General features: G+C 60.4%; 44 protein-coding genes (2 of these 44 only partly in view). 20 read left to right on the top strand and 24 right to left on the bottom strand.

All coding sequences use genetic code 11. From position 1 onward, the window contains the following. A protein-coding gene (gene carB, locus NG895_RS15135; protein ID WP_252853355.1) for a carbamoyl-phosphate synthase large subunit crosses the window boundary here: on the bottom strand, positions 1 to 3,183 show its 5' portion. Its footprint begins 108 nt before the window's first position; 3,183 of the gene's 3,291 nt are visible here — the first part of the coding sequence; the start codon lies at positions 3,181 to 3,183; its stop codon lies off the left edge, out of view. Between the two features lie 171 nt (positions 3,184 to 3,354). Further along, entirely contained in the window at positions 3,355 to 3,891 is a 537-nt protein-coding gene (locus tag NG895_RS15130) for a pyridoxamine 5'-phosphate oxidase family protein (RefSeq protein ID WP_252853354.1), read from the bottom strand. Between the two features lie 306 nt (positions 3,892 to 4,197). On the opposite strand from NG895_RS15130, the gene NG895_RS15125 reads away from it, so the two are divergent. Beyond that, on the top strand, positions 4,198 to 6,360 hold the full coding sequence (locus tag NG895_RS15125) for a serine/threonine protein kinase (protein WP_252853353.1): 2,163 nt from the start codon (positions 4,198 to 4,200) through the stop codon (positions 6,358 to 6,360). A 1-nt stretch (position 6,361) separates the two neighbouring features. On the opposite strand, the gene NG895_RS15120 is transcribed toward NG895_RS15125, so the two are convergent. Further along, a complete protein-coding gene (locus NG895_RS15120; RefSeq protein ID WP_252853352.1) occupies positions 6,362 to 9,541 on the bottom strand; it encodes a sigma-70 family RNA polymerase sigma factor in 3,180 nt (1,059 codons plus the stop codon). 202 nt (positions 9,542 to 9,743) lie between these two features. After that, complete coding sequence (locus NG895_RS15115; RefSeq protein WP_252853351.1) at positions 9,744 to 10,262, bottom strand: hypothetical protein; 519 nt, start codon at positions 10,260 to 10,262, stop codon at positions 9,744 to 9,746. Between the two features lie 136 nt (positions 10,263 to 10,398). Here NG895_RS15115 and NG895_RS15110 point away from each other — a divergent pair, with 136 nt between their 5' ends. Beyond that, positions 10,399 to 11,505, top strand: coding sequence for a CobW-like GTP-binding protein (locus tag NG895_RS15110; protein WP_252853350.1), 1,107 nt, complete (start codon positions 10,399 to 10,401; stop codon positions 11,503 to 11,505). 14 nt (positions 11,506 to 11,519) lie between these two features. On the opposite strand, the gene NG895_RS15105 is transcribed toward NG895_RS15110, so the two are convergent. Further along, on the bottom strand, positions 11,520 to 12,929 hold the full coding sequence (locus NG895_RS15105) for a bifunctional enoyl-CoA hydratase/phosphate acetyltransferase (protein ID WP_252853348.1): 1,410 nt from the start codon (positions 12,927 to 12,929) through the stop codon (positions 11,520 to 11,522). 495 nt (positions 12,930 to 13,424) lie between these two features. Here NG895_RS15105 and NG895_RS15100 point away from each other — a divergent pair, with 495 nt between their 5' ends. Both NG895_RS15100 and NG895_RS15095 read left to right on the top strand, forming a co-directional pair. Next, entirely contained in the window at positions 13,425 to 17,615 is a 4,191-nt protein-coding gene (locus NG895_RS15100) for a lamin tail domain-containing protein (protein WP_252853346.1), read from the top strand. Between the two features lie 367 nt (positions 17,616 to 17,982). After that, the gene (locus NG895_RS15095) at positions 17,983 to 19,281 is read left to right on the top strand and encodes a hypothetical protein (RefSeq protein WP_252853345.1); all 1,299 of its coding nucleotides are present in this window, start codon (positions 17,983 to 17,985) and stop codon (positions 19,279 to 19,281) included. Positions 19,282 to 19,308: 27 nt separating this feature from the next. Here NG895_RS15095 and NG895_RS15090 read toward each other — a convergent pair whose 3' ends face one another. The 6 genes from NG895_RS15090 to NG895_RS15065 all read right to left on the bottom strand — a co-directional run bounded on the left by NG895_RS15090 (position 19,309) and on the right by NG895_RS15065 (position 22,734). Beyond that, complete coding sequence (locus NG895_RS15090) at positions 19,309 to 20,265, bottom strand: hypothetical protein (RefSeq protein ID WP_252853344.1); 957 nt, start codon at positions 20,263 to 20,265, stop codon at positions 19,309 to 19,311. A gap of 158 nt (positions 20,266 to 20,423) precedes the next feature. Further along, positions 20,424 to 20,630: a hypothetical protein gene (locus NG895_RS15085; protein WP_252853343.1), complete on the bottom strand. Its 207-nt coding sequence runs from the start codon at positions 20,628 to 20,630 to the stop codon at positions 20,424 to 20,426. Then, complete coding sequence (locus tag NG895_RS15080) at positions 20,630 to 21,289, bottom strand: class I SAM-dependent methyltransferase (RefSeq protein WP_252853342.1); 660 nt, start codon at positions 21,287 to 21,289, stop codon at positions 20,630 to 20,632. The genes NG895_RS15085 and NG895_RS15080 overlap by 1 nt, the downstream gene beginning before the upstream one ends. A 279-nt stretch (positions 21,290 to 21,568) precedes the next feature. Continuing rightward, positions 21,569 to 21,937 carry a DoxX family protein gene (locus NG895_RS15075; protein WP_252853341.1) on the bottom strand — a complete coding sequence of 123 codons (369 nt, stop codon included), beginning with the start codon at positions 21,935 to 21,937 and terminating at the stop codon, positions 21,569 to 21,571. A 24-nt stretch (positions 21,938 to 21,961) separates the two neighbouring features. Further along, complete coding sequence (locus NG895_RS15070; RefSeq protein WP_252853339.1) at positions 21,962 to 22,402, bottom strand: SRPBCC family protein; 441 nt, start codon at positions 22,400 to 22,402, stop codon at positions 21,962 to 21,964. Further along, positions 22,402 to 22,734, bottom strand: a complete 333-nt coding sequence (locus NG895_RS15065) for an ArsR/SmtB family transcription factor (protein WP_261361100.1) — start codon at positions 22,732 to 22,734, stop codon at positions 22,402 to 22,404. The genes NG895_RS15070 and NG895_RS15065 overlap by 1 nt, the downstream gene beginning before the upstream one ends. Positions 22,735 to 22,980: 246 nt before the next feature. Here NG895_RS15065 and NG895_RS15060 point away from each other — a divergent pair, with 246 nt between their 5' ends. From NG895_RS15060 to NG895_RS15045, 4 genes are all read left to right on the top strand, one after another. Next, on the top strand, positions 22,981 to 23,958 hold the full coding sequence (locus NG895_RS15060) for a linear amide C-N hydrolase (RefSeq protein ID WP_252853338.1): 978 nt from the start codon (positions 22,981 to 22,983) through the stop codon (positions 23,956 to 23,958). A gap of 127 nt (positions 23,959 to 24,085) precedes the next feature. Beyond that, the gene (locus NG895_RS15055; RefSeq protein WP_252853337.1) at positions 24,086 to 24,727 is read left to right on the top strand and encodes a TetR/AcrR family transcriptional regulator; all 642 of its coding nucleotides are present in this window, start codon (positions 24,086 to 24,088) and stop codon (positions 24,725 to 24,727) included. Positions 24,728 to 24,751: 24 nt separating this feature from the next. Next, complete coding sequence (locus tag NG895_RS15050) at positions 24,752 to 26,116, top strand: efflux RND transporter periplasmic adaptor subunit (RefSeq protein ID WP_252853336.1); 1,365 nt, start codon at positions 24,752 to 24,754, stop codon at positions 26,114 to 26,116. A gap of 99 nt (positions 26,117 to 26,215) precedes the next feature. Continuing rightward, positions 26,216 to 29,431 carry an efflux RND transporter permease subunit gene (locus tag NG895_RS15045; RefSeq protein ID WP_252853335.1) on the top strand — a complete coding sequence of 1,072 codons (3,216 nt, stop codon included), beginning with the start codon at positions 26,216 to 26,218 and terminating at the stop codon, positions 29,429 to 29,431. Between the two features lie 83 nt (positions 29,432 to 29,514). On the opposite strand, the gene NG895_RS15040 is transcribed toward NG895_RS15045, so the two are convergent. Genes NG895_RS15040 through NG895_RS30630 form a run of 3 tightly spaced genes read right to left on the bottom strand, consistent with a single transcriptional unit; the run spans position 29,515 to position 31,427 of the window. After that, a complete protein-coding gene (locus tag NG895_RS15040; RefSeq protein WP_252853334.1) occupies positions 29,515 to 30,522 on the bottom strand; it encodes an aldo/keto reductase in 1,008 nt (335 codons plus the stop codon). Positions 30,523 to 30,549: 27 nt separating this feature from the next. Beyond that, positions 30,550 to 30,954, bottom strand: coding sequence for a (R)-mandelonitrile lyase (locus NG895_RS15035; protein ID WP_252853333.1), 405 nt, complete (start codon positions 30,952 to 30,954; stop codon positions 30,550 to 30,552). 29 nt (positions 30,955 to 30,983) lie between these two features. Continuing rightward, positions 30,984 to 31,427 carry a zinc-binding dehydrogenase gene (locus NG895_RS30630; protein ID WP_341871459.1) on the bottom strand — a complete coding sequence of 148 codons (444 nt, stop codon included), beginning with the start codon at positions 31,425 to 31,427 and terminating at the stop codon, positions 30,984 to 30,986. A gap of 418 nt (positions 31,428 to 31,845) precedes the next feature. Here NG895_RS30630 and NG895_RS15025 point away from each other — a divergent pair, with 418 nt between their 5' ends. Beyond that, entirely contained in the window at positions 31,846 to 32,781 is a 936-nt protein-coding gene (locus tag NG895_RS15025; protein WP_252853332.1) for an AraC family transcriptional regulator, read from the top strand. A gap of 24 nt (positions 32,782 to 32,805) precedes the next feature. On the opposite strand, the gene NG895_RS15020 is transcribed toward NG895_RS15025, so the two are convergent. The 4 genes from NG895_RS15020 to NG895_RS15005 form a co-directional block, all read right to left on the bottom strand. Further along, positions 32,806 to 33,885, bottom strand: coding sequence for a TadG family pilus assembly protein (locus NG895_RS15020; protein ID WP_252853331.1), 1,080 nt, complete (start codon positions 33,883 to 33,885; stop codon positions 32,806 to 32,808). A gap of 63 nt (positions 33,886 to 33,948) precedes the next feature. Continuing rightward, positions 33,949 to 34,359: a TadE/TadG family type IV pilus assembly protein gene (locus NG895_RS15015; protein WP_252853330.1), complete on the bottom strand. Its 411-nt coding sequence runs from the start codon at positions 34,357 to 34,359 to the stop codon at positions 33,949 to 33,951. A gap of 75 nt (positions 34,360 to 34,434) precedes the next feature. Then, entirely contained in the window at positions 34,435 to 34,857 is a 423-nt protein-coding gene (locus NG895_RS15010) for a TadE/TadG family type IV pilus assembly protein (RefSeq protein WP_252853329.1), read from the bottom strand. A 395-nt stretch (positions 34,858 to 35,252) separates the two neighbouring features. Further along, entirely contained in the window at positions 35,253 to 35,783 is a 531-nt protein-coding gene (locus tag NG895_RS15005; RefSeq protein ID WP_252853328.1) for a hypothetical protein, read from the bottom strand. A gap of 385 nt (positions 35,784 to 36,168) precedes the next feature. Here NG895_RS15005 and argH point away from each other — a divergent pair, with 385 nt between their 5' ends. The 9 genes from argH (at position 36,169) to NG895_RS14960 (ending at position 48,603) form a co-directional block, all read left to right on the top strand. Continuing rightward, positions 36,169 to 37,545 carry an argininosuccinate lyase gene (gene argH, locus NG895_RS15000; RefSeq protein ID WP_252853327.1) on the top strand — a complete coding sequence of 459 codons (1,377 nt, stop codon included), beginning with the start codon at positions 36,169 to 36,171 and terminating at the stop codon, positions 37,543 to 37,545. A gap of 69 nt (positions 37,546 to 37,614) precedes the next feature. Next, positions 37,615 to 39,897, top strand: a complete 2,283-nt coding sequence (locus NG895_RS14995; RefSeq protein WP_252853326.1) for a HEAT repeat domain-containing protein — start codon at positions 37,615 to 37,617, stop codon at positions 39,895 to 39,897. 122 nt (positions 39,898 to 40,019) lie between these two features. Then, the gene (locus NG895_RS14990; RefSeq protein ID WP_252853379.1) at positions 40,020 to 41,009 is read left to right on the top strand and encodes a sigma-54 interaction domain-containing protein; all 990 of its coding nucleotides are present in this window, start codon (positions 40,020 to 40,022) and stop codon (positions 41,007 to 41,009) included. A gap of 34 nt (positions 41,010 to 41,043) precedes the next feature. Then, on the top strand, positions 41,044 to 41,424 hold the full coding sequence (locus NG895_RS14985) for a four helix bundle protein (protein ID WP_252853325.1): 381 nt from the start codon (positions 41,044 to 41,046) through the stop codon (positions 41,422 to 41,424). Between the two features lie 57 nt (positions 41,425 to 41,481). After that, positions 41,482 to 42,429: a cytochrome c biogenesis protein CcsA gene (gene ccsA, locus NG895_RS14980; RefSeq protein WP_252853324.1), complete on the top strand. Its 948-nt coding sequence runs from the start codon at positions 41,482 to 41,484 to the stop codon at positions 42,427 to 42,429. Beyond that, positions 42,426 to 43,703, top strand: a complete 1,278-nt coding sequence (gene hemA, locus NG895_RS14975) for a glutamyl-tRNA reductase (protein ID WP_252853323.1) — start codon at positions 42,426 to 42,428, stop codon at positions 43,701 to 43,703. Before ccsA ends, hemA begins: the two co-directional genes overlap by 4 nt. Before the next feature lie 227 nt (positions 43,704 to 43,930). Then, positions 43,931 to 44,332, top strand: coding sequence for a hypothetical protein (locus NG895_RS14970; RefSeq protein WP_252853322.1), 402 nt, complete (start codon positions 43,931 to 43,933; stop codon positions 44,330 to 44,332). A 5-nt stretch (positions 44,333 to 44,337) separates the two neighbouring features. Beyond that, positions 44,338 to 47,730, top strand: a complete 3,393-nt coding sequence (locus NG895_RS30625; protein ID WP_252853321.1) for a DUF4132 domain-containing protein — start codon at positions 44,338 to 44,340, stop codon at positions 47,728 to 47,730. Between the two features lie 516 nt (positions 47,731 to 48,246). Continuing rightward, on the top strand, positions 48,247 to 48,603 hold the full coding sequence (locus tag NG895_RS14960; protein WP_252853320.1) for a SpoIIAA family protein: 357 nt from the start codon (positions 48,247 to 48,249) through the stop codon (positions 48,601 to 48,603). A gap of 229 nt (positions 48,604 to 48,832) precedes the next feature. On the opposite strand, the gene NG895_RS14955 is transcribed toward NG895_RS14960, so the two are convergent. After that, entirely contained in the window at positions 48,833 to 50,242 is a 1,410-nt protein-coding gene (locus NG895_RS14955; RefSeq protein ID WP_252853319.1) for a hypothetical protein, read from the bottom strand. Between the two features lie 90 nt (positions 50,243 to 50,332). Then, the gene (locus NG895_RS14950) at positions 50,333 to 51,445 is read right to left on the bottom strand and encodes an aminopeptidase (RefSeq protein WP_252853318.1); all 1,113 of its coding nucleotides are present in this window, start codon (positions 51,443 to 51,445) and stop codon (positions 50,333 to 50,335) included. Positions 51,446 to 51,740: 295 nt separating this feature from the next. Here NG895_RS14950 and NG895_RS14945 point away from each other — a divergent pair, with 295 nt between their 5' ends. After that, entirely contained in the window at positions 51,741 to 53,741 is a 2,001-nt protein-coding gene (locus NG895_RS14945) for an acyl-CoA dehydrogenase family protein (RefSeq protein WP_252853317.1), read from the top strand. Between the two features lie 1,181 nt (positions 53,742 to 54,922). After that, a complete protein-coding gene (locus NG895_RS14940; RefSeq protein WP_252853316.1) occupies positions 54,923 to 55,150 on the top strand; it encodes a hypothetical protein in 228 nt (75 codons plus the stop codon). A 42-nt stretch (positions 55,151 to 55,192) separates the two neighbouring features. Here the strand turns inward: NG895_RS14940 and NG895_RS14935 are convergent, their stop codons facing one another. The 4 genes from NG895_RS14935 to NG895_RS14925 form a co-directional block, all read right to left on the bottom strand. Beyond that, positions 55,193 to 55,612 carry a hypothetical protein gene (locus NG895_RS14935; RefSeq protein ID WP_252853315.1) on the bottom strand — a complete coding sequence of 140 codons (420 nt, stop codon included), beginning with the start codon at positions 55,610 to 55,612 and terminating at the stop codon, positions 55,193 to 55,195. Between the two features lie 817 nt (positions 55,613 to 56,429). After that, on the bottom strand, positions 56,430 to 56,564 hold the full coding sequence (locus tag NG895_RS30295; protein ID WP_261361096.1) for a hypothetical protein: 135 nt from the start codon (positions 56,562 to 56,564) through the stop codon (positions 56,430 to 56,432). A gap of 446 nt (positions 56,565 to 57,010) precedes the next feature. After that, positions 57,011 to 57,484: a hypothetical protein gene (locus tag NG895_RS14930; protein ID WP_252853314.1), complete on the bottom strand. Its 474-nt coding sequence runs from the start codon at positions 57,482 to 57,484 to the stop codon at positions 57,011 to 57,013. Positions 57,485 to 57,500: 16 nt separating this feature from the next. Beyond that, positions 57,501 to 57,671, bottom strand: partial view of a hypothetical protein gene (locus NG895_RS14925; RefSeq protein WP_252853313.1) — the 3' portion only. The gene runs 135 nt beyond the window's last position; only the last 171 of its 306 coding nucleotides appear in the window; its start codon lies beyond the right edge, outside the window; its stop codon occupies positions 57,501 to 57,503.

Below are 57,671 nucleotides of genomic sequence, written 5' to 3'. Positions count from 1 at the left end.
AACGCCGGCGGCCACCGCGGCAGCGCGGATCTTGCCTTCGTCGGTTCGAGCGCCTTTGCCCACGGGGCTGTTCATCACCAGGGCGACGTCTTCGTCGGCCAGGAAGTCGAGCAGGTTGGGGTGGCCTTCCTTCAGTTTCTTCACCCGTTCGCACTTGATGCCGGCTGCCTCCAGGGCGTCGGCCGTGCCGCGGGTGGCCAAGAGGCCATAGCCCATCGCGGACAGCCGCTGGGCCAGGTCCACTGCTTGGGCCTTATGCTTGGGGGCGACGCTCACGAACACCTTGCCTTCGCTCGGCAGCACAGTGCCGGCCGCCAGTTGGCTTTTGGCGAACGCCATGCTGAACCGCGGGCTGATGCCCATCACTTCGCCGGTCGAACGCATCTCGGGGCCGAGCACCACGTCGACGCCGCGGAACTTGATGAACGGGAAGACCGCTTCCTTGACGCTCACATGCTGCGGAATAGGGTCCTTGGTTACGTCTTGCTCGGCCAGCGACACGCCGGCCATCACCTTGGCCGCCACCTTAGCCACTGGCAGGCCGGTGGCCTTGGCCACGAACGGCACCGTGCGGCTGGCGCGGGGGTTCACTTCGATGACGTACACCTGCGGCCGGCCATCGCTGTCGTCCTGCACGGCAAACTGCACGTTCATCAGGCCACGTACGTTCAGCTCTTTGGCGATGGCCACGGCAGCCGCGCGAATTTCCGCCACCACGGGACCGGGCAGGCTGTACGGCGGGATGGCACAGGCCGAGTCGCCCGAGTGCACGCCGGCTTCTTCGATGTGTTCCATGATGCCCGGCACGATCACCGTTTCGCCATCCGACACAGCGTCGACGTCCACCTCGATGGCGCCTTCCAGGAAGCTATCGATCAGCACCGGTTGGCCTTCGGCGGCGATGAACGCCTGGACGACGAACTGGTCGAGTTGGGCGTTGTCGTAGCAAATCTCCATCGCTCGGCCACCCAGCACAAAGCTCGGCCGCACCAACACCGGGAAGCCAATTTGCTCGGCCAGGTGACGGGCTTCGTCCATCGTCTGGGCGATGCCACCGGGCGGCTGCTTCAGGTTGAGCCGCTTGATGAGCTGGTGGAACTTGTCGCGATCTTCGGCGTCTTCGATGGCGTCGACGCTGGTGCCAATAATCGGCACGCCAGCGTTCGTCAGCTCGCGTGCCAGATTGAGCGGCGTCTGCCCACCGAACTGCACGATCACCCCATCGGGCTGCACCCGATCGCAGATGTTCAGCACGTCTTCGACGGTAAGCGGCTCGAAGAACAACAGGTCGCTGGTGTCGTAGTCGGTACTGACGGTCTCGGGGTTCGAGTTGACCATGATCGACTCGATGCCCAGCTCCCGCAGCGCGAAACTGGCATGGCAGCAGCAGTAATCGAACTCGATGCCCTGGCCAATGCGGTTTGGTCCGCCTCCGAGAATGATGATTCGCTTGGTATCCGACTTGGCCGGCGTTTCGTCTTCGTCCTCGTAGGTCGAATAGAAATAGGGCGTGTAGGCTTCAAACTCGGCGGCGCAGGTATCCACCGACTTGAACGCCGCGCGGATGCCCCGCTTCAACCGTTCTTCCCGCACCTGCATGTCCGTGGAGTCGAGGATCGTCGCTAGCTGGCGGTCGGAGAAACCCTGCCGCTTGGCGGTGCGGAGCGTGTTGTCGGTGAGCGACGACAGGTCGAATGGCTCGGGCCCGGCCTGCCGAGCCATGGCCCGCAGTTCGTTTTCGGTTTCGACAATCTCCATCAAGTTGTCGAGGAACCATGGGTCGATGCCCGTGAGCTCGAACACTTCGTCGACCCCCATCCCCAGCTTGAAGGCATAGCGGATGTACCACACGCGATCGGGGCCGGCCGATTGCAGCTTGGCCCGGATTTCCTCCTCGTCGGGCCGCGTGTCGCCTTTGGAGCCATCGGCGTTGTACCACAAGTCTTTCGAGTCGCAGCCAAAGCCATGCGCGCCGACCTCCAGGCCCCGTAGCGCTTTTTGGAAACTCTCCTTGAACGTCGAGCCAATGGCCATGGTCTCGCCCACGCTCTTCATCTGCGTAGTGAGCTTGTCGTCGGCGTCGGGGAATTTTTCGAACGCGAACCGCGGAATCTTCGTGACCACGTAATCGATCGACGGCTCGAAGCAGGCCGTGGTTTCGCGGGTGATGTCGTTGGGCAGTTCGTGCAGCCGGTACCCAACGGCCAGCTTGGCGGCGATCTTGGCGATCGGGAAGCCCGTGGCCTTACTCGCCAGTGCGCTACTGCGGCTGACGCGGGGGTTCATTTCGATGACGATCATCCGGCCATCGACGGGATTGATTGCAAACTGGATGTTCGAACCGCCCGTCTCGACACCGATTTCGCGAATCACCGCCAGGCTCGCGTCGCGCATTCGCTGGTATTCTTTGTCGGTCAGCGTTTGGGCGGGGGCCACCGTGATCGAGTCGCCGGTGTGGATGCCCATGGCGTCGAAGTTTTCGATCGAGCAGATGATCACGACGTTGTCGTCCACGTCGCGCATCACCTCCATCTCGTACTCTTTCCAGCCGAGGATCGACTCTTCGATCAGCACCTCGGTGGTAGGCGACAGGTCCAGGCCGTGCCGGACCATGTGATCGAATTCTTGACGATTGTAGGCGATGCCGCCGCCCGAACCGCCCATCGTAAAGCTGGGACGGATAATCGCCGGCAGGCCAATTTCGTCGAGCCACTCGCGGGCGGCGTCCAGCGTCTTGACCGTCTTCCCCTTACATACGCCGAGACCGACCTTCTCCATGGCGGCCTTGAATCGTTCGCGGTTCTCCGCCTTGTCGATCACGTCGGCCCGCGCGCCCACCATCTCGACGCCGTACTTTTCCAAGATGCCATGGGCCTCGAGATCCATGGCCAGGTTCAAGCCGGTCTGGCCACCGAGCGTCGGTAGCAGGGCATCGGGTTTTTCGCGGGCGATGATCTTTTCGACCACCTGCCAGGTGAGCGGCTCGATGTAGGTGCGGTCGGCCGTGGCCGGGTCGGTCATGATGGTGGCCGGGTTCGAGTTCACCAGCACCACTTCGTAGCCCTCCTCGCGCAGGGCTTTGCACGCCTGGGTGCCGGAATAGTCGAACTCGCACGCCTGCCCGATGACAATCGGGCCGGAGCCGATGATAAGGATCTTGTGGATGTCGTCGCGACGTGGCATCAGTTGATGGGGGCTGGGGGCCGGGGAACAAGCTGCTTATCCCAAGCCGCGTGGCATTCTGGAGCGGGTAAAATCGCTCCAAGGTACCACGGCCCGCCAGCGGTGTTCAACCGCCCGACGGGTGCCGCTTTGCGACGCTGCCGCGGGGGGGGTGAGCCCGCGGCAGTCTTTTTAACGTCCGAGTTCGCTGGCGGTCAGATGTTCCTGCCGTCCCAAGTCGGGTTGTTTTCCCGTTGCGCGGCCACGCGTCAACTCGAACAGCACTCGCGGCTGCGAGTGGGGGTTCTTGAAGTAGGTGGCTGTCACGGCGTCCACGACGATCAGCGCCAGCCGCGGATCGTCCGGCCCACCGTTACGCTCGCCACCCTCGTCCTCGAACCACATCTTCCAGTCGGGTTGGTACAGCGCTTTAATCCGTTCGCGGTCCTGGCTAACCCTGACGGTACCGCTCACCGAAACCCATTCGAACGTCTTGGGATTCAGGTATCCAACGCTGACATGTGGATCGGCTTCCAGCTCGTCGACCTTGTGCGTTTCGACGTTGGTCACAAACCACAAGTCTCCCTGCGGGCCCTGATCCTGGGTGGCCATCGGCCGGGTCACCAGGAGCCCGTCTTCCCGCCGAGTGGTTAGCAGGGCGATTTCGATTTCCCCGATCAGTTCGTACAGTTCGTCGAGTTTCTTCTTCGTGCTTGTTGTGGCAGTCATAGGTATGAGGCCTTTCGGTCGGATGCAATGGTGCAGGAGTCTTCCCTCCCCCGTCTCACCAAGCCGCACGTGCCGTGCCAAGCCCGAATTTGGCGACAGATGAGCCGTTTGCCGCGAGGATCACGACCTGGATTGAACAGCAGGCGTTCAGGTTGGGCGCGTGCCGTTCGGCGCCAGCCGGGCAGGCGGAAATAGGAGTCGTTTACCAGGCTGGTGGCAAAACTTTCGCCGCAAACAAGCATCCGCCAGCGGGGCAACTATAATGCTAGGCTCAGCAACTGCCTCGTTCTGACCGTTCCTTGCCCCATGTCCAAAAGCAATTCCCAATCCGTGCGACTGCCTGCCGCCCATATGACCTGGGCGTCGCGGACCGTGGCGGGCACCGTGGCGCGGACGCGACGGTTTCTTTCGCGGCAGTTGTGGGCGTGGCCCATCATCGCTGTGGTACTGCTGACGACCCTGGGATGGGTGGTGGATGGTCGCATCGAAGCGACCATGGAGGAAAGCCTGACCAGCGAGCTCAAGACCCTGCGCGATGTGGAAGTCGCCATGCTGCAGACCTGGATGACCGCGCAGGAGCACAACGCCGAGAGCCTGGCCGCGGACATCGATGTTCGTCACACGGCAATCAGTTTGCTCCAACAGGGCGAAGGCGAGTCGACAACACCCACCAACGACGAGCAGACCAAGAAGCTGCGGGAGCTGTTGGGCCCGGCCATCGACTCGCACGACTACGAAGGGTTCGTGGTGGTCGACCGCAACAAGGTGCTGGCCTCCAGCCGCCAGGAAGCGGTCGGTCTGGCGCTGCCAGCGAATATGAGTGACGTGGTCCAGCGCGTGTTCGACGGCAGTGCCACCGTGACCCGTCCTTACAAGAGTTTGCTCAGCCACCAGGACGATGACGGGCAGATTCGCGCGGGCGTGCCGATGATGTTTGTCTTCGCGCCGATCGTCGACGACCAGACCCTCCAGGTAGTTGCCGCGCTGGGACTGCAGATCCGTCCCGAAGCGGAGTTCACCAGCATTCTACAACTGGGCCAAATGGGCGAGTCGGGTGAGACCTACGCGTTCGATAAGAACGGCTTGATACTCTCCAACAGCCGGTTCGATCGCGACCTGAAGCTCGACGGGCTGATTCCGGAGAACGAGCCATCGATCTTGAATCTGTTGGTTCGCGATCCCGGCGGCAACATCACCACCGGTTTCCGGCCCCAGGTGCTGCGAAGCCAGCTGCCGCCGACCGAGATGGTTAAGCAGGCCGCCGAAGGAAACGCCGGCGTCGACGTGATGGGCTATCGCGACTATCGCGGGGTTCCGGTGGTGGGCGCCTGGACCTGGCTGGACAAGTACGGCTTTGGTGTCGGCACCGAGTTGGACTATAGCGAAGCCTACAAGCCGCTCACCATCCTGAAGTGGACGTTTTGGGGATTGCTGTCGCTGCTGGCGATCAGTTCGATTGCGATCTTCGTCTTCACGGTGCTGATGTCCCGCTTGCAGCGGCAGGCCCGCGAGGCGGCCATCGAAGCCAAGCAGTTGGGGCAGTACAAGCTGGAGGAAAAACTGGGCGAGGGCGCCATGGGCGTGGTGTACCGCGGCCGCCACGCGATGCTTCGCCGCCCTACGGCTATCAAGCTGCTGGACGCCGACAAAGTGACCGAAGCGTCCATCGGCCGCTTCGAGCGCGAGGTGCAGATCACCAGCAACCTGAACCATCCCAATACCGTGGCCATTTACGACTTCGGCCACACTCCAGAAGGGGTGTTCTACTACGCGATGGAGTTTCTCGACGGCATCAACCTGCAAACGCTGGTCGATACTTATGGCCCGCAGCCGGCCGGTCGGGCGATCTTCATTCTCCGGCAGATCTGCGGCTCGCTGTACGAAGCGCATTGCTCCGGTCTGGTGCATCGCGACATCAAACCGGCCAACATCATGCTCAACCAGCGGGGCGGCGAAAGCGACGTGGTGAAGGTGCTCGACTTCGGTCTGGTGAAGGCCAAGGAGGAAGCCTCGCATGGCAACGAGTCGATGGCCGGCACACCGCTGTACATGTCGCCCGAGGCGATTCAGCTGCCCGGCTCGGTCGACGCCTGCAGCGATCTGTACGCCGTGGGGGCGGTGGGGTACTTCCTGGTGACGGGACATCCTGTGTTCGAGGCCAGCAGTCTGGTCGACCTGTGCCAGATGCACACCAGCGAGCCGCCGGTGCCGCCGAGCGAGCGGCTAGGCCAACAGGTGCCAGCCGAGCTGGAGCACGCGATCCTCTCCTGCCTGGAGAAGGCCAGGGCCAAGCGGCCGCAAACGGCCCGCGACCTGGTGCGGATGCTGGACGCTTGCGCCGAGGCCAGCGAGTGGTCGCTCGACAAGGCCGACGCCTGGTGGAGTAGCCACCAGCGCGGCACCGCGCCCAAGTCGACCGGCCAGAGCACTCACACCGACGACAACGACGCGACGATGCTGTTCGAGTGAGCTACTCGGCTGGGGACGGCGGGCCGGGATCGAGCGTCGGCAAGTCCCGCGTTTGTTTCTTGAGCGTTTCGTTCTCCTTGCGGAGTGCTTCGAGTTCAGCTGCGAGCTTCTCGACATTTACTCCTATCGGGTGAGAGAGCCTCGGCATCGTTTGATCGCTTTCGAGCGAACTTGACACCAATTTTTTTCCCGTTGGCTGTACAGCTACGTCGATGCCCATATCGTCGAAGAAATGGTCGCCGTTGAACGACCGAATTTCGGCTTTGATCTTCTCCGGCGCTTCACTCAGTGGGCCTAGAATGTTGACGGAGCCATTTGAGTGTGGGACATCAATGATCCCCGAAGCATCGAGCAAGAGTGAATAAGTCTGCTGACCTGGAGGTTTCTGTGACGAGACCGTGATGTTCACCTGGTCGCCAGGTGAGAGCACCTCGGGCTTTCTACCTTTTTTGCTTCCATCCTCTTCCCAGGGCATTAGCTCGAATCCACCGTCGATTGGCGGGGCGTCGGCTGGTAGAGGAGGCAACTCTTGGGCAGCGGTAGCGGGCGGCGCCGGTGGCGAAGTGCTGCTCGACTCTTCCCCACTGGAGGCGTCTTTCGCTTCACCCATATCCCGATTCCGCTCTACCTTCACGTCGAAGCCCATCGACTTGAAAAATTCGCCATAGTAATCGGCCAGCACACTCAGCACCACTTTGGCCGCCCCGTCGGGGCCCATGCCACCGATAGGCACCTGGCCTAGATTCTCCTTGCCGAAGCCAACATTGCTGATCGCAATGAACCCTTGGTGGTTGACCGTGGTGATTACAACCCACTTCCCCTCACGAGGCCGCTGCTGAGTGATTGTCACACGGACGTTCTCGTGCGGCAGCAGCATGTCTTCGGGATCGACCGGAGCCGCTGGTTCGGCCCGTTGATATCGAGGCTTTTTCGCCGTTCGATTCGGGATAGCCTGGCCGCTCGAATCGCCTTCGGCCACCGAGCGAAGTTCTAGCAAAAGCTCCGTTGGTTGTTGGGGTAAGGTTAACTCCTTTAGCAGCCTTCCGTCGGCGGCGAACACGCCCATCGGGGGAACGCGGTCCACACGAAGTTGTTCCAAGGTCTTGATTTTCGTGTAGGGGTTGATTCTCAACGGCACATAGTGCTGATGCACATACAACTGAATGTTAGGCGAGCCGTCAATCACCTCCCGAAACCGAGCGTTCTCCTGACTGTAGGGCATGGCATTATGCACGAGAATTCTGCGCCCCATCTGCTCCGACACCTTCCTTGCTTCATCGAAATCGGACAACCACTGCAAGTGCGGCGTCGGCACGGCCGGGGTAATATGGACGCCGTACCGCGGGGTTAGCTGCGCAGGAGTTGGAGCGTTGGGATCGCGATAAACCGGGTCCGGCTGCGGCGCGTATCTCGGTTGCGAGTAGTCCGCTGCGTATCTCGGCTGCGTGTTGTTGGTTTGAGGGGGTGGAACGGCATAACTTGGTGTCGATATTCTTGTCGGCACGTTCGGCTCTTTCTTCCGCTGCTCAATCTTCCGCTTCATCTCCAGCACTTTGGCCTCGGCCAAGTAGGCGTCGGCACGCATCAGCGACGACTCACTCAACTGCTCGACGGCGGCTTCAAGCTCTTCGTCCGACACGACATCGGGGTTGCTTTTCTTCAGCGCTGTGATTCGCTCCCATCGCTTTTCGAAGACTTTGGATTTCATTTCCAGCCCTTCCATGCGTGTTTCCCAATACCGCCGCTCGAGCTCCAGCTCTTGAACGCTAGGCTGGTCGTCGCCCGACTGGTTCCAGGCGAAATTCGGTTGAACGGGCGCCGTGACGTTGATGTCTGGGACGCGAATGTCATGGTCAACATCCGGCGGATCTACTTGACGGGGGCGGGACTCAGCAGCCAACAGTGGTGGGGCGGTGGGCGTCGGAGGTTTGTCGAACATCTTAATCATCCGCCCTTGGATGCGTTTCACGGCGTCCTGGTCCCCTCGAAAGACCATGATGTCTTCGTCGGAGCCGTCGATCGTCGCAATCTCCACCTGCACGGACGGCTGCTTCGAGCCCGCGGCGGGAGCCGCAGGTTTTGGGGGGAACGTCGTGGGAGGTTCTGGCGACTCCGGTACCGAAGGCGGCTGCACATCGACATTCGTCGGCGGCTGTGGCGGACCGGTGATCTGGTCATCGGGGTCCAATCCGGCCGGCTCTAATCCGACATCATCCGATGGATTCTTCGTGACCTCGATTTCGACCTCGGTCGCCACGAGGGGATCGGTTGCCTGGCCGGCGTCGGCCGATGCGACTAGCGACACTCCGGAGGAGGGCACGCGGGACTGCTGGGGGCGATCGTCCTTCGCCGCCGCGGCGACTAATCCCATGGCAACGATGGCAGCGACCGACAGTGCGGGCTTGGCCAGGGCGGTATAGAACATCACGGACGCTCCTTGTTGTGCAAGCGAAACGGCAGTGGGCGACGCGCCACCGCCGGAAGTAACAAATCCCTTCGTAACAAACTCGCTAGCGGCCGCAGTGGTGCTCGCAGTGAGCGTTGCCTCGGCGGCCGAGGCCTTGGCCGTTTCGACCGTGGCCGCCGCAATGCCTGCGGCCACCGACAGCGCCACGCCCCGCCGGGCCAGGCGGTGGCGAAGCATCCGCTTGCCCCGCGCCAGTCGTCCTTTGATCGTGGCGGTCGTCAGATCGAGCATCTCCGCCACCCGGCTTCGCGTGTGGCCTTCCAGGTAGCACAGCACCAGTGGCTCCTGGTAGCGGGCCGGCAGCGTGCGGAGTTCTTCTACCAGCACCGTCACGGCATGCTGGCGGTGCACCATTTCCAGCGGATCGTCGTCGCCGCTGGCAAAGTCGTGGCCATTCAAGGGCTCTTCGGGACGCGACTTGTTCTTACGGGCCAGGGCCACCGAAGTGCGATGTGCCACCCGGTACAGCCAACCCGCCGCCGAGTCGCTGGCGCGGATATCGCCCGCCCGGCGGGCCAGGATCATGAACGTGGCCTGAAAGGCGTCCTCCATGTCCGCCTGGTGGTGGAGCACCTGCCGGCAGACACTCCATACCAGCGGTCCGTGGGCTTCCACCAACTGGGCGAATGCCCCCTGGTCGCCGTGGCGAGCGAACCGCAACAACATTTCGCCATCGGTGGCCGCGATTGGCCGACCGGCGGCTTTCGCCGGCATGGCGGTTGTTTCGTTATGGGCCGGGAGTGAAGACAAGGGAAACCTACGGGCCGTAGTGAGGCGAACAAGTGGTGCTTACCAGATTAGAGGGTTTTGGCTCCCGAGCGGACCGGTTTTTTCATGAATTATTTCTCGCAGGCCGACCATGCTAGCGGTTCTGGTCGATTGCCGAGCCAGGAAGCAGTCTCCACCTGGGCAGGTATCAGTACTCGTCCATCAGGATCAGTATGCGCGAGCCGCCACTGGGGAGTTCAAACACGTAACCACGCGAGACCCCGCGGATGGGACCCCGGCGATACTGGAACCAGAAGCTGGTGACCTCCGACTGGTCGTCGGAGCCCGCCACGCCGTGGCCGGTGATGTCTCCACCGTCGGACTCGATTGCTTCGCGGAGGTTCGCGAGCACTTTGGGCATCACTTTGGTCTTGGCATCGGCAAAACTCAACTCGGAAAACTCGGTGTCCGATTCGAGGTAGTACCCTCCGCCGAACACGACTCCGGACGCGTGTTGGCTGGACGTGTTCTGAAGTTCGATGCCCTGGTCGCTGCAGATCTGCGTGACGAGCGCATGGGGATCGAGCGACTGCAGCATCGCGTGCTGATCGAACGGCCTCCGCTGGACGAACAGCGCCACCACGGCCGCGATGGCCACGGTGGCCAGCAGCAATTCGCGCAGTGTGAAGCGGGGGAGCCAACCGGTGGGCTTCGGGGTGTTTTCCATATTGCCTCGACACAGAAAGAGCTGGTTTCCAGGGCCGATCGGAAAATCCATTGTGATGGTCCGTGACACAATCTGCCACGGTGGTTAGAGTAAAGATTCTGCAACAGGCCTGCCCTCCTGTCCCCTCCTGCTACCTATGTCCTCCCCGATACGCTTCATTTTGCTCGGCGGTTGTTCCGGCGCTGGCAAAAGCACCACCATCGGCCGATTGGCCCGACACTATAAATCCCAAGGCCTGCGGGTCGCGGTGATCACCAACCACTTGGCGGCCGCTACGGCGGAGGCGCCTTTGTTTGCCGGCCAGGGCCTGGCCGTCGATCAGGTGTCGGGCGCTTGCTTCTGCAGCCGGTTTGACGATCTGACGGCCGCCATCGGCAGGTTAGTCGAAGCCGATCGCCCCGATATCATCCTGGCCGAGCCGCTGGGCAGTTGTTTCGACCTGGTGGCCACGGTCATTCGCCCGCTCGAGCGGTACTATGCCGAGCAGTTCGAGGTCGCCCCGTATGGCGTACTGCTGAAGCCCAGCCAAGTCCGCGAGATTCTCGCTGGAATCTCAGGTGACGAGCAGTCGGACGACGTCGAGTGCCTGCTGGGCAAGCAACTGGAAGAGGCCGACTACCTGGTGCTCAACCGGGTGGACGAGCTTGCGCCAGCCGACGTGAAGCAGCTCGCCGAATGGATCGAACAATTCTGTCCCGGCCGTGCCCTGGTGCGGTTGTCGGCCAAGACCGGCACTGGCTTCGGCGAACTGGTCTCGCAGATCGAACGCGAGGCGCCTGCGGCGCGGCGAGAAGCGGTTGTCGATTTCGACGTCTATCCCGCCAGTGAGCCGGAGCTCGGGTGGCTCAATAGCCGTTGCCGGGTGAAGGCCGAGCGGCCTATCGATGTCGACAATCTGCTCACGGCGCTGGTCGGCAGGCTGCGGAGCCGTCTCGACCAGTTCAAAAGCGAGACTGCACAACTGAAGATCATCGGCTTTGCCGAAGGACGCATCTCGGTCGCCAGTTTGGAGGACAATCGCCGCCCGGGTGAGCGTTCGAAGCCGGCGAACGCCGCGGCCACCGACATCGAACTGATCGTCAACGCCCGGGTGGCAGTGGCTCAAGAGTTGTTGGAGCAGGAGGTTCGCACCGCAGTCGGCGCGGTAGCCGAGGAGTTCGGTGGCCGCGCGGCGTTCGGCGAAACCAGCAGCTACCACCCCGGTCGCCCCGATTCATCGCAGCGGTTGGTCGAAATGGGCTAAACGTCCGCTCTCGGTTACTTCAGTTGACCTTGCCGCCGGGCTTCCGACACGAGCACCGCCAGCGCCCACGACATCAGCCGCGCCCGTTTGGTGTCGGAGCGGCTCGTCAGGATGATCGGCACCCGCGCACCCAGCACCAGTCCAGCCGCCGCGGCGTGGCCCAGGAAGGTGAGTTGCTTGGCCACCATGTTGCCCGAATTGATGTCGGGCGCCACGAGGATGTCGGCGTCGCCCGCCACTTTCGAGGTGATGCCTTTCTGCTGCACCACTTCCCGGTTGATCGCCAGGTCGAGTGCCAGCGGGCCATCGATATGGGCGTGTTTGATCTGATGCCGGTCGGCCATCTTGCACAGGCACGCGGCGTCGACCGTCGCCTGCATGTTGGGTCGCACCTTTTCGGTAGCCGCCAGGATGGCCACCTTGGGATGCACGTCTTCGCCCGCCATCACTCTCCACAACGCAATAGCGTTACGACAGATGTCCGCCTTTTCGCTGAGCGTAGGCGAGATGTTGATCGCTGCGTCGGTGATGAGCAGCAACTTGTGATAGCTGGACACGTCCACCACGTAAACGTGGCTGACATGATGTTCGGTACGCAAACCCACCGACGGCGGCGCCAGGACGGACATCAGTTCGTCGGTCGACAAACTGCCTTTCATCATCGCGGATACACTTCCGTTGGCGGCCATCTCCGCCGCTAACCTCGCCGCCGCGTGGCTATGTTCGGTGGAGACAATCTCGAACCGGTCGATATCCACCTCCGCGGCAGAAGCCGCCTGGCGGATGCGATCGGCTGGACCAATCAACACCGGGTCGATCAGGCACTCGTTCACCGCGGCGGCCATCGCTTGAATAGCCACCGTGGAAACGGGATGAATGATCGCTGCTTTGATACGCGGTAGTTGCTCGCAGCGATCGATCAGATCGCGGAACCGATCGTGAAAGTGAAACTGCACGTCTGGCAGTTCGGGCCGTCGGCGGCGGATCTTTCGGTCGGGGGCAATAACGGTCGACGTGCCCGTAGCCACCGTTTCTCCCAGGGCATTCGTGCAGCGGCTTTCGAACAAGACGATGTGCTTCTCGGGGTGCTTTTCTTTGACCGACACTTCGACGCGAATGGTCTCGCCAGGCCGCACCGGTTTCTTGAACGCCAGCTCTTCGTTCAGATAAATCGTGCCAGGCCCCGGCAATGCCGTGCCTAGAAGCGCAGAGATCAGCGAGCCGGTCCACATGCCGTGCCCCACGACGCCCCGAAAGATGCTGTCTTCGGCGAACGACTCATCCAGGTGAGCCGGATTCACGTCGCCGGACAAGATGGCGAACAATTGGATGTCCTGCCGCGTGAGGGTGCGCGTCAAACTCGCGCTTTGCCCAATCTTCAACTCGTCGAACGTCACGTTCACGAGTTCTTTCTTGCCGTCCATTTCGTTACTCCCCAAAGTACTGGCGGCCGTCGTCTCCCTACTGATTGTTCCTCCTGGAGCTAATTTGTCGCTGTCCAGCGGGCGTTTCCGCACGCTCAGCCGTAGGCGCAGGCCCAATTGCCGCGGTAATGCGCGCCGCTCGAGTTGCGGGAACTAGAGCGGCAATTGTCGTTCCACATCGGCCCGAAGTCGGCACGGTGGCAAGGGCAAGCGTCGCCTATCGATCTGCGGCTTACCTCAAGCTTGATGGCTGCTCGATGATACACCTGGTACCGCCACGCCCGGCGGCCTCGCGACAACGCCTGCCGGCTGGTGAACCATCGTTGCCGAACTTGTCGACAGGTTGGCAGTGGCTGAGCTTTCCGGAATTGCTTTGGCAATGACCGCCGGCCCCAGTTATATTGGGCAACCTTACGAACCACCGCGGATGGACAACGAGAGTGAGGCCGAGTGATGGGGTTTGGGACGGGCTGGCGTAAGAGTAGGAAGCTCGCGGTGTATCCGCGTTTCGAGACGCTGGAGCCGCGTTGTGTGCTGGCCAGTACGCCGCTAATCACGGAGTTCATGGCGAGCAATCAGGACACGCTGCTCGATGGAGATGGAAATTCCTCCGACTGGATCGAACTTTACAATCCCACCGCCGAGTCAATTGATCTGGCTGGATGGCATCTAACCGACAACGCTTCCTCTTTGGGTAAGTGGACCTTTCCCGAGTTGCCGCAGTCCATGCTCGGTCCCGGCGAGTACCTGGTGGTGTTTGCCTCGGGGCAGGACACCGAAACTTACATCGATCCGTTGGGGTACCTGCATACCGATTTCGCGCTTGGGGCCGGGGGAGAGTATTTGGCGCTCACCGATCCAAGCGAAGCGATCGTCCACGAGTATGCACCCGAGTTCCCCAGCCAAAGCGAGGATTTTTCGTACGGCGTAGAGATGCTGGGCACCAGTTCCGCTGTGGTGGATACAGCTTCCACGTTGTCGTACCTGGTCCCCACGAACGGCGTGCTGGGGACCACGTGGACGGAAGCGGGATTCGACGATAGCACCTGGAGTACAGGCACCGCAGGTATTGGCTACGAAGACAGCCCCGGCAGTTCGGTTAACTATGCAAGCCTGCTCGATACGGTGATTCCCTCCGGCACGACCTCGCTTTACACTCGCTTCGAGTTCAATCTGTCCGACCCCAATGCGTTCGACAGTTTGGTCCTGCGGATGATGTACGACGATGGTTTTGTGGCCTATCTCAACGGCGAGTTGATCGAATCGGACTTTGCAGCAAGGTCGCCTGAGTGGAATTCGGTCGCAACCGGTCAGCGTGGCGACTCGATTGTCGCCGACGATTTCGTTGAGTTTGACGTCTCCGGCCATCTGGCGGAATTGGTGGCTGGTAACAATGTGCTGGCAATTCATAGTTTGAACGTCAGCAACAGTTCCGACATGCTCATGATCGCGGAGCTGATTGGCGAGACCAATGGTCAGGTCGGCGACCCGCTCAGGTATGGATTCTTTAATACCCCCACTCCCGGCTTCGCCAACGGCCAGGCCTTCGATGGCTTTGTAGGCGACACGCAATTTAGCCACGATCGCGGCTTCTATGCCGAGTCGTTTGACCTGCAGATTACCTCCACGACCGCCGATGCGATGATCGTCTACACCATGGACGGATCGGAGCCGCTAGTCGATGCGAACCTGAACATTGTTAATGGCGTCGAGTTCACTGGGGCGCTGAACATTGCGTCGACAACCATCGTGCGCGCAGCAGCCTTCAAGGTGGGATTCGAGCCAACCAATATCGATACCCAAACGTATCTGTTTGTCTCGGACATTGTGGATCAGTCTCCCACAGGCCAAGCGCCGGTGGGGTTTCCTAGTGGCTCGGTCAATGGCCAGCAATTCGACTATGGCATGGACCCCAATATCGTCGGCAGTCCAGTTTGGGGACCTCAACTTCCGGCTGCGCTTACCGATATTCCCACCGTCTCGCTGGTGACCGATGCGGACAACCTGTTCGACGCTTCCAGCGGCATCTATGTCAACGCGGGGAATCATGGTCGGGCGTGGGAGCGGCCAACGTCGATCGAGCTGATCCATGCGGACGGAACCGTGGGGTTTCAAACCGAGGCCGGTCTCCGCATTCGCGGTGGATTCAGCCGTGGCGACTTCAATCCCAAGCACTCGTTTCGTCTGTTCTTTCGTGGCGAGTACGGTGACGCCAAGCTGAACTTTCCAATGTTCGGCGAAATCGGAGCCGATGAGTTCGACGCCTTCGACTTGCGCACGGCACAGAACTACGCCTGGAGCAACGACACCTTCAACAACCAGAACCACAATACCTTTTTGCGGGACATCTTTGCGCGAGACATCCAGGGCGAGATGGGCCAGGCCCACACTCGGGGCGACTACTACCACCTTTACCTCAACGGCGTGTACTGGGGCTTGTACCAGACCGAGGAGCGGCCCGAAGCGGACTATGCTTCCACCTACTTTGGTGGAACCGACGAAGATTGGGATGCAGTGAAGGCGAGCGGGTCGGTGATCGAGGCTACCGACGGCGATCTTGGCGCCTGGAACACTTTGTCGAGCCTGGTAAACGCGGGGTTCGCGACGGACGCCGCTTACTACGCGATTCAGGGGCTGAATGCCGATGGCAGCGAGAATCCGTCGCTGGAGCAGCACCTCGACATCGACAACTTGATCGACTTCATGATCGGCGTGAACTTCACCGCCAATCGCGACATGCCGCTGTCGTTGGGGAATAACTCGCCGAACAACTTTTGGGCGGTCCGCCCACGCGATGGCAGTCACGGATGGCGGTGGATTGCCCACGACAACGAGCACTCGATGGGCGCCCAGGATCACAACGTCTACCACAACGGCACTGGCGACATCTCGGTGGGTACGTCGCCGGCGAATCTCAATCCGCGTTACATTCATCAGCTGCTTACCGACCATGAAGAGTACCGCGTGCGGTTCGCCGACCGGGTGCAGGAATTGTTCTTCAACGATGGTCCGCTAACCGTCGAGAACGCGCAGGCGTTGCTCGACACTCGCGCGGCACAGATGGATTTGGCGATCATTGCCGAGTCGGCCCGTTGGGGCGACCAGCACAACGAACCTCCGCGTACCAAGGATACCTGGCTGGCCGAAGTCGACTGGCTGCGTAATACCTTCCTCACGCAGAGAGGAAATGTCGTCCTGCAGCAGTTCCGCAGTCAAGGTTGGCTGCCGGACACGAATCACGACGCGCCCGCGTTCAGCCAGCACGGTGGATACCTTCCAGCCGGGCAAACGCTTGCGATAAACAACGCCGAGTCCACGGGCACCATCTACTACACGCTCGATGGCACCGACCCCCGCCTGCCCGGCGGAGCGATTCATGGCGATGCCCTCGAGTACAACGGCGAGTTCACCCTCGCGGATCACGCCACTGTCACGGCGCGATTGCTTCGCAACGGAGAATGGTCGGCCAGGATCCAAGCCGACTTCGTCTTGGCCGATGCCGCGGCTGACAGCACCAACTTGCGAGTTACCGAGTTGAACTACCATCCTGCCGAGCCAGATGACATGGAGCAAGGTCTCGGCATTGACGATGGCAACCAGTTCGAGTTCATCGAGCTGCGCAACGTCTCTGCCCAGACGATTTCGCTCAATGGTGTCGCCTTCGTTCGCGCAGTAGCAGGCAGCCAGTTGGAGGGCATGACTTTTGAGTTCGGGCTGCAATCGCTCGAACCTGGCGAGTATGTCGTTGTTGTCAACGATCTGCAGGCTTTCGAAGCCCGTTATGGCACGGGGATCAACGTCGCCGGTAGCTTCGAAGGCAATCTCTCGAATGCCGGCGAAACGCTAACGCTGGTCGATTCCCAAGGGCGAACGATCCAGTCGTTCGCTTTTCATGACGGCGACGACAACGGAGAAGAAGCCTGGCCCATCGCCCCCGATGGAGAAGGTGCCACGCTGGTCGTAGTGGATGTTCTGGGCGACTACAGCGACGGTGCAAACTGGATGGCCTCCAGCGTGATCAACGGCACGCCGGGCACGGCCGACACGCAAGCGCTGCCTGGAGACTACAACTCGGATGGAATGGTCGACGCGACCGACTATCAGGTGTGGAAGTCCTACTTTGGCCAGGTAGTGGCAATTGGTACGGGAGCCGATGGCAATTTCGATGGCATCGTCGATCTCGCCGACTACACCGTGTGGCGCAATCACCTGGGCGTTTCGCAACCGGCAACCAGCAGCATTCAAACTCCGCCGGGCGACGTCGCCAGTCCCACCGCAGAAAGCGTCGACCGGGAATCCAGCGCTTCCCTCGTCGCCAGTAGCTTGGTTGATACATCGCCCACAGAATCCAACATCCAGTCGCCAAGTCAGGAGTCGGCTGCTGCGGAATCCGCCGGCGCCGACCAGGCATTGGAGTCGTGGGGACGACCTGCCAGTCTCTGGTTTAGTCCTGTCGCCACGCTAAGACAAGACTCCGATATCGTTCTCATGGAAGCGTCCATGACTGCGAGTCGGGGTGCGACTCCGCTACCTTCAGAGCTGCTGCAACAGCGCGGGCCCTTGATCGATCGCTCGAACTCCAAGCTGGTGGAAGCCGACCGCCAGGTGCTGTCGCGCCGTGTTCGAGATCAAGCCTTTGCAGACGACAGCGGGCTTGCCGATGATTGGCTGATGCAGGGCAGATAGTCGGCCCGGTAGGCCGCACATCCTACTCGCCGCCGAGGGTGATGCGCTTCCGGGTTTCAAAGGGTCTTCCTGGTCCACCAAATCTACTTTGCGGCGACGCGCCATGCGAGTGCATTGTGCTCCTGTTTTTGCTTTAAGTTGGGGTGGTTCTACGGATCCGCGGCGTTGAATTGATTTGCGATGGCGTCGGGACCGATGAGAACGACTGGTGGGAGCTGTCTGCCTGCGACTGTCGGAGCGGGCGAGGTGTTCACCTCGCGTCATGCATCGTCATGAACATACCGTTGCCAAGCAGCTGGCACCGAGGCTCCACCGATCCAAAGCCTGATTTGAATGCGAAGGAGTCGCGCAAGCGATAGAAGGAACCATGAAGACAAGGATGTCGATGTTCTGGGCCGTTGGTATCATCTACTTGGTTGCCGCTGAGGGAGCGAACGCTGTTGAGTTGCGTCAGCCGCGGGCGATTCAGCACGAGCCTTTCGTGCCCACATCCACACCTCGTGCGAGCACCAGCAACGACCATGGTGTCCGCGATGCCTTCCAGCTTCGCGATACGGTGTCCGACGACGCAGCGGGACCGGCGGAACTCCAGAGCGAGGTCGCCGAGAAGGCCGACCCGCTTACATCGCCAACAACGGAGGCCATGGCGAAACCGCAGACGAAGCTGCTCACGCCGCTCGGCAAGCGTGTGCGAAGCGTGCTCGACGAGTACTATGTCAATCCGCTGAACACCCGGGACGACAACGCCTGGGATGTACTGCACTGGTCGATCGCTTACGGCGTGGACGCCAACGTCTCGGTGGGGCATCCGCGTGGCGACCAGGTGGCGGCCATTGGCTGGCTGTGCTGCAACTATCCGTCGGCCGGCAAGCAGATTATCGAACTCCACAACGGGCGCTGGGACTTGTCGATTGCCCCCGGGCGGCAGGGACACGATGCACAGTTCCTGGCCATGCTGGCCCAGTCGCGGGTCGCCCGCGACTACATGATCCGCGTGGCGCACCAGGAGCACACCGTAGAGGACCTGATCGAGTTTGAGAAGCGGACCTGCCGCAGCGGCCAGGAATCGACGTTCAAGCTGATTTCTCTGGCCTACTACGAGGGCACGGACGCCAAGTGGAAGAACTATCGCGGTGAACTGTGGTCGGTTGATCGCCTGCTGGCGGAAGAGCTCAAAGCGCCGATTGGGCGGTACACGTCGACCTGTGGCGGGATTCATCGGCTGTATGCCATCGACCAGGCGGTGAAGTACCGCCGTCGCGACGGACTGCCGATGACGGCACTCTATCGCCAGGCAGAACAGAAGACCAAACAATACCAGCGGCGGGCGTTCTCGCTGCAAAACGGCGATGGCAGCTTCAGTACCGCATGGCTGGACGAAGCCGAGCAACAAGGCGACGCCACGCGAAGACTGACCACCAGCGGCCACATTCTCGAATGGCTCGCGGCGTCGCTCGACGAGGACCAACTCGACGATCCCCGCTTCGAACGCGCGGTGGCCTATGTCGCTCAGTTATTGGAGCGGCGCAGCCACTACGATTGGTATCCCGGCGCGTTGGGCCACGCCTTGCATGCGCTGTCGATCTACGAGCAACGCACCGCCGGCACCGAAGCAGGCGAGCGAAGCACAAGGATCGCGCAACAAGCCCCTAGTCGTGGCTACTGAGCTACGGTTGCCGGAGGGGGCTCCCGGTTAGGGGAGTTCGTCGAACGTGCCGACGAGCACTGGACCTCCGGTGCGATGATCGCTCACCAAGGTTGGGCCGGGTAGTTCCATGCTCTTCATCTCGAACTGGGCGGGATCGATCGCTTCGTTCACCTTCTCCCATGCCACCTTCAGGTCGTAGGTGGTCGTGGTGCGGGCGTTGCGGTGTTCGATGCGGGCCGACTCGGGCACCCACACGCCCGAGACCTCTTTCCAGGTAACTTCGGAGGTTTGCCCCCACTGCTCCTGGGCCCCATCGGCCTGCGTGTGCTCCAGGTGGTACGACAACTTGATAGGCGAAAACTGCTTGGTCTCGTCGACCTGCAGGGTGGTCATGATGGTCGGGCCTTTGCTGGATATCCGCCACTGGATCTCCCACACGCCGTCGTTCTTCTCACACTTCACCACACCCTCTGGCGAGAACGACTCGAGCGCCAGTTCGAGCCGCCGAGCTTGTTCGCCTTCGACAAAAGTCGTCAGGCCGAGGGTGCGGATATCGATTGGCATCACGGGCGATTCGATCGCGAAGTCGGGGCTGCGAATGGTGAGCGCCTCAGGGCCAACGCCACTGCGGTAGAGATAGATGGAGTCGGGGCGGCGAATCAACTGAAGCCCGACCTCGAGGCCCCCATCGACCTGGACCCCGTCTTCCAGCCAGGGGATCCGCTCGCTTCGTTGGAAGTGCGACGATTTCTTCGCGTGGTCGAAAGCACATCGCATCGTTACCGGATAGCGTTCGTCTCGCTCGCCCCGCTGGATGTGGCGTTCGCCCTCGATGCGATAGATGCCGCTGGTTAGCTGAACGCGTGAGTTGGCCAGCTTTTGCAGCACCTGCTCCGCGTCGTCGACCGCTGCCAGGCAGGGACTGTAGCCAACGATGCCGATGGCCAGCAACGTCCCGGCCAGCGCCTGCGACGCCACGCCTCTCACTCGGATGCGAAACAATTTGGCCTCCCTTTCTTGGCGAACAAGGGTCTCTCTCAGGATAATCGTGCCGAGCGGCATTGCCATGCAGGCAACGCCACGGCCGGCGGTTGAAGTACCTACCCCACAGAGGCGGCCAACTTGGCTTCACTATAGCGGGTTCTTCGCGCCGAGACTAACTAGTCCTGGTCGGATCCGTTTTCTGCAGGCTTGGGAACGCTGGTCCAGATGCCGACCTCGGATCGGCCCACCAGCACATGCTGCCCCGAGGCGTTCTCTTGCAGCAGACGCTCGCGCAGCGTGTCGATGCCAACCTCTTCGGCCTTTGCCACTTTCAGCCGCTGTATCGCCGGCTGCAAGCTTTCCATGATATCGGCGACGGCCATCAGCCACTCTCGGTATTTGGCTGGCCACCCACAAAGGTTTGCAGCTGCACCGTTGGCGCGGGAAGGTCCGCACCGACGAAAGCGGGGTAAGCCTGCTCCAGAAAATTCCACGACTGTCCACTGAGCTCGGTGGTCGTCGTCAACCACTCGCACACCTGGTCGTTCAGCGTAGCGGGCGGGAAGGACCGCACGAAGGTCCAGTCAGGTTCCTGAAACACCATCAACCCACCCGGCTTCAGATGTCGGGCAAGCCCGCGCAGTATGGTCGATGGGTCGGGCTGGAATGGCAGCACGTACCGGCCCACCACTGCGTCGAACGGCTCGTCGAATGCCATCTCTGCCGGATCGCCTTCGCGAAAATCGACATGGCTCGTGCGGCGCTGCTCGGCCGCCTGGGTCGCTGTCGCCACGGCGATGGGGGACCTGTCGCAGCCCACAACCGAGCCGTTGGCACCCACTAGCTCGGCCGCCAAAAAAGCGACTTCGCCCGCGCCACTACCAACGTCGAGCACCCGCATGCCAGGCTGGATGCCCGCTTCGCGAAAGAAGTGTCGTGTCACTGGCTCGAGCAGCCTGGCCTGGACACGCAAACGATCGAGCTCGTGGCGAGAGTGTCCCAGCACATAGGCCGGATTCGATTCTCCTGACGGATCGGTCATCGGTGGTTCCTCGGCACAGTGAAGGTAAATGCCAAAGGGAATCTGTGCTGACTCGCCGTTCCCTGCGGTGAGCTTAGCGCGGTGTCGTCCCACACACAAGTTAACCTAGGAACTGTGCCAAGGGTAATTACCCTGCATCACTAGAGCGTATTCAAGCCGGTACACCAAAGATCGCAGCACTCCAGCGACTTCGTGCTGCGAGGTGGTAGTCAACGCGTGTTTGATACCGCGCGAATCTGCGACTAGCGTTTCAAGCCGATCGACTGGAGGGTTGCGTGATCAAAGCGGCCGGATCCAGATTCTGCCGCTCGCTACGAGCAGACACAATGCGGCAACAACGAGCCAGTAGGCAAGCGGGCCGGACGCCGTGGCCCCACTACGCAGATGCAGCACACAAAAGATCACCATTTCCGCGGCTATGCAAACCGCGGCGACGGGAATCAAGAACGAAAGTGGCCTATAGAAAGCAGGCAACACAAGGCACACGCTGATCACCATTTCCGCGATGCCCATGGCCAACCACACGCCACTTGGAATCGCTTTCAAAGACGGCATTGTTTGTTCGGCGGAATGAGAAAACTTCCACACTGCGCCCATGGCGGTGTGCAGCGCAAGCAGGATTTGCAGGACCCACAGCAGCATATTCATGGCGTATCTCTTTTGGGAGAGAGTTTACGAGATCTGAGTGAGTAGCTCGACCAGCCGACCGCCCATCAGATTCCAGCCGTATCGCGCGCCGGCGAAGTTCTTCTTCTGTTCTGGTTTGAAGCCCGAGTGCACCAACTGCAGTCGCGTGCCACTGTCCGTAGGCGAGAGCGTAAACGTGACGACGGTTTCCATGTCGCCAACTACCCAGGTGAAGGTCATCTTGCGAGATTCTTGAATTTCAAGGAGTTCACAGTCCACAGTGCCGTCCCAGCCAGGTTGCGGCGGCGCTTGAAACTTGAACGTTGCACCGGGATCAAGTTGAAGGTCGCATACCGGCAGCAGCCACTGTTTAAGCAGTTCTGGCTGTGTAAGTGCGCGCCACACTTTCTCGGGCGGATGCGATAGCTCGACTTCCAGCGAGATGGTGTGGGACTGGGATGGTGGGGTGTTGTCGCCGAAGGCCATTATTCTTCGTCCATTTCGTCCAGCAGTTGCTTGAGTCTGTCGACGCGTTGCTTCCAGAACGCTTCGTATCGCGATATCCAATCCCACACGGGGCCCAGCTGGTCGGGCACAAAGTGGTAGCGTCGTTCGCGGCCGTGCCGTTGTTCGGATACGAGTCCCGCATCGAGCAATATTCGCAAGTGCTGCGAAACCGCCGGCCGACTCATCTCGAAGTGGGCGGCCACGGCGCTAACCGAGCGATCGCCTCCGGACAGGAGGTCAAGCATATCGCGGCGCGCAGGGTGACTGATTGCACGAAACACATCGGCATCAGGGGTGGCGGTAGTAACCATGCCAATAAAATACGTAAGCAAAGCCTTACGCGTCAAGGGGGAAGAGACCTTTTTTGTTTTGCAAGCCAAAGAAATGTTGTCCGCAGCACCGGCGAAGCTTGCGGGTGCGTCTTAGCAGTCTTCCTGGTCCTCGCTAGTCGTGCCGCCTAGAATGAGCGTTTCTCTGCTAGTCGATGGCATGCGGGAGTGGTTAGCTCACGTCCGTTTTGTCTGCCAGCGAAACCATTTGCCCTGAATCTTAAGCCGATGTGTACCCGTACTTTTTGGAACAACAACCGTCTGGCGCCTGTTGTCGGGCGGACGATGGACTGGCCCGAGTCGACACAGCCGGTGCTGGTGGTGTTTCCCAGCGGTATCCAACGAGACGGGGCGAAGGTTGCTACGCAGACCGTGGTGTCCGAGAACCCAGCCCAATGGACCTCGAAGTACGGAAGCCTTGTCACCACGGCCTATGGCCTGGCCACAGTGGATGGAGTGAACGAAAAAGGGTTGGCCATTCATTTGCTGTATTTGACAGCCACCGACTTTGGTCCGCGCGACAAATCGAAGCAGGGAGTGCAGGCGGGAATGTGGGGCCAGTACCTGCTGGACAACGCCGCGAGTGTGGCCGAAGCCCTCGAGTTAATGAAAGACTTGCAGCCGGTTATGGTCGAGTTGGAAGGGAAGCAAGCCACCGTGCATCTGGCGATGGAGGACGTTTCAGGGGACTCGGCGATTATCGAGTACGTGGGTGGCAAACCGGTGGTGCACCAGGGTCCGGAATACCGCGTGATGACCAACGACCCCATTTACGACGAGCAACTGGCCAACCTGGCCAGCTACGACTTTACCAACGCCACCCGGCAGACCCCGCTGCCGGGCAATGTCGATCCGCAGCACCGCTTTGTGCGGGCGGCGTACTACATGCAAATGCTGCCGGAGCCGGCCTCCGAGCGCGAGGCCATCGCCTCCATTCTGGCAATTGCGCGCAATGTGTCCGTCCCGTTCGGAGCCCCCAACCGTCTACCGGGTACGCTCTACAACACCGAGTACCGGACCGCGATTGATCTGAAGAACCTGCGCTACTTCTTCGAGCTGACAACGGCCCCAAACGTGATCTGGGTGAGCCTGGAGCAATTCGATCTGACACCGGGCGCAGCAGTGCGGATGCTGCCGCCGGACGACATTCATCTGGTGGGCAACGTGACCACGAAGTTCGAAGCGGTGGAGCACGCTCCGTTTTAGCGGCGAGTGCCAGCATTTCACCTATCCGCAGGGGATAGTGGTGCAAATTCTCTTGACGCGATGGCTCGGCGGCCGTATCCTCCAAATAAGTGGACGGACGCGTCCGTTTCATCCGATGGAGCATTCTATGAAACCCAAAGAAGCACCCAAATTCACCGAAAAACAAGCCGAAATTCTTGAGACCGCCTATCAGGTGTTCGCCAAGGAGGGCTTTCGGAATACCGACGTCCAGGTGATTGCCGACCTGGCTGGCGTCGGCAAAGGGACCGTCTATCGGCACTTTGGCAACAAGGAAGAGCTCTTCCTGGCCACGGCCAAATACTGCCTCACCAAGGCGGGGCAGTACATCGAACAGCAAGTGCTGCAAGAGGACGATCTGGAAACCCTGCGCGACCACGTGGGGGCCCTGGAAATCCTCCGCCGCGCGGCGGTGGCCTACGCCAAGTACTACCAGAACAATCCCCTGACGATCGAGATCCTAATCCAAGAACGGGCGGAGTTTCGCGAGTCGGTCTTTCCAACCCACTTGATGTGGCGTGCCGAGGCGCGGGAAAGGATGGACGAACTTTTCAAGGACGCCATCGATAAAAAACTATTTCGAAACGTCGATCCCAAGCGGGCTACCGATGCCTTTGCCGACTTGCTGTATGGAAGTGTGGTGAATGGTTGTCTGGGAGGTGGCAAGTCGCAGCTAGTCGTTCGAGTTGAGAACGCCGTTGATATTTTTCTCCATGGTCTGGTTCGGCACGATGCCCCATCCAGCGAGTGAGAGAGGAGAGAGAGGAACAGACAGATGTCATTTCAGGTGAAATCCTCCACGTACCCATGGATGTGGTTGGGGGTCTCGCTGGTTGTGCTTGCGACCGGCTGCAATCAACAACAGACCAAACTGCCGGAAGCGGATAGCTACGCCAAACGCGAGCGCCACATCGAAGTGCAGGTGGTGCCGGCCTCGCGACAAAAGCTGGCCGTGGAGCAGGAGTTCACCGGCGATTTGCTGCCGCGTCGGGTAACGCGCATCGTGGCCGAAGTCAGTGGGGTGATAACGCACATCCCCGAGATCGGCAAAAAGATCAACGTCACGGTGGGTGGCAAGAGTTACTCCGAGCGACTTGGTCTGACCTATGGTCAACATGTCAAAAAAGGCGACTTGTTGTTGCAGATCGATTCACGGGACTACGAAATCGCTCTGCAAATTGCCAAGGCCAAGCTGGCCAAAGCACAGGCCGATCTGGAGAAGCTGCTCTCGTGGGAGCGGGACGAAGAAATCAGCCGCCTGGTTGCCATGCAGACCGAAGCGGTCGCCCGGCTGGAGCAAGCCAAACGCAATCGCAACCGCTTGGAAAAGCTGCTGCCGAATCACGCCATCAGCGAATCGGAGTTTGAAGAATCCGAGACCGAAGTGACCGCGGCGGCCGCCGCGGTGGATAGCGCAACCGCGATTGTCGAGCAGGCAAAGGCAGGACCCACATCGGAAGAAATCGCGGTGCAACGGGCCCTCGTCGATCAGGCTCAGGCAGAAATCAAACAGAAGGAGATCGAGCTTTCCAAGGCTACGATCCTCGCGCCCTACGACGGTGTCGTCACAGCCATCAACGTGGAAGTGGGTGAACGGGTAGCGCCGGGTGGCGACTCGTTGATCGAGTTGATGGACCTGCGCTACTTGATCGCAGAAATCAATATTCCCGAAGCCTACGTCGGAGCGGTCCAGGTCGAAGACCTGGCGCACGTGCTGGCGGCCGGCGCCACCGAAGCGGTGCCAGGTGTGGTGGTGGCGGTGAATGAAATGGTCGACCCCGCCACGCGAACCTTCCGCACACGGGTCGCCATCGACAACATCCGGGCCAAGTTCAAGGCCGGGCAGTTCGCCAAGGTACGCATTCCCCTGCAATCCACCGCGGCCGACTCGTTGGTGGTGCCCGCCCGCTCGATGGTGTTCATCGATGGCCAGCCGCACGTCTATGTCGTCGAGCAGGGCAGGGCGACCGCCCGCCGAGTGGAACCCGGGCTCGCCACGGAGGAAGCGGTGGAAATCACCAGCGGCCTCTCACCTGGTGACCAGGTTGTGACGGACGATCCCAACCTGCTTTCTAGCGGCGTGCAGGTGGCTGTGCGATCTGCCGAAGGTTCGCTGACGCTGACTTCCGCGCAGCAGTAATCCGCCCACAGTGCCCGTGTGAAGTCTCTTGCTCGCCATCTTCGATTAATGGATGACGGACGCGTCCGTTCTCGCTGATAAGCAAACTGAGTAATCGCTATGAAACTCTCCGAAACCGCAGTACGCCGACCTGTTCTGACGCTCATGGCGTTCTCGGCCCTCATCGTGTTCGGCTTTGTCGCCTACCGCTCGCTGGGCATGGCCCTGTATCCCGACGTCGACATGCCGATGGTTACGGTGACCGTTGCCTACGAAGGGGCCGCGCCCAAAACCGTGGAGACCGAGGTGACCGAGGAGGTCGAAGAGGCGCTGGCTACCATTAGCGGCATCAAATCCATGCGGAGCGAAACCAGCGAAGGCCTCTCGCAGGTCTTCCTGGAATTCGAACTCGAGCGAGACGTCGACATCGCCGCCCAGGACGTGCGCGACAAGATGTCTGGAATTCAACACGAGCTGCCCGACGATTCCGAAGCGCCCGTCATCGAAAAGTTCGATCCCGACTCAGTGCCCATCATGGGCATCATCCTGGCGGGCAACTCGTCGATTCGCCAGATCTCACAACTGGCCGAGGACGTCGTAAAGCCGGCCATCGAAGGCATCAACGGCGTGGGTGGTGTGCAACTGGCCGGCGATCGCGAACGCGAGATTCGCATCTGGTTGCGAGTCGACGACCTGGAGGCCCACAACCTCTCCGCGCAAGACGTGGTCGACACGCTTCGCACGGGTAACATCGAACTCCCCGGCGGCCGCCTCGAGGCGGGCAAGCAGGAGCTGGTCGTCAAAACCAAGGGACGCATCGGCTCGGTGGGCGACTTTCGCCGCATGGTGGTCGCCCGCCGCAACGGACGGCCCATTCGACTCGAGAACGTGGCCTACGTGGAAGATGGTCTCGAAGATCGGCACAGCCTGGCCCGCCTGAACGGGCAGCCGGCCGTTTCGCTTGCGGTGCGACAGCAGTCGGGCTCCAACATGGTGGCGGTTGCACGCGAAGTGAAGTCGGCCCTCGACCACATTCGCGAGACGCTGCCCGCAGGTTACGAACTGCTGGTTGTGCAGGACAATTCGGAGTACGTCGAACGAAGCGTGGACGAAGCCCAGGGCGAGTTGGTTCGCGGGGCGGGGCTGGCCGTGCTGGTGATTCTGCTGTTCCTGCGGAGCGTCCGCGGTTCGTTGGTGGCTGCGGTAACGATTCCGGCCACGATTATCTCGACCTACGTCTTCATGCTGGCGATGGGCTTTACCATCAATACGCTCACGCTGCTCGCCCTGACCATCTCGGTGGGCATGATCATCGACGACTCGATTGTGGTGCTGGAGAACACCTGGCGCCACATGCAGGAGGGCAAGTCGCGGCTCCAGGCGGCCATCGCCGCCATGGACGAGATTGGCTTCGCCGTGATTGCCACGTCGCTGTCGATTGCTGCAGTGTTTGTGCCGGTGGCCTTCATGGAAGGAATCATCGGCCAGTTCTTCTATGAGTTCGGTATGACCGTGACGTTCGCCGTGGTGATCTCCACGCTGATCGCGTTGTTCCTCTCGCCGATGCTCTGTGCGCAGATTCTAAAAATCGGTAACACCAACGGCCGCCTCTATCAGGCATCCGAACGGATCCTCACCGGCATCGAATCGACTTACGCCTGGATGCTTGGAGTCGCGCTGCGTTTTCGCTGGCTGGTGGTGCTGGTGGCGGGCGGTGTGTTCGTCGCCAGCTTGATGCTGCTGCCAATGATCGGCAAGGAGTTTACGCCCGAGGCCGACGAAGGACAGTTCCAGGTGCAAATCGAAGCGCCGACCGGTTCGTCCATCGAGCAGACCTCGCTGTTGGCCAGCAAGATTGAAGACATCATCGCTACGGTGCCGGCAGTGCAGGACATTTACACCACGGTTGGCGGCCAGTACGAAGGGCAAACCAGCGTGGCCCAGGTGATGGTGAAAATGGTCGACCGCAAGCAGCGGACCATTTCGCAGTTCGAAGCGATGCGACTTACCCGCGAGCTTATCGCTCCCTACTCGCACCTGAGGATTACGGTCGACCCCATTGCCCGGTTGGGCGGCGGCGGCATGCGTTCGGCGGCAGTGCAGTACAACCTGCGGGGCGACAACCTGGACGAGCTCAACGAGATTGCCGACCAGGTGATGACACAGATGAAAGACAGCCCGGGTTTTGTCGACGTCAACAAGACCAGCCAGACCGGCAAGCCGGAACTCTCGATCGATATCGACCGCGATCGCGCGTCTGACCTGGGTGTGAAGGTCGAAGACCTGGGCAAGGCCATCAATCAACTTGTCGGCGGCCAGGCGGTTTCGCAGTTCGAGACCGCGGGCGAGAACATCGATGTTCGCGTCCGGCTGGTGGGGGGCGATCGCCAGCACGCCGCGGCGGTGGAGCGTCTGCCCATTCGCGCCGGCAATGGCGACCTGTCCGAGTTGAAGGAGATTGCGGAGGTCAAAAACACATTCGGGCCGGTGACCATCGAACGGCAGAACCGTCGCCGCCAGGTCACGGTGCTCGCCAACCTGGTCGATGGCAAGCCGTTGGGAGAAGCCGTCGCCGATGTTGAGTCGATGGCCGCCGGCATTGGCCTGCCTGCGGGCGTCACGGGCGTCTTTACCGGCAAAGCCGAGATGATGGCCGAGTCGTTCGCCAGCATCATCTTCGCGCTCGGCCTGGCGGTGCTGCTGACGTACATGGTGCTGGCCGCCCAGTTCGAGAGCTTCCTGCATCCGCTGACCATTATGTTCAGTCTGCCACTCTCGATTGGCGGGGCGTTGGGCGGTCTCGCGCTTACCGGGCGGACGCTCAACATCTTCAGCATGATTGGCATGGTGATGCTGCTAGGCCTGGTGACGAAGAACGCAATTCTGCTGGTCGATTACACCAACCTGCTACGCCGCGGCGGTATGGATCGCGACGAAGCGCTCAAGAAGGCAGGCCCCGTGCGGTTGCGTCCAATTTTGATGACCGCCATGTCGACGATTGCAGGCATGATCCCCATCGCCATCGGCCTGGGCGAGGGTGCTGAGACTCGCGCGCCGATGGGGGCCTGCGTCGTCGGCGGCATGATCACCTCTACGCTGCTGACGCTGATCGTCATTCCGGTGGTGTATAGCCTGGCCGATGGCTTCGCAGAGAAAGTCAAAAGCCTGTTGTTCGCTCAAGCCAAACAGGCGGAGCCCACGCCCGAACTTCCCCCGGAACCGGAGACCGTTATCGAAGAAGTCGAGCCGACGGTGGTGCTGAAGCGGGTTCCACGCCCCGCGGGGCATGGAGTGCAGGCCTCGAACTTCACGCCGGCGCCGAACCCGGCGACGTAGGGCGGTTGTTCCATCCGACCGTCGCTTCGATTTCCTCAGCATGATATTGCGAGAACGGCCACAGCCCAGCACCGCTTCTACGCTTACAGCCCTGTCATCTGCTCCAGCTTCTCGGGATACCGGTTGCCGAGCACCTGCACTTCGGTCGTAGCGTTGTCGATCTCCTGCATGTCTTCGGCCGTCAATTCGATGTCGACGGCACCGAGATTTTCTTCCAGGCGATGCAGTTTTGTTGTGCCGGGAATCGGTACGATCCACGACTGCTTGGCCAGCAACCAGGCGAGTGCGATTTGAGCGACCGTGGCCTCCTTTTTCTTGGCGATGCTTTCGAGCAACTTGATCAAAGCTTGATTGGCCTTGAGCGCCTCGGAGGTGAAGCGGGGCAGCGAGTTGCGGAAGTCGTTGCTTTCGAACGTGGTGCCGGCGTCCATCTTGCCTGTCAGAAAGCCCTTGCCTAGCGGACTGTAAGTCACGAAGCCAATGCCGAGGTCCTCGAGCGTTGGAATCACGGCCTCCTCCGGCTTGCGGGTCCACAGCGAGTACTCGCTCTGCAGTGCCGCAACTGGCTGCACGGCATGGGCGCGACGAATGGTCTGCACTCCGGCCTCCGATAGGCCAAAGTGTCTGACCTTGCCTTCGCCGATCAGTTCCTTCACCGCGCCGGCCACATCCTCGATGGGCACCGCTGGATCAACGCGGTGTTGATACAGTAAGTCTATCGTGTCGACCTGCAAGCGCTTGAGCGAGCCATCGACCGCCTGTCGGATGTGCTTGGGATGGCTGTTGACCTTGGGCGTGCCGGTCATGCCGCGCGGGTCCGCATCGGGGCGAATGTCGAACCCAAACTTGGTGGCGATCACCACCGAGTCGCGGACATCCTTCAACGCCTCGCCGACGAGTTCCTCGTTGATCAGCGGGCCATACACTTCGGCCGTATCGAAGAACGTCACTCCCCGCTCCACCGCGGCGTGCAGCAGGTTGGTCATCTCCTGCTTGTCTTTGGGGGGGCCGTAGGAGAAGCTCATTCCCATGCAGCCCAACCCAAGGGCGGAAACTTCCAGCCCGCTTGTCCCCAGTTTTCGCTTTTGCATCTTCTCTCTCCTGCATGTTCGTAGGCGTCAGCTTTCGCCAGTCAGATAGAACTCTTCGGACACGTGTTCCATCCACTCCACTGCCGAACCGTCGAGTTTTTCCTGAAACGCAATATGAGTCATGGCCGTGGTGGATGTGGCGCCGTGCCAGTGTTTCTCGCCTGGTGGAATCCAGACGACGTCGCCCGGCCGGACGGTTTCCTTGGGTCCTCCGTCGCGCTGGACCCAGCCGCTGCCTTCGGTGATTACCAGCGTCTGGCCCAACGGATGGGTGTGCCATGCCGTGCGCGCGCCGGGCTCAAAGGTCACGTTCACCGCCATCACTCGCGCGGGGGCGGGGGGTTCAACCAAGGGATCGATTCGCACGGTGCCGACAAACCACTCTCCAAACTCCTCCAGTGGTGGGCGTGAACCTCTGCGGAATACATTCATGGGTTTTTTCTCCTCATTGAGTGACGGGGCTATTCCAATTTGAGCGACGCCATATTGATGACGAAGCGGTATTTTACGTCCGACTTCTCCAGCCGCTCGTAGGCTTCGTTCACTTGCTGGATCGAGATCAACTCAATCTCGGAAGTAATGCTGTGCTTGCTGTAGAAGTCGAGCATCTCCTGCGTCTCGGCGATGCCGCCAATGATCGAACCTGACAGGTTGCGACGACCGAACAGTAGTCCGAGCGTGGCAACGGGAGTCGGCTCTCCCGACGCTCCGACGAGTGTGAGCATACCGTCCGCACCAAGTTGGTTGATGTACGCGTTGAGGTCATGCTGGGCGGAGACCGTTTCGAGGTAGATGTCGAACGTGCCGCCGTGTTTTTGCATCTCTACTTCGTTGCGGGAGACAATCACTTCGTCGGCGCCCAGTCGCACGGCGTCCTCCTTCTTGGCTTCCGAGCGGGTGAACACTACCGTAGACGGTGGGCATAGCGTTCTGCCACTCGTTACGCACCTGGTGTAAGTCGGAATGGCAGATGCCACAGTACAGGATCTCGATCTCGACGTCTCGGTTGGTCGGTTCGCGGCGGGCGATAGTATCCGCGGCCAGGGGCGCGCTGGCGCTGGCTGCCGAGTAGGCTTTGGCGTTGGGCATGATAGCTGTTCCGTTGAAGGTAGTCGTGGGCGGATGGACTCCCTAGGTCGCGGGCGGAATTGGACAAAAGTCCAAGTGACGCTCGCGGTTGGCTTCGGAAATCTCTTGTCGTGCCGGATTCTACGCGGTGCGGGGCTCTCGGTAGTATGACGATCCTGCGCGATGCTTGTATAATTCTCCAAACCTCGGGTTTTCGACGCGTCACGCGGGAAAGACAGGTCTATCATCGAGAACATGAGCACCGACACGAGCCAACGACAAGCAGTTCGCCTGGAAAGCGATCAGCTGGAACTTGCCGAACGCATCGCGCGGTTGCAGCCGGACGAAAGAAGTCGCGAGGTCCGGCCAGGTCTGTTTTTCAATCGAGCCAACTCGCCCGGTGATCGCGTGCATGGCATGGCCGAGCCTTCGCTGTGTGTCATTGCGCAGGGCGGCAAACAGGTGCTGCTGGGCGAGGAGCAATTTCGCTACGATGCCGCCCATTACCTGATCACTACCATGCAGGTGCCGCTGGTGGGCCAGGTGGTGGAAGCGACACCGGAGGAGCCCTACTTGAGTTTCCGGTCGGTGCTGGATCCCGCGGTCGTCACCTCGGTGATGGTCGAGTCGGGGCACGTCCAGCCGGGCAGCGACGCCAGCATGAAGGCGGTCGACGTCAGCCCGCTTGATGCAGGGCTGCTCGATGCGGCGGTACGACTAGTGCGGCTGATCGACACGCCGGATGAATACCCAGTTCTGGGGCCACTGGTCATGCGCGAGATCGTCTTTCGCCTGCTAACCGGTGCGCAAGCCGCGCGGCTCCGCCACCTGGCGACATTCGGCGGGCAAGGACATCGGATGGCCCGCGCCGTGGACTTGATACGCGAGAACTTCGATCGACCGCTGCGAGTGGAAGACGTGGCCCGCGAGGTGGCGATGAGCGTCTCTGGGTTTCACTCGCACTTCAAAGCCGCCACGGCCATGAGCCCGCTGCAATTCCAAAAGCAACTGCGCCTGCAGGAAGCCCGCCGGTTAATGCTGAATGAAGACTTCGACGCCGCGCAGGCAGGCTTCCGCGTGGGCTACGAAGACGCCTCGCAGTTCAGCCGCGAATACAAGCGGCATTTCGGCAACCCACCGAAACGCGACGTCGAACAACTCCGCGAGATGACAGCCAATAGGGCAGGGTAGCCGGAGTCGGCTATCCAGCTCGCGTCACTCGACAAGCACGGGGGACGTATAGGCTCCCTCGATGACAACATCTCCCCAACCCAGGGTGCCTTTGGGGCGCAGCTTGCCGTTCATCCAGTGCGATTTTTCGAGCACGACACTTGTATTGGTAGATCCACTCCATACCGAATCGATGACCGTCACGACCCCCCAGCCAATCACATGGAAGTCGACGTGGCTGCCGTTCGGATTGGCCAGTTGGTCGTAGATGGGGATCAACTTCTTGCTACCGTGAACCAATTGCACTGATTGCTTCAAACCGGAGGAGAGGCCCGTGTCGCCCTGCATCCAGGCGGGTTCTGCGCTATCGAGGTACTCGGTGTTCGAGGTGCGGCCGTCCGCTACAAGTGCGTCCAGGTCGGCCTGGCGGAGACCATTGAGGATCTGGTCGTTCAGATCGGACGAACTATTGCCCGTATAACCCACGTCGACGGTGCCCCAGTTGCCCGGCACCTCTGCCCCTGACTCGTCTGCGATTTTCCCGTTGCCGTAAGCGGTCCATAGGTCGCCGGGGCTCAAGCTGTCCCACAGTTCCTTCGGCGTTGCGAAAGGCAGGATTTCGGCCCCCGGCGCCATGCCTTGTGCCTTTTGCAGCACAGCAGTACCGGTCGCATAGATCGCCGCCTCGTCATGGCCGAACACTCGTGCAAAGAACAGTGGCGCTTGTGGGTTAAGGGCCCCGTCTCGCCGCAACGTAACGCGGACAGTGTCAAAAGTCCCGGTGTTCAGCAGCTGGAGCCCCGTGTAGATGGTGTCCGGGTCGTAGCGTCCGATCTGGATGTCATCCAGAGCGACCTGAAACCCTTCTTCACCCAAGTTGTTGCGGACGTAGTTAATCACCGTCTGTTTGGCGGCTGCCACATCCTGAGTGCCATCGGCCTGGCGGATCAGGTCCTGGACCCCCGCCAACGCGGAAGCGTCCGCGGCTTTCTGCAGATCGGTTTGCAGCTTCAGCAAATAGCCATGATCAATGGCGTAAGCGACCATGCCGACCAGCGCAGCCATCAATAGGGCTGACAGAACTACGATCGCCCCGCGCCGTTCATTTCTTATGTTGCGTCGCATCTTACGTCTCCACTATTCTTCGGGAAACAACTAAACCACGGTGCGATTTCCTCTACGCCCGAACTACTCTCTACGCATTACGGTTTTGGATACAACTTGCTTACCGTTGATTCCTGGAAAGCCGTGCACCCACCGCAGGTCGTCGTAAGACACGGATACCGTCACATTGACTTCACCTCCGGTGCCTACGGTTGTCAGTTTGCCCTCCGAGATGGTTCCCCCGTTCGCTTTGGTGACGGAGACTTGGGTCATAGCCGCGATTGTCGTGTCGGGCTTACCGGGAAACGCCTCTTGGAGATAATCTCGCACGGCTGCTTCTACTTGCGACACAAGGGCCGTATCGTACCTCGCTGCGACTCGCGCGCCCTCGCGAGAGGCGTCGCTCACTGTCTGTTGCACATTAGCGTATTGACCGAGGTCGATCGCCCCCAGCACGAGGAGCGTCAGTAGCGGCGCTACGATCGCGCACTCCACTGCAGCAGCACCCTTTCGATGAGCTGCGCGGGTTTGCTTTTTCGATGCGTGGTAACTGTTTTGCACAGGATTACCTCATTCGCGATGTACACATTGGACAGCACTGATCGTGGGCCGAAAATTCATGAAGTCTAGCGGCAACCAGGTCATGTCTTGGAAGTCGACTTCGATGGATACGGTAAGTTCGGTTCCGGTCTCGCACGTTGCCAAACTGGAAGGCACCGTGACCCGCACCTTATCAGGATTGTTGGCATGGCGCGTGACCGCCGCCAGGTAGTCGCGCGTCGCAGCGTCGACCTTGTCGCTCGAGAGCGTTGTCGCCAGCGAGGCGGTGCGACATCCCTCCCGGGCCGCGTTCGTGAGCGCCTGCTTCATATTCAATGCTCGCGACGCTTCGATAAGACCGAAGATGAGTAGAAAGAAGACCGGCGCGACAAAGGCAAACTCAATCGCGGCGACCCCGGATCTTTCAGTAGCTTTCTGTGTTCTTCGAGGCATTGACGATTCTCCCGATAGAAAAGAGGCGGCCGCTGTGTGAGAATCCGTTTCGCGCACAGTGGCGGCTAATAAAACATAGGTTGGTCATGATTGTGCGGAGCAGGATTTTTGGGGAAAATACCGATTGGACCAGTAGGCCTCCGGACAAACTGTAAATCCGGTACCAACGGAATCGAAGTGCAGGAGGACGTGTTGCATCCCCGCAGAGGTGTTGTGCGAGGAGGGAGTCGGCAGAAACGCTGCCTGCGACGTGAAACGCCCATGCGGTTCGCACTTTGGTACTAGATCGCAGGCTGGAGCGGAGGATCTGGCTTGCAACATAGGACACAGCCAAGGCGGATTGCCGCCACGTTTCCATGACCGCCATCTTGTTGTCATGGGACGTTCGGCATCGGTCATTCCATCCCAGCCGTCTTCGCCGCCGGAACGCTCTGAGCAGACGCCAGCTCCATGGCGCGATCGAGCTGCGTGCGTAGTTCGTGCATCTGGTCGGAGCTGAGCTGTTGGCCAGTGAGGCTGGCCAGATGCAACGCGATGACCACCGCGGCAGCCACGGGAACTGCCACGAGTGCCCAAGGGTAGCCGCCCAACAGCCATTGGACGTAGGCATAGATGCCGGCCATGAAGATGACGAACACCGCGGCAAAGTAGGTGACCATGACGCCGGTCCAGATCTCTGGGCGGGGCGAAAAGCGGCAGTACAGTTCCGTGCCGCCCTGCTCGAGCTCGGTGAGATGCACCGACAAGTGGGGCGACCATAGCCGCTGCTGCTGTTTGGGCACCTTGAAGTCGAGGCACGGCCCGGCCGACTCGGCATGCCCGCCGAACTCGGCCGAGCGAATCGCGCGACGCAGCTTCGCCAATGTGGGGTCCAACGGTTCGTCCGTATAGAGGACGAACGTGGGTTGCATTTCGAGCGTCGTCATATCGCGGCCGAGTGGGAAGAGAAGCAGGCAGACGAGGTGGCACAATTGTGCCGCACGATGCAGAGAGGGTAAACACTCTTTTGCCAGGGAAACTCCAGGCAGCCGATGCGCGTTCAATGGCCTGCCGCCGCGGTGGCATTGCCCGGGCCAATAGCGGACGAATTGGGGATTTTGCAGGCATCACCGGCCCGCGATGGTCAGGGGACACGCCTGCGGGGTGGGTAGTGCCGGTGGTGTCGATGGTGCGGAATGCCCGTTGGTTGCCCAAAAACTAGGCGTCCATCGCGGCCAGAGCGTTGACGCTTGGACGTAACCCGTTTAGCATAAACAGGTTGCTCCGCTAGTGTTACATTCCTTTCGAGTGCCCATAATTCGTCTCTTCGCCATGTCGGACAAACCTTGGGGCGGTGCTTTCGAGCAACCGACCGACCAATTGCTGGAACAGTTCAGCGAGAGCGTCAGCTTCGATCGCCGACTGTACGCGCAGGATGTGCGCGGTTCGGTGGCACATGCACGCATGCTCGCAGCCGTCGGAGTGCTCACCGATACCGAACGCGATCAGATAGTGGATGGACTGGTCAAGATTGGCGAGGAGATCGCTGCCGGCACGTTCGAATTCAAAACGTCGCTCGAAGACGTTCACATGAACATCGAGCGGGCGCTCACCGAGCGGATCGGCGACGTGGGCCGCAAGCTCCACACCGGACGTAGCCGCAACGACCAGGTGTCGACCGACTTTCGACTGTGGATTCGTGACTCGATCGACCGCGTCGACGGCCTGCTCAAGAATTTGCAGCGGGCGTTCGTGCATCGCACCACGCTCGACGAGGGGGCGATCGTGCCCGGTTACACCCACCTGCAGCGGGCCCAACCGGTGCTGGCTGCCCACTACTGGCTGGCGTACTGCGAGAAGCTCCAGCGCGATCGCCAGCGGCTGGCCGACTGCCGCGGGCGTGTGAACCAATTGCCGCTCGGCACGGCGGCCCTGGCGGGCACTACGATTCCGATTGACCGGCAGATGGTGGCTGACGAGTTGGGCTTTGAGGGCATCGTGGCCAACAGCCTCGACTCATCGAGCGACCGCGACTTTGCCCTGGAGTTCGCCTACGTGCTGACGCAGATTGCCTTGCACCTGTCGAGCTGGGCCGAGGAGTGGATTCTGTGGTGCACCACCGAGTTCAATTTCCTGAAGCTGCCCGACGCTTTTTGCACCGGCTCGTCGATCATGCCGCAGAAAAAGAATCCTGACGGACTGGAGTTGGTGCGGGGCAAGTCGGCTCGCGTGGTGGGCAATCTGCAGTCGCTCATCACGCTGACCAAGGGCTTGCCACTGGCGTACAACCGCGACCTGCAAGAGGACAAGGAGCGGGTGTTCGACTCGGCCGACACCGTCGAGGCATGCCTGGAACTGGCCGCGCCGATGGTAGCCGGTGCTCAGCTTAAGCGAGAGTCGATCGCCGCGGGCATCGATCGTGGTTACCTCGACGCCACGACCCTGATGGAATATCTGATTGCCGCCGGCGTACCGCAACGCACCGCGCACGAGTTGATCGGCAAGCTGGTCGGTACGGCAATGAAGGCCGATTGCCGCCTGGCTGATCTGCCGCTGAAAGACTTCCAGGCGGCGCACGAATCGCTCGACGAGAGCGTTTACGACGTGCTCGGAGTCGAGCGTGCGGTTGAGGCATTCAAGAGTTTCGGTTCCACCAATCCCGATCGGGTGGCCGAGCAAGTTGCAACGTGGCACGAGAAACTCAAATAACAAGGCCGCGACCGTAGGTCGCGGATACCAACAGCGCGGTCCTTGGTCGCGGACTTGTAGGTGAGCAGCATGAGCAAGCAACGATTGAGCGAAAACCAACACGCGGCAAGCCGCTGGCGGCAACGTCCACGGTGGTATTCTGGCTGGGTGCTGGCCCTTGCCCTATGCGCGTTGGGTGCCGGGCCCGTATTGGCGCAAGATACGCCCGCCGATGATGAAACGCCGGTAGTCCAGGAGCCGAAGTTTCCCGGCGACGCCGATTACGAACCCGTGGCCCCCTCGCCTACGGCACTGGCCGACCCGGCAGTCCGCGCGGTGTTGAACAAGCCACGCACGACGGCTGCCGATCACCTGCGGGCGACCAATCTGCTGCTGCAACTGGGCGAAGGGGAACTGGCCGCCGGCGAGTTCCATCGCTTGCTGGCCACCAACCCCGACGACGCCACGAAGGTGGCCCTCGTGCAGCAATTCGGCCCGGCCGTGGTGCAGTCGCTGGCCCGGGCCGGCGAGCTTGGCCCCGCGGCACGTCCGTTCGTGAACTCGGTGTTCGAGGCCGTGGCTGCGGATGCCGCGTCGGACGACAGGATGCAGTCGCTGCTGGGCAATCTGGACAGCGACAACGGCGTGGCGCGAGGCAATGCCATCGCGGGCCTGGCCGGGCTCGGCGAGCGAGCGGTGGTGCCATTGATTCAACTGTTGGCCGGCGACGAAGCCTCCGACGAAGAGCGCCAGGGCGCGCGAGCGGCGCTCGTGCGGCTGGGACCGATTGCCACGCGGCCGCTTCTGGCGACCCTCGATTCGGGTAACGACCGCCTGGTGGCCGAAGCTTCCGAGCTGCTGGCGGCCATCGGCGCGGGTGAAGCGGCACCATTGCTGGCCGTGCCGGCCATGAGTGGCGGCTCTGCAGGTCGGGCGTATAAGTCGCTCACCGGGCAGGAGCCGAGCGTCGAATCGGCAACCGGACTGCTGGAGCGGACGCTCGATCGACTCGAAGGCGGCGCGCCGGTGTTCATGCCGGGCGCGGATGACATGGTCACCTACTGGGTCTGGCACGGCAAACAAAACGAACCGGTTCCACTTGCATTGACCGTGGCCGAAGCCAACACCATGTACATGGCGCCACTCGCCAGTCAGTTGGCCGAACTTCGCGGGGGGATTCCCAGCGTTAAAACCAAGTCGTTGCGACTCAAGATCGAGAGCGCTGCAATTCGGGGCCGACAGGGGCACGAAGCGGGCTACACTAAGGAAGTTCTGGAGGACTTGCCCGCCGACTGGCTCGATCGTCTGTTACGCGATGCGATGGAAGAAAATCAGGTCGCCGCGGCGACGCTGGCTCTGCAAGTGATCGCCGAACGGCGAAATCCGGCGGTGTTGATCACCACCGATGGATTGCCCTCGCCTACGGCCCGCGCGCTTGAGCATCCGCATCCCACCATTCGCACCGCGGCCCTGGAAACCATCGCGGCGATCGACCCGACGAAGCCATTCCCGGGCGCCAGCAAGGTGTGCCCTGCAATCGTACAACTGGCAGCCGCATCGGGCGATCAGGTGGTCCTGGCTGCCTCGCCGCAGATCGACGCTGCCACGACTTGGGCGGGCGGACTCGGCGCGATGAATCTGGTAGGCGAAGTGGTGGGCATTGGCCAAGAGGCCGTCGAGCGTGCTGGAGAGAACGCGGACATCGAATTGATCCTGATCGATATGTCGATCGCCAAGCCGGCGGTTCGCGAGACGGTGTTTCGGCTTCGCCGCCAACCGGCGACCGGTCTGGTGCCGATCGCCCTGCTCGCACGGGAGTGGCAGCTGCACACCGCGCGCACCATTGCTTCGGAGCACGACGCCGTGGTGGCCTCGCCACGGCCGCATTCCGATGAGGTGCTCACCGAGGTGGCAGAATCTGCGTTGGCCCATCTGCCAAGCACCTGGCCCACCGACGAGCAGCGTCTGACGCAGGCCGACACCGCGATGCAGGTGGCGAGCAAACTGCTGGACAACAAGCGCGATTTCTATCGATTGCGGGCGGCGAGCGACCTGCTTGCCCAGCATGTTCGCCCCGCGGCCGAAGGCGAAGCCAACTGGAAGGTGCTGGCCAAGATGGGCACCCATGAAAGCCAGGTGGCTCTGGCGGCTTACGCCAACGCACCGGCCCTCAGCATCGAGTCGCGTCGCGCAGCGGCCAGTGCGTTTGCCGACAGCGTCCAGCAGTTTGGACTGCGGCTGACGGCCGACGAAATTGTGCGACAGTACGATCTGTACAACGCCAGCGCCACGTCTAGCAAGGAGACCCAACAGGTGCTCGGCAGCTTGCTCGACGCGATCGAAGCGGGACGAGGTAGTCAACCAGAGGAATAGGCGCGTTCTGCACTGCTGGTCCAGCCAGCAGTGGCACCCAGCGAAGACGAGAGATGTCACTTAGTAACGGAAAACCTGAATCGGTCGCACCGCTACCGGGCATTATTGGCTCGAGTCCGGCGATGCTCGAGGTGTACCGCGTCACTCGGCAGGTGGCACGGTCCAACGCCTCGGTGCTGCTGTTGGGCGAGACCGGTACCGGTAAGGAACTGGTTGCCGAGGCAGTGCACACGCTGTCCGACCGCCGGACCCGGCCATTTGTGAAGGTGAACTGCGGCGCGCTGTCGGAGAATCTGCTGGAAAGCGAATTGTTCGGCCACGTGAAAGGGGCGTTTACCGGCGCTGTTTCCGACCGCGCAGGACGTTTCCAAAGTGCCGACACCGGTACTATTTTTCTCGATGAGATCAACAGCACGACGCCGCTCTTGCAAGTGAAGTTGCTCCGCGTGCTGCAGGAGCGGGAATTCGAACGGGTGGGCGGCGACACGACGATCCGTGTCGATACCCGCATTGTCTCGGCCAGCAACCGCAATCTGCTGGAAATGGCCGCCGATGGCACCTTCCGCGAAGACTTGTACTACCGGCTGAACGTGGTGCCGATCCATCTCCCTCCGCTGCGGGATCGACCGGAGGACATCCCGGCCCTGGTCGGTCACTTCTTGAACATCTACAACGAAGGGAACGACCGCTACGTTACCCACATCCATCCCGAAGCGATGGACGCCTTGCAGAAGTATCATTGGCCGGGCAACGTGCGGGAGCTGCAGAACAATATTGAACACGCCGTGGTGATGGCCACCGGCGACGAACTGACGCCCGACGTACTGCCGGGCGTGGTGCGCGGCGAAGCCGATCCGCAGATGACGAATGCCTCGACGCCGGTGCAACTCGACTTCGACTCGCTGGCCCAGCACCTGGTGGTCGAAGGGTTATCGCAGGCCGACGACAAATCCGAAGACCTGCACAGTCGCATCGTCGACCGCGTGGAACGCGAAGTCATTGCCCAAGTGCTCACCCAATGCCAGGGCGTGCAGATCAAGGCGGCCAGCCGGTTGGGCATTAACCGCAACACGCTGCACAAGAAGATCAAGGACTATGGGTTGGGAGAGTAACGCTCGCTTGGGAATGACCAATGCCCAATTAACAATGACCGATGACGCTAGTGGGCAACCGGCATTCGATTTGGAAGAGCGAACGGCGAAGTTCGGGGAGGAAGTGATCTACTTTGTTCGTGGCATCGAAGCAAATCACATCTCCAAGCCATTGATTACCCAACTTGTTCGTGCGACAGGAAGCGTTGGTGCAAACTATTGCGAAGCTGATGAGGCCTCAAGCAAGAAAGAGTTTCGCTATCACATTTCTCTGTGCAAGAAAGAAGCAACGGAGAGCAAACAACGGCTCAGGCTGCTCGTGGCGGCCTGTCCGAATCACCGCGAGGAAGCCAGGCGACTCTGGAGCGAGGCCAACGAGTTGACCAAGGTCTTCGCCGCTATCCATCGCAACTCCAAGCCAGGTGATTCAGAATAGTGCTGTCATTGGTCATTGTTAATTAAACATTGGTCATTTCCCCAGCAGCAGTGATCCATGGGAAACGTATCCGTATTATGCTTCGCCGCTTCTTACACCGTGGCGCTCGTGCTCGAGATCGCTGGGCTGTGGGTGCGGTTTGGGTGGCATCGATTGGCGATGGTTGTCATGGCCGTGGCCGGGCTGGTGGCGCACTCCGCTTACCTGGTGTATCACTCCGTCGGCAGCGTTGCTTTTCTTCGCACGCCCGAGCTGTGGTACCTGGTCGTGGCTTGGGTGCTGGCTGCGTTCTACTTGTGGGTGGTGTTTACCTCGCCGAAGACTGCCATGGGGCTGTTTGTGTTGCCGCTGGTGCTGATAACCATTGCGCTGGCCGAAACAGCCAGCACCGAGCCCTTCGCCCAGCAGCGGGCCTCGCAGTTCTGGGGCGCGTTGCATGGCAGTCTGATGACGCTCTCGACCGTCACGGTCAGCGTGGGTTTCATTGCGGGGCTGATGTACCTGATCCAAAGCTGGCGGCTCAAACACAAGGTGCCGCCGTCGCCTGAGTTCCAATTGCCGAGCCTCGAGTGGCTCGAGCGGACCAACAGCCGTGCGCTCAGTTTTTCGGTCGTGCTGGTCTGCGGTGGTTTCATCAGCGGCATCGTGCTTAGCCGCCTTCAACACAGTGGCGACAGCAGCTACCAACTGTTCGGCGACCCCGTGGTGATCAGCCTGCTGCTGATGCTGGTGTGGCTGATCGTGGCCGAGGTGTTTCGCATGATCTATCCCTCGGCCCGCAGAGGTCGCAAGGTGGCGTATCTCACGCTGGCATCGTTCGGCTTCCTGGCGCTGACTCTCATCACTTTCACGATGAACGACGTGCATGGAAGACCTCGGGAAGCGAGTGCAGCTCAATCACAGGATCCATCAGCTCATTTCGCTCCACCAAGCGTTGCATCTAGTGAGTCAGCAGCCGACGAACTACATCTCGTCGGAAGGCACAAAGCGGAGGTCCTGTCATGAACCTGCGCATGGTGGGATGTTCGCATCACCAGTCGAATATTGCGTTCCGCGAGCGGCTGGCGTTCACCCCCGATCAGGCGGCCAATGCCTTGTCGGCCTGGCAGCAGTCGCATCCGGGCGTCGAGGCGGTGCTGCTTTCCACCTGCAACCGCACCGAGTTCTACGCCGCGGCCGCCGGCCATAGCGATGCGTTCACCGATAACTCGCTGGCCGAGTACCTGGCTGGCTGGCACTCCATTCCCCTGGACGAAATCACGCAGCAGCTGGTCTCGCTCGATGGTCAGGCGGTGGTGGAGCATCTGTTCCGCGTAGCGGCCAGCCTCGACAGCATGGTAGTGGGCGAGCCCCAGATTCTGGCTCAGGTGAAACAAGCGTATGAGCTGGCGTGCGAACTTGGCTCCGCCGGACCGCACATGCATGGTTGCTTTCAGGCCGCACTGCGTGTCGCTCGGCGGGTAACCAGCGAAACCTCGTTGCACCGCCATCGGGTGAGTATCCCCAGCGTGGCCATTGCCGACTTTGCCAGCCGCATCTTCGAGCGGTTCGACGATAAGCGGGTGCTGGTGATCGGCGCGGGCGAAATGGCCGACGAGACGCTGCGATACCTCCGCGACGCCGGCGCCAAGCGGTTCACGATTCTCAATCGCGACCCGGGCCGGGCCCAGGCGCTCGCGGCCCAGTGGCAGGCCGAGGCTGCGTCCTGGGGCGATCTGCATCGCCAGCTTGTGCGGGCCGATCTGGTGATCTCGACCACGGCCGCTGGCCATCCGATCGTTACCCTGGAATACTATCGGAAGCAGATCGCCGACGAGCGAAATCAGCGCCCCCTGTTCATCCTGGATCTTGCCATGCCCCGCGACTTCGAACCGGCCATCGGCGAAGAGCTGGGTACCTACTTGTACTCGATCGACGACCTGGCCGCCGCGTGCGAGCAGAATCGCAAAAGCCGCCAACGCGAGTTGCCCCGCGCCGAACGGATCATCGGCGAGGAAACCTCCCGCTTCCTGACCGACGCCCGTATGCAAGTCAGCTCGCCGCTGATCACGCAGCTGCGCGCCGAGTGGGACGTGGTGAAGCAGGCCGAGCTAGCCCGACTATTGAACAAGCTGGGCGACCTGGACCAGAAGTCCCAGGAAGAAATCACCCGCTTTGCGGACCGCCTGGTCAACAAACTCTTGCACCCGCCGCTGCAATCGCTCCGCGACGAAGCCGAGAACGACAGTCACACCAGCCTGCTCGACGCGCTGCGACGGCTGTTCCAGCTGCGAGAATGATGGGGAATAGTGAGCCATAGGCGTTAGCCTCGGGTGCTTTACGTCGCCACGTTGTCTCGCCGCCGCACGTTCTCGAAGCCACGCTTGCCCCTCCGCCACCCGACACTAGCGCGTTCGGCTCACAGACTAGCGGTACTTCGTCATTATTTCCCAGTAGTTGCAGCCTGCCGCCGGTCGCGGGATAATGCGGGCATCGTTTCTCGCTACTCATCCGCACGGAGCTCACGATGCCTGCGACACTCGAAGTCTACGACGAATCGACCACCGGCGACCGGGGCGAGCCGATCGTCCTGGAGTTTCTCACCGAAGAGATCACCATTCGGGAGCTGATCCGCGAGCGGGTCTATCAGGAAGTGCAGGACTTCAACCTGCAGCAGGCCCAGCAGCCCGTGTTTCGCGGCCTGGTGATGCCAACCGACGCCGAGCAGACGCTCAACGGCTACAAACTGAAGACCAAGCGGCAAATCGACTGGCAGGAGCAGTTCGACAAGGCCACCACCGCGTTCGAAGCCGGCAGCATCCTGGTGCTGGTAAACGACCGCCAGGCCGACTCGCTCGAAGAGCGGGTGACCATCACCCCGGGGACGACGGTGAGCTTTTTGAAGCTGGTGCCATTGGTGGGGGGGTAGGAGCGGTGGCCAAAGGGAATATCAAGTTTGAAATCAAGCCGTTCGATTGCTCCCAAACATCCGATCGCGAGGCTCACGAGGCAGCCGCGAAGGTGGTAGAAGGCTACTCCGTCAGTCGAGGCGGATGGCCCTATCCAGACATTGGCGATTTGGATGGTGGCGAGCGACTTTTGGAAAAGGACCCCGAGTGGAATCGCCGTTGTGTGCTGGCTCTCGCCGAACAGACTGTCTATTGGTGGCAGGTCGACGACGACATCCGTAAGGAGTACGAAGAACAGGGTGAACATTACCATGTTGGCTCGAGGGACAAAAATCTCGCACCCAGCTACGTACTCATGGGCATTCGCGAAGCGCTGGCAGCGTTGATGCGGCGAAAGCTCCCTCTCACCGAAGATGATCTCATCTGCTTGGCGCGAGATTGTGTCGAGCACCAAGGCTCAAACTACCGGGGGGTACCTCCGTCTGGTTTGCAAAAGCAGGCGGAGTTCTTCGGCAAGTTTAAGCCGATCGAGGGTGAGTTGCGAAAGGCTTTGCTAAAGCTGGCTGAATACACTAGAGGTGCCTACGGGCGAGACAAAGCAGTTGCTTCACGTTTGGATGCTATCCTGCACGTGCCAGGCTGTCAGGCTCTGCAAGTGATTGGCGCACCCCCCGAACCAGCGCCTGTGGGTTCTGCCGACGTGTTGACCGATCTGAAGGTTTGCCTAGGCGCGGCGACGCCTGTTGATACGGAACGCGTCGTTGCAGAGGGGGACCAATATTCGATGTACGTCGATTCGCCACTGGCAGACGAGCATGCCGCAATCTCACGAGCGATTCCGGAATTCTACCAAGCGTTTTGGGACAGTCGTTCGCCTTGTTTTGGAACTGACTGGTGTAGCGGCAACGCCAGAAAACAAGCGGAGAAAATCCTGAATGCGAAACTGAAGCACACAACGGATGGCCTCAGTGCCTCTGGACGAGATATGGAGAATCTCCTTCTTGCCGCCTGTGAGCGCGAAATCGAATTGTATCTGAGCCGTAACTCTGATCACAATTATTTGCACTACAATCGCCCCCTCGAAATGATTCTAATCACTCTTGATACGCTTGGTCACGACTTTGACCGCCAGCAGGCCTTTGATTGGTTGCTATTCCGCAGCGCCGTATCCGGATACTACCAGCCCATCAACGAGTCAGTTGCCAGCGCAGCGGAAACGCAAGCCGCATCCGCACCTCTTTCCGATGGCGAGCGCTGGGTCATCCACCGCTTGCGAAGCCAAGCCATCGATACTCCGCCGATGGGGGCCTTGCCAGAAATGGCCAAGAGGCTCAGCCGACTGATCGATGGCGACGCCACGCTACTTTTGGTGCCCGGTGAACACTGGGCCGATCGGGTGCACGTGGACCTCTCGGAGATGGACGAAGAGTCGCGTCGCGATTGGATTCAGTTGGTCAAGCTGGCTTTTACGGCCACTGCCTCCAAGCCTTCGAAGAAGTGGTATAAGGATTTGACTCCTTTAACCGAGGCGATTGGTGACGAAGCACTTCACCAAAGATTGTCCGATTGGTTTGCTAAGGTTCCGGCAGGACGGTCGTTCAAAGTGCTGGGCGGCTACGCCGGAGATGCTCGTGGTGCCGCCGACACGTTTAACGAGGGCAACGCCACGGTGCTGCGCGGGTTGGTGTGGGCCTTGGTCACCGTGCCCGACGCCAACACGCCTCGCGTGGTGGCCGAGCTGCTGGCGACTTCCATCAAGAAAGTGCCGGGCGTAGGTCCGCGGGCCGTGAAAGTCGCCAACGCCTGCGTGTGGGCCTTGGGCGAATTGGCATCCATGGACGATGAAACGATCCGCATCAGCGCGCTCGGGCAACTGGCGAGGCTCAAGGCCCGGGTGACCTTTAAGACCACTCTCAAGGCAATTGAGAAGGCCCTGGACAAAGCGGCCGCAGAGTCGGGAATGCCCCGCGACGAAATCGAAGAGATGGCTGTCCCCACCTATGGCCTTGAGGAGATCGGCAAACGGACCGAACAGCTGGGCGACTTCACGGCCGAACTGGTGGTCACCGGCACCACGAGTACCGAGCTGCGGTGGATCAAGCCCGATGGCAAGCCACAGAAGTCGGTGCCCAAGGCGGTGAAGGACGACTTTGCCGACGACCTGAAGGAGCTGAAGGCGGCCGCCAAGGACATTCAGAAGATGCTCCCTGCCCAGCGGGAACGCATCGACCAACTGCACCTCAAGCAGAAAACCTGGGCATACGACACGTGGCGCGAGCGGTACTTCGACCATCCGCTGGTCGGCACACTTGCGCGGCGGCTGATCTGGGAGTTTGACCAGGGCGAGAAACAGGGCAACAAGGTCGCCGCCACATCGCTCGAAGGAAAATTGGTCGACTCGACGGGCGAAGAGGTGCAGGTGAATCCCGACTCGGCCATTGTTTCTCTGTGGCATCCCATCGGGCCCGACCAGGCGGACATCCTCGCATGGCGGCGGTTCTTCGAAGATCGCCAGATCAAGCAGCCGTTCAAGCAGGCGCATCGCGAGATCTACCTGCTGACCGACGCCGAGCGGAACACGGGCGTCTACTCCAACCGCTACGCCTCGCACATCATCAAGCAGCACCAGTACAACGCCTTGTGTGGCGTGCGGGGCTGGAAAAACACGCTCCGCCTGATGGTCGACGACGAGTATCCGCCCAGTTCGATTGAGCTCCCCGAGTGGAATCTGCGGGCGGAGTTCTGGGTCGAGGGCGCCGGCGACGAGTACGGCACCGACACCAATGAAACGGGCACCTTCCTGTACCTGGCGACCGACCAGGTGCGGTTTTATTCCATCGAAGCCGCCACGACCTACGCCCATGCTAGCGGTGGTGGGTACGGCTCGCTTGCCGTCGGCCCAGGGGCCGAGAATATCAACGAACCGTTGCCGCTCGACCAAATCCCTCCCATCGTCCTCTCCGAAATCATGCGCGACGTCGACCTGTTTGTGGGCGTGGCCAGCGTTGGCAACGATCCCAACTGGAACGACGGTGGGCCCGAGGGACGATATCGCGAGTACTGGGAGCAAAGCTCCTTCGGCGATCTGTCGGCCACCGCCCAGACACGGCGCGAGATCCTCGAGCGGCTGGTGCCACGACTCAAGATCGCCGACCGCTGCAGCTTCGACGAGAAGTTCCTCATCGTGCGGGGCGACCGGCGGACCTACAAAATCCACCTCGGCTCGTCGAACATCCTGATGGAGCCGAACGACCAGTACCTGTGCATCGTCCCCGGCCGCGGCGCGGGGCCGGGCGACAAGGTCTTCCTGCCGTTCGAAGGCGACCAGCGGCTGGCGGTCATCCTGTCGAAGGCCATGATGCTGGCGGAGGACACCAAGATCAAAGATCCGACGATCCTCAGCCAGATTGGTCGCTAATCATTTGCAAAAAACTTCTCTTGTCCAAGATTCTTGCCGATCATATGATTCGCACAACCGTGCAGGACATTACTAGAAGCGGCCGTGGTCGGCCGTCGTACTGCCGGGAATCTGTACTGCCCAGAGAAATGGGTAGTGGGAGATTACTACCATGGCTCAATCGAGCTCCAAGGGCCAGGCCAAGCCTGGCAAGTCTGCCAAGCCACAACCGGCCGCGAAAATCCCGGCCAAGACGCCCGCCAAGGCGAAGAAGGGCGGAAAGTAAGCTGTCCGACGGGCGGCAGGGGCTTGAACCCGGTACCGCCAGCGTCGTCAGACAAGCAACCAACACGAGGCGTCGCAAACATCGGTTTGCGACGCCTTGTTTCATGGGTGGGGTTCCAATTTTAGCCGGGTGCACGGTCCCCCACGTTGTGAGGAACGTGCTAGAATGCCCGGTGCGTTGACCACAAGCATTGTTGGGATCGACCAAACACTTGCATCCAACCGTTCATTCCCGCGTCACAGGAGGCCGTTATGATCGAAGAACTCTCCAGCCCGTCTGACAACATCCTCGCTTTCCGCATGTCGGGCAAGCTGCACGACGAGGACTACAAGACTTTCGTTCCGCGCCTCGACGAAGAGATTGCCAAAGATGGCAAGATCCGCTTGTTGGCCGAGTTCCACGAGTTCCACGGCTGGGACGCCCACGCTCTGTGGGACGACATCAAGTTCGCTACCGAGCATTGCACCAAGATCGAGAAGATCGCCCTGGTTGGCGAAACGTCCTGGGAAAAAGGCATGGCCGCGGTGTGCAAGCCGTTCACCATGGCGAAGATCAAGTACTTCGACGTCGGCCAGCTCGATGCCGCATACGCCTGGCTGCAGGAGTAACGCAGTCAAGAAAAGATTCACCACAGAGTTCACAGAGAAGCACCGAGTAAAACGGGGAACACTAATCGACGCCGATCTTCACGGAGGTCTATCAGTGTCGATTAGCGCAGATCAGCGTTCCTCTACTTCTCAGTGAGCTCTGTGTGCTCTGTGGTGAATCATTTGATCGATCGGCAAATCAACCGCGGGCGCCGATGCTTCCGGCTGGCCGGGAGAACGTGCGCGGCGCTCACTCGGCCAATTGGGCCTTTTGCTGCTCGCGCTTCATGGCTCGGAGCACCTTCATCTCTTCCCGAGTCTGGCGTGCGTAAGCGACATGGTCGTCCTGGTCGCCACTTGGCTGGTCGGCATAGCCACTTGGAGAACCGAAATCCAGCCATCGAACCTTCCAGCGAGTCTCCGGATATCTCTGGCGAAGGTCTTCGAATTCTTCGATCTCGATCGCCGGTCCGTCCAGCTGCAACAATTTGGCTTGTGGGCCGGCTGCCAGTAGTCGCTCCAAGTCCTCTGCAACCAATTCGTCGGCCCGCACGACAAGCGTCTCGACCGATAGCGTTGCCAGTTGTTCGAGATTCTCGTGGTTCAGCAGATCGTCTTCGTCGACCCCTAAATCTGCGGCCACCTGGAACTGATAGGGATGGTTGTCTATCCGAGCTAGCTCGACTTCTACCTCACGGAGTGACAAGTCATCCACCAGTGAGGCGAGCAGTGCGGCGGTGACTGGTGTCCGTAGCCAAAGCTTCTCGAGGTACGGCAGTCGTTTGAGTTGCTCAATGTCGTTCTTCCAGTGAGATGTAGCCCCAATCGCGGCGTACGTGTAGTGGTTGAGTTGAGGCAGGAACTGCCGGTTGCCTGCTAACCGATATAGCCAGACCGGCCCACAGTATTCTTCACCGGCTATCCAGAAACTGGGGAAAGTGAGACAAGATGGAAAAGGCAGTGTGTGGGTCCTGGCTTTGTAATTCTGTACCTCGCGTTCGATGTGGTGACTCTGTCTGTGGTGTTCGAACCACGCGAAGGTTACCGCAATAGCGGCGGTTAGGGCCAGCAGATCAATGATTCGCAGCCGGTAGAACGCACCTCGCTGTCGCACCCACCGCTGGGTGCCCACGACGATGGTTGCAAGAAAACCACCGATGACCAGAATGTTGCCGAGCAATGCACAGCCACGCAGGTGGCTGGCGTCGGTCCGCAGGGGCCAATTGTCATAGTTGCTCCACTCGACGGCGACAGGTAAACGGAGACCGGTCGTGCTGTCCATGATCTCGCCGGCGGCAAACTCAAAGAGTGCTTTCGAAGGCTTGGGAGCAGGGGCCGTGGTGCCTGGCCGAGGGTTTTCGCACGTACGCACGCCGCGCACAAACCAGGGCCATGGCCAACCATGCTCGTAGAGGCTGACCGACAAGGCGGGGCCGGAGCCGTTGAGCAAAGAGTCAACTTGATTGCGGCGAAGGGACTCCTTACCTCCCCAGGTTTCGTTCCAAACCTTCGTGACATCCCCTTTCCCGTCCTCAAGGGAATGCAACTCTTCCCCTGGCACCACAATCAGCACCAGCGCCGCGGAAACCACCGCCACGATCACCCAAGTGAACGGGTGGAGGCGATTCCACAACCAGCGGATCGAGCATAGTAGGCGCACGACGAAAGCTCTCGGTGCCTGGAGACAACAGCCTCCGGCATTCTCCCGAATCATCCACGTGGACGCAACGCTAATAGCAATGGCCGAGGCCTACAGCCCCACATTCAGCCCTTGCAGATCGTCGGGTACGAAGCGGCCGTCTTTGCGCAAGAGTTCGCCATCGAAGTAGATTTCGCCGCCGCCGTAGTCGGGGCGTTGGATCAGCACCAGGTCCCAGTGGATGCGGCTGCGATTGCCGTTGTTGGCGATCTCGTACGCCTCGCCCGGGGTGAGGTGGAACGAACCGCCGATCTTTTCGTCGAACAGCGTGTCGAGCATCGGGTGCTTCACGTGGTTGTTGGTACCCAGCGACCACTCGCCGCAGTATCGGGCGCCCTCGTCCGAGTCGAGAATGGCATTGATCTTCTCGGTTTCGTTGGCCGTGGCGTTGACGATCTTGCCATCTTTGAACTCGAAGCAGATGTCGCTGAACACGGTGCCCTGGTATCGCGACTCGGTGTTGAACTTGATGGTGCCGTTGATGCTGTCGCGCACCGGGGCGGTGAACACCTCGCCATCGGGGATGTTGCGATCACCATTGCAGGGGACGACCGGGATGTCCTTGATCGAGAACTCGAGTTCCGTGCCGGGGGCGACGATGCGAACCTGGTCGGCAGCTTCCATCCGCGCGACCAGTGGCTTTTGGGCTTCGGCCATCGCGGCGTAGTCGGCCGTGCAAACCTTGAAGAAGAAGTCCTCGAACGCGCGGGTGCTCATCTTGGCCGCTTGGGCGAACGAGTCGGTGGGGTATCGCAAGACGACCCACTTGGTCTTGGCGACCCGCAGCGCACTGTGCACCGGCTGCCACCACAGCTTCTGGTACATGTCCATCTTGCTTTGTGGCACGTCGGCATGCTGGCTGCTGTTCGCCGAGCCGCGAATGCCGACGTAGGCGTCCATCTCGGCCATGCGGGCGGCCTCGAACTTGGAGGACATCTCCATGGCCGCTTCGGTGGCGCTGGAATAGAGCGATCGCTGAACCTGCTGATTCTTGATCGTCACCAGCGGAATGGCCCCGCGGGCGGCGGCCCCCTCGACCAGGCTGCAAATCAGATTGGGCTCGGGCAGGTCGATGGCCTCGATAAGGACTTTCTCGCCCTTTTGCAACTGGCAGCTATGGTCCAGCAGTACGTCGGCCAGTTGATCGATTCGCGGGTCATGCATGGCAAATGGGTCCCTTTTTGACGGAAGCTTCAGGTTACCCAAATCATGCACGGAAAGTGGCCGGTCTGTCCATAGTCGGCCCGGGTTGGGGCCGTATTTCGGCCCCCTCGGTACAAAATCGACTAACTCCTTCGCATCCCAACAAATCGACCGACGGGGACTGCTATTGACCGTATCTGGCCGTTTGTCACCATTAGTAGCGCAACGTACTATTCTTCGGGGCACTCAATCGCATTAACATCCCTCGCTGCCCGCACTTAGCTCCGTGGGCAGCTAGCCGAAAGGCGGCAGCATCATGACCAAGCTCACAGGTTCCCCGTCGATCATCGATCCCGACGAAACCAGCAAGGCGGTCCGCGAAGAGCAGGGCGCACCCACGCCCTGGCAGGACGGAACGCAGGAGAAATCGTTCGCCGAGGTGGCGCTCGAGCTGGGCGGCAAGAGCGCCGAAGAGGCTCGCCGCACTGGGGCTATCGACACGGCCGACGACCAGGTGGAGTCGCTGTTCGCCCCGCAGTACCAGACGGTCAATAGTCCCGCCCATCGTGCGGTGTGGGACCGCGGTGTGCCCGTCGGCGAGTTCGAGAGTACGCAGGTGAAGATCGCTCCGGAAATCCACGCGGCGATGGACAACGCGATCGACGTGGTCAAGCGGCACCGCGACGCCGGCACCACCTACAACGACGAAGGAAAAATCACCGACCAGGTGATGCAGGACCTGGCCGACGTGGGCTACTGGGGACTGCTGGTCGATAAACAGTACGGTGGCAGCGGCGCGCCGTTCGCCGCGTTTGCGTCGTTCATCACCCGCATGGCGACGGTCGACCCAACGATCGCCGGCCTGGCCTCGGTGCATGGCTGCATCGGTGCGGTCGATCCGGTGAGCGCCTTTGGCAACGACGAGCAAAAGGAGCGGTTCCTGCCGAAGCTGGCCAGTGGCGAGCGGCTCAGTGCCTTCGCCCTCACCGAGCCTTGCGCCGGTAGCGACCTGACGGCGCTGCGTACCGAAGCGGTGCTCGACGGCGATCACTACCTGGTGACCGGCGAGAAGCTGTTTATCACCAACGTGAAGCTCGGTCGCACGGTTGGCCTGGTCTGTTTGATCGATGGCAAGCCCAGCGTGCTGGTGGTTGATTTGCCGCAGGAAGAGAGCGAGCAGTTTCGCCTCAAGGACTACGGCCTGTGGGCACTCAAGCACACCTACAACCGTGGCATGGTGTTCAACAAGTTCCCCGTGCCAGTAGAGAATCTGCTGAAGCCAATCAAGGGCGATGGCCTGACGATTGCCTACCACGGTTTGAATCTGGGTCGCGTCTCGCTGTGCGCCAACGCCGCTGGCACGATGCGGGCGATGCTGGCCAACATGATTCCGTGGTCTCAGTACCGAGTGACCTATCACCAGCCCATCGCCAAACGCGAACTGGTGCAGCGGCGGATGGGCGAGTTGTCAGGACTGATCGTGGCCTGCGACGCCCTCGTGGCGTGGTGCGCCGAACTGATCGACAAAGGTTACCGCGGCGAGATGGAGTGCGTAGTGGCCAAGATCTTCGGCAGCGAAGCGCAGAAACACGCTGCCATCGAGCTGTTTATGAAGACCCACGGTGGCCGGTCGTTCCTGCACGGTCACCTGTTCGGCGACAACGTGCACGAGTTCCTCGCGCCATGCATTTACGAGGGTGAAGGCGAGATGCTGGCCATGGCGTTCTTCAAGTCCTTGGTCAAGCACCACGGAAAGAAGTACTTCGAACCGGTGGGCAAGGCGCTGGCCGCCGCCGGCATCAAGAAGCCCAACCCACTGAACCCGGCGCACATCATGAAGCTCGCCCCAGTAGCCTGGCCGTACGCCAAGTGGGTGATCGGCCGGCGGTTAATGTTCACGGCCGCGCCGGCCCTGCCCAAAATGCCCGCGGCGCTGCGTCGCCACGCCGATTACGCGTGCCAAGGACTGCAGAAAATGGCGCTGGAGATTTCCAGCACGATGAGCAAATTCCAGTTGGCCCTGGCCGACCGCCAATGCCGCATGGAAGACCTGTCGAGCCGCTGTCAGACGCTGATCACCGTGCTGGCGACCACGCTATACGCCTCGCGGCAGACCAACGAGGTGCTGCACGAAGCGGCCGACGTGTTCTGCCAGAACCAGATCGCCAAACTGGAAGGCGAGCGGGCGACCAATTCGTATTACCGGCAAATCACCGAACTGGGCGACGTGATCGCCGACGGCGGTTTCCCCGGCCTGGAGGAAATCGACGCCTACGAGATTATGATGCCGTACGAGAAGGAAGAGCCCGAAGAGTAGAACGTAGGCCGCTAAAAAGCTACCCGCAGTTACGGCATGGCGAAGGCGGCAGGTGTGTCACGCTTCAGTAGGATTCTTTCAGCCACGCCAGTGGCGACAGCGCATAGCCCGGGACGCAAGTCCCGGGAAACGGTAGAGGAAAATCTCCCAGCCGCGGAGCGGCGGCAGCGACTTTGCATGGGACGTTTTGTTGGAGCAATTTTGGGGAATAGCATCTTGCTGAGGTGCGCTGCACCGACGCGAGTTCGGAAGTTCCGCTCCAGACAGCGGTTGTGACATCCTATGCCAGTTAGAGGACAATCGAATAGCAGTGGGATGTACACCGACTGGGATTCTGCTGGTATACCAAGAGCCACGTAGGGTAGGTGGTTCTGTCGGCCTAGTTACCGTTGCACTCGATCGTCGCTTACTGCCGACAGGTTCACCTACCACCTGCTAAGGTGCGCGAAGGTAGGTGAACCCGCTGGCGACCATGCGTTGGGCAACCCCGCAGACCCATCCACGCCAGCGGAACCACTTACCCTACCAACTTATCGCATTAGATGGAGCAAACCTCTAGCCCCACCACGTTGGTAGCCTTCAAGGAAACCGAGCATGCGAATACCGAAGCCACGCATTAGCTTAAAGGCCATTATGGTCGCCGTGGCGCTATTCTCGTGTTTGCTTGGATGGAAAATCCACACCGTACACGAACGCCAACATTTGGTGGAGCAGATATTAGACGGCAGCGTTCCGGGTTGGATATTATTCTACAACAGTAGCGATCGCTGGGTTACCGCGGACTCGGGGCCACAAGGCACCTCCATTCCTTGGCCACCAGGTAGTTCCATGGACTTCCCGAAGTATGAAACCGTGCAGAACGTTCGCCAGACGGTAACCACCCAAAGCTGGTGGCAAGAACTATGGGGCGACCCAGCAGTTCGCGCAATCTGGACTGATGTCAGGGCGGATGCTGAGCGTTACAAGAGGGCCTTCCCAGAAGCCAAAGTAAAACTACGAGTTTCCGGAGACGAGGCTTCACAGCCATAGCGTAGCGTTGCTGGCCTCCGCTAACTACAACGGTGTAGCCACCGACCGCAGTTTGCGGCCAGACTACGGTGCGTCGGATGCATCGCCCGCGGCAGATTGCCGGTGCCGCTAACTCGCGTCGGTCGTGGCGACCTCCGTAGATAGCCAATCTCATGGCTGCGGCGGTGGGACACACCGAGGGCAAATCGACCATCTGTCAACTGCCGTCGGTGCAGCTCTCCTCGGTCAATCTGCTGATCCCCAATCTGCGCGAGGTGTGCCCAACCTCTGTCTGTTGGCAAAAGTACGAAGGCGCTGAAGAGTACATCACCTCAGCAGATCTCCGTCGCTGTCGCCACTCCGTGGCTGAATCTACCGCCGACGAACCGGTGGCACTGTGATCGTGTGTGCTACTTCCAATTGGCCGCCAACAAAAAAATAACTCAGCTGGTGCTGCCATCCTTGTTGACTTCAATTTTGGGAACGAAGTCGTAATTCGCCTGCAAGCGGTCGAAAAAGATACGTCGCCCCGATTTTTCGACTGCTCCGAAGAAGAGGGACCGCTGTTGCTCGAATGACCAGTCCTGCATCGCTTCGACCAGTACCTTTTCCACCACATCCTGACCAGCTTCGAGCAATACTGCTGCAGCTGGCATGCCAAGCGGCGTTCCCTGCCGCGTGACAAAAACAATTTCCCTCCCAATGCAGTTCCAGGCAGTATTCAACAAGGATGGATCATCCAATGCTCGCAACGCAAGCTCATACATGGCATGAGCTTTGTCGAGATGCCAGTCTGGGTGCGACGCGTACTTGATTACAGTCTGCGTATCAGCTTCCGAGTACATTCGATCTTCTAGACGCATAGCACTAATGCTTCAAGTATGGCACGGAGGCCATCGGGGATTCCCAGCCAGACTCTGTCGGACGGGGGGGCACTGTCATCCCGTGTGGCACTAACCTTGGCCAGTGTAGGCCAATTGTGTTCGGTATGCACACCACTACGGCCAATTTACCAAACGTGCCTCTGCCCTCTCGGAATGCCGGACTCGTTGTCGATGGGGTTCTACAAACATTTCCCCAGGGTAGTTCAAGACACGGGCAGAGCCCGTGGCACACAGAAGAGTGGCGGCTAGTCAGTGCCACCCGCCGGCTTTTCCGTCTCCGTCTCCTTTAGTTTCGCTATCAGTTTGTCAACAATCTCTGTGTACCGAGGGTAGTTCTCGTAATTCTCATAAACCGAAGGCTGTATTGATTTCAGTTCAGCAAGCACTTTGTCGCACTGACCGTCTTCGAGTTGCTCAACAACCGTGTCAATCAGCTTTCGAGAAGCCCCTGTAAACTCGGTATTTAGTTGGAACACTAACGGGATGCGTCCCGCTCCGTATGCGACGAATGAGCAAACCCCGATTGCACACACCCCAAGCACAACGCTAAGCCAACGGCGACTTTGTGCTTCTGAGGCGAGCCATGCAATTGGGAGTATTACTGTTGCGATAAGTAAGAGTAGAAGCATTTCTGACCTGCGAGAAGAGTAGACCCAACGTACCTGTAGACGAGATACAAACTGGGGCCACAGAGAATCTATGGCCCCTTGGCATTATTGGCGAACGAACATCGGGCGCCAATGTTCGCGAATTCCGGCAAAACAGCCGCCCTGCTATCGACGAAACGGGGCTGCGTCTACGGCTTTGCATCGTCGATCTTCAGGACGATCTTTTCAGGGTGCCCACCTTCTGAGTGTGGAACGACCACGCTGAACTTCTTGCCGCGCGGGTGCCACTGTTGGCTTGTCGTGGTTTGCTTCTTTCGAATCATCAGTTAGTCGCACAGTTCTCAATTCGTTCGCCATCTTGCAGAGGACCAGCAGTGCTCTGTGGGCAGCCTCAGTAGCTCGTAAAGTCGGATTCTCCAGCAAACCAATCCGGAGGCACGGCCGACAACTTCGGCAGTCGTCCTCTAACAAAGGCCACCGGTGGTAGCACGAGAACGTCAACTCGTGAATCTCGCTCTGCTGGTCGAAGTGCCGGACTAGTTTTCGCTGAGGCCTGGCAGGAAACATGCACTGAATATAACCCCATGGTGAGTTGCATGCCAAACCTTACGCACACTGCTGGTCAAGCGGCATCGTGGCGGACCGTGTTTGGCCCAACTAGCCGCTCCGACTCACTCCATGGGTCCACCCTCGACAAGCCAGCAGTGGCACCCGAAACGTGCCGGCAGTGCCACCCCGCCGGGCGCGGATGTTGGTGCCTCTGGGTCCGCTACGTATTACTAAGTAAGTCAGAGAGCGTTTGAATGACGCTCGATACTGACACGAAGTCGAACTCTTCCTCTTTCAAGCGGGGTCTTTCGACGAACATTTTTAGGACGGTTTCTTCGCCGAACAATCCAGGGTATAGCTCAATCTCAAATCTTGCATGTCGGACCCACACATAAGTGGTGAAGTCATCTAAGACCACTAATTCATAGCGAATGTCAGCAAAAGCCTTTTCAATCTCGCGACATGCGGAAGCGAGATTCTCTAAATCTCGCTTTGCCGTCGCTATCTGAACGTGTACAGGTGGCGCGGGGTCAACGTGAACGTACCACTCGGGTAAGAAAACGCCATACCCAGTCAGACTTGAGTATTGGGAAGGATCGTAAGACCACGATGCAATGTTTGATCTATCAGGTCCAAAAACCGGATGCAAATCCAGTCTATCCCAAGTGCGGTAATTCTTAGGGTCGAGCGACATCGAAGTGCTGTGGCGATTAATGGTCGGTAACCATCTCTTCTAAAAAAGTGCGAGGAATCTCAGTAATACACGGTGGTACTTCGGGCGTAACGAATCCTACGCCGTACCATTCCGCATCAGGATGCATAGAGTCAAGTACCTGTCTCGCTGCGGCTTGCAGGTTGCGAAATTCATCTCTGGATACTGC

The sequence above is a fragment of the Aeoliella straminimaris genome (assembly GCF_024054565.1).
GTDB lineage: Bacteria > Planctomycetota > Planctomycetia > Pirellulales > Lacipirellulaceae > Aeoliella > Aeoliella straminimaris.
The sequence above is the reverse complement of the archived record's forward strand: the minus strand, read 5'-3'. Positions and strand labels throughout refer to the sequence as shown.

Bases quoted from the DNA above. Each gene is read 5' to 3' on its own strand.
- NG895_RS14970 (WP_252853322.1), top strand. From the start codon at position 43,931: ATGCCTGCGACACTCGAAGTCTACGACGAATCGACCACCGGCGACCGG.
- NG895_RS15065 (WP_261361100.1), bottom strand. From the start codon at position 22,734: ATGGTTACTACCGCCACCCCTGATGCCGATGTGTTTCGTGCAATCAGT.
- NG895_RS15095 (WP_252853345.1), top strand. From the start codon at position 17,983: ATGAAGACAAGGATGTCGATGTTCTGGGCCGTTGGTATCATCTACTTG.
- argH (WP_252853327.1), top strand. From the start codon at position 36,169: ATGTCGGACAAACCTTGGGGCGGTGCTTTCGAGCAACCGACCGACCAA.
- NG895_RS15120 (WP_252853352.1), bottom strand. From the start codon at position 9,541: ATGCCGGCGAAAGCCGCCGGTCGGCCAATCGCGGCCACCGATGGCGAA.
- NG895_RS14945 (WP_252853317.1), top strand. From the start codon at position 51,741: ATGACCAAGCTCACAGGTTCCCCGTCGATCATCGATCCCGACGAAACC.
- NG895_RS15075 (WP_252853341.1), bottom strand. From the start codon at position 21,937: ATGAATATGCTGCTGTGGGTCCTGCAAATCCTGCTTGCGCTGCACACC.
- NG895_RS14930 (WP_252853314.1), bottom strand. From the start codon at position 57,484: ATGTCGCTCGACCCTAAGAATTACCGCACTTGGGATAGACTGGATTTG.
- NG895_RS14985 (WP_252853325.1), top strand. From the start codon at position 41,044: ATGACCGATGACGCTAGTGGGCAACCGGCATTCGATTTGGAAGAGCGA.
- NG895_RS15080 (WP_252853342.1), bottom strand. From the start codon at position 21,289: ATGACCGATCCGTCAGGAGAATCGAATCCGGCCTATGTGCTGGGACAC.
- NG895_RS15055 (WP_252853337.1), top strand. From the start codon at position 24,086: ATGAAACCCAAAGAAGCACCCAAATTCACCGAAAAACAAGCCGAAATT.
- hemA (WP_252853323.1), top strand. From the start codon at position 42,426: ATGAACCTGCGCATGGTGGGATGTTCGCATCACCAGTCGAATATTGCG.
- NG895_RS15040 (WP_252853334.1), bottom strand. From the start codon at position 30,522: ATGCAAAAGCGAAAACTGGGGACAAGCGGGCTGGAAGTTTCCGCCCTT.
- NG895_RS15020 (WP_252853331.1), bottom strand. From the start codon at position 33,885: ATGCGACGCAACATAAGAAATGAACGGCGCGGGGCGATCGTAGTTCTG.
- NG895_RS14940 (WP_252853316.1), top strand. From the start codon at position 54,923: ATGGCTGCGGCGGTGGGACACACCGAGGGCAAATCGACCATCTGTCAA.
- NG895_RS15035 (WP_252853333.1), bottom strand. From the start codon at position 30,954: ATGAATGTATTCCGCAGAGGTTCACGCCCACCACTGGAGGAGTTTGGA.
- NG895_RS15010 (WP_252853329.1), bottom strand. From the start codon at position 34,857: ATGCCTCGAAGAACACAGAAAGCTACTGAAAGATCCGGGGTCGCCGCG.
- NG895_RS14990 (WP_252853379.1), top strand. From the start codon at position 40,020: ATGCTCGAGGTGTACCGCGTCACTCGGCAGGTGGCACGGTCCAACGCC.
- NG895_RS15115 (WP_252853351.1), bottom strand. From the start codon at position 10,262: ATGGAAAACACCCCGAAGCCCACCGGTTGGCTCCCCCGCTTCACACTG.
- NG895_RS15050 (WP_252853336.1), top strand. From the start codon at position 24,752: ATGTCATTTCAGGTGAAATCCTCCACGTACCCATGGATGTGGTTGGGG.
- NG895_RS14950 (WP_252853318.1), bottom strand. From the start codon at position 51,445: ATGCATGACCCGCGAATCGATCAACTGGCCGACGTACTGCTGGACCAT.
- NG895_RS15130 (WP_252853354.1), bottom strand. From the start codon at position 3,891: ATGACTGCCACAACAAGCACGAAGAAGAAACTCGACGAACTGTACGAA.
- NG895_RS15045 (WP_252853335.1), top strand. From the start codon at position 26,216: ATGAAACTCTCCGAAACCGCAGTACGCCGACCTGTTCTGACGCTCATG.
- NG895_RS15070 (WP_252853339.1), bottom strand. From the start codon at position 22,402: ATGGCCTTCGGCGACAACACCCCACCATCCCAGTCCCACACCATCTCG.
- NG895_RS15105 (WP_252853348.1), bottom strand. From the start codon at position 12,929: ATGGACGGCAAGAAAGAACTCGTGAACGTGACGTTCGACGAGTTGAAG.
- NG895_RS14995 (WP_252853326.1), top strand. From the start codon at position 37,615: ATGAGCAAGCAACGATTGAGCGAAAACCAACACGCGGCAAGCCGCTGG.
- NG895_RS14935 (WP_252853315.1), bottom strand. From the start codon at position 55,612: ATGCGTCTAGAAGATCGAATGTACTCGGAAGCTGATACGCAGACTGTA.
- NG895_RS15125 (WP_252853353.1), top strand. From the start codon at position 4,198: ATGTCCAAAAGCAATTCCCAATCCGTGCGACTGCCTGCCGCCCATATG.
- NG895_RS15025 (WP_252853332.1), top strand. From the start codon at position 31,846: ATGAGCACCGACACGAGCCAACGACAAGCAGTTCGCCTGGAAAGCGAT.
- NG895_RS15110 (WP_252853350.1), top strand. From the start codon at position 10,399: ATGTCCTCCCCGATACGCTTCATTTTGCTCGGCGGTTGTTCCGGCGCT.
- NG895_RS15060 (WP_252853338.1), top strand. From the start codon at position 22,981: ATGTGTACCCGTACTTTTTGGAACAACAACCGTCTGGCGCCTGTTGTC.
- NG895_RS14960 (WP_252853320.1), top strand. From the start codon at position 48,247: ATGATCGAAGAACTCTCCAGCCCGTCTGACAACATCCTCGCTTTCCGC.
- NG895_RS30295 (WP_261361096.1), bottom strand. From the start codon at position 56,564: ATGATTCGAAAGAAGCAAACCACGACAAGCCAACAGTGGCACCCGCGC.
- NG895_RS15005 (WP_252853328.1), bottom strand. From the start codon at position 35,783: ATGACGACGCTCGAAATGCAACCCACGTTCGTCCTCTATACGGACGAA.
- NG895_RS15085 (WP_252853343.1), bottom strand. From the start codon at position 20,630: ATGGCCGTCGCCGATATCATGGAAAGCTTGCAGCCGGCGATACAGCGG.
- ccsA (WP_252853324.1), top strand. From the start codon at position 41,482: ATGGGAAACGTATCCGTATTATGCTTCGCCGCTTCTTACACCGTGGCG.